Consider the following 56,732-nt stretch of genomic DNA (forward strand, 5'->3'; position numbering starts at 1 on the left):
CGGCTTCGCGCTCGCCGAGGTCGACCTGGAGCAGCGCCGCGAGGGCGACGTGCTCGGCTCCAGCCAGTCCGGGCGCCGCTCGAGCCTTCGGCTGCTCCGGGTCCTCGACGACGCCGACCTCATCGAGCGCGCCCGGGACGTGGCGGCGCTCTGCGTCGCGGACCCCGGGCTCGCCGACGACCCGGGCCTCGCCGACATCGTCACCGACGTCGAGCGGCGCGCCGCGGGCGACTGGCTGGAACGCACGTGAGCCGGGTCATCGCAGGCACCCACCGCGGCCGGCGGCTGCAGACCCCGACCGGCGACAGCACCCGGCCGACGACCGACCGCGTGCGCGAGGCGCTGTTCTCCGCGCTGGCGTCGTGGGCGGGCACGGCGTCGGCCGGCGCCGAGGAGGCGCTGGCCGGTCTGTCGTTCCTCGACCTCTACGCGGGCTCCGGCGCGGTCGGGCTCGAGGCGGCCAGCCGCGGCGCGGCCCCGGTGCTGCTCGTCGAGTCCGACGCGCGCACCGCGGCCGTCGCGCGGCGCAACGTGGCGACCCTCGGGGTCCCGGCCACGGTGCGGGCCACCGCGGTCCAGACGCTCGCGCGCACGGCGGCCGACCGCGCCTACGACGTGGTCTTCGCCGACCCGCCGTACGCCGTCGAGCCGGACCGTCTCGACGCGGTGGTCGCCGACCTGCTCGCGCAGGGCTGGGTGGCGCCCGACGGCCTCGTCGTCCTCGAGCGCTCCACCCGCTCCGTGGCGCCGGTCTGGCCGCCCGGGACGGACGAGCCGTGGTCGCGCGCGTACGGGGAGACCGTCCTGCACTTCGCCAGCGTCGCCGCCCAGCCGAGGAGCCCCGCGTGACCACCGCCGTCTGCCCCGGTTCCTTCGACCCGGTCACCCTGGGCCACCTCGACGTGATCGGCCGGACCGCCGCGCTCGTCGAGGAGGTGGTCGTCGCCGTCGGCCGCAACGCGAGCAAGCGCTCGCTGTTCACCGCCGACGAGCGCGTCGAGATGCTCGTGGAGGCGTGCCGGCCCTGGGAGAACGTGAGCGTCGAGGTGCTCGACGGGATGCTCGTCGACTTCTGCACCGCGCGGGGGATCGGCGTGGTGAGCAAGGGGCTCCGCAGCGCCGCGGACACCGACTACGAGGTGCAGATGGCGCAGCTCAACCGCCGGTTGAGCGGCGTCGACACCCTGTTCCTACCCACCTCGCCGGAGCTCTCCTTCGTGTCGTCGACCCGGGTGCGCGAGCTGGCGGCGTACGGCGCGGACCTGTCGGCGCTCGTCCCGCCCGGCGTCGCGGAACGCACCCGGGCCAAGGTCGCCGCCGACCGCTGAGGGCGGCGGAGCAGACCTGCGAGGACGGCGTCACGTGCCTATGCTGGTCGGCGCCCCCAGCACGAGAGATCGAGGTACGCATGCCCGCCACCACGGCCGAGGAGAAGCTGACGCAGCTGCGCCAGCTCATCCTGAACGCGCGGTCGATGCCCATGTCGGCGTCGTGCGTGATCAACCGCGGCGAGGTGCTGGACGCCATCGACGACGTCGTCGCGCACCTGCCCGACGAGATCGCCGACGCCCAGCAGGTCATCGACGAGAAGCAGTCCGCCATCGCCGCGGGCGAGGCGAAGGCCGGACGCATCGTCGAGGAGGCCCGCGAGCAGGCGAGCGAGCTGGCCCGGCAGAGCGAGGTCGTCAAGGTGGCCGAGGAGATCGCGGCCAAGGTCAAGGCCGACGCCGAGGCCGAGGCCGAGGCGCTGCGGCGCGAGACCGACCTCTTCATCGACTCCCGCATGGCGAGCTTCGAGTCGGTGCTGCACAAGACCACCAGCCAGGTGCACACGGCCCGGGCGCGGCTCGCCGAGCGCAGCGGTCTCGACGCGGCGCGCACGGGCAGCTGACGGGCACCTGCTCGGAAAGAGTTGGTCCGGCCCTCCGGCCCGGCTAAGATCGAAGGTCGGTCCACCTGCCGCTCACCGCGGCCCCGGGCCACCGCGGCTGCGTGAGACCTCTCCGCAGCCCGCCCGACGCGACGACCGAAGGAGCTGTGCCATGAGGGCGTCCCAGCCCACGGTCGACCCGCGCTCGCCCCTGGTCTTCGACACGCGCGCCCTCGGCCGCCGTGCCGGCGCGATGACGACGGTGCGGACGAGCGTGCCCGCCCCGGCCGGCCTCGGCACCGAGGTCATCGGCGTGCCGGAGGGTGCGCCGATCGAGCTCGACCTGCGCTTCGAGGCCGTCGTCGAGGGCGTGCTGGTCACGGGGACCGCCGCGATGGAGGCCGTGGGCGAGTGCGTCCGCTGCCTGATCCCGGTGAGCGTCCCGGTCGAGGTCGACGTGCAGGAGCTGTTCGTGCACGACGCCGCGAGCGAGGACGACGAGGAGGTCAGCGTGCTGGCCGGCGACTACGTCGACCTCGAGCCGGTGCTGCGCGACGACGTGGTGCTCGACCTGCCGTTCCAGCCGCTGTGCACCCCGGACTGCTCCGGGCTGTGCCCGACCTGCGGCGTGCGGCTCGACGACCATCCCGGCCACCACCACGACGCCGATGCCGACCCGCGCTGGGCGGCGCTCGGCGCGCTCGACCTGGACGACACCGACGACCCGGCCCGTGGCCAGGTGGAGCAAGACGTCCCGCATCCGTACAATCGATCCGGCCTGTCGCAGGGCGGGGAACTCTCCCGCTGACGCGGGCGATCCGGCAAGACGAGAAGAGAGAAGCACCATGGCTGTCCCGAAGCGGCGGATGTCGCGCAGCAACACGCGTAGCCGCCGGTCTCAGTGGAAGGCCGTCGCGCCGACCCTCGTGACCTGCGCCAACCCGGCCTGCCGGCAGAAGCACCTGCCCCACACGGCGTGCCCGAGCTGCGGGTCCTACGGCCCGCGCGCGAACCGTCGTCAGGTCCTCGAGTCCTGACGAGCGTGCCGACCGGGTCGACCGTGGGTCGGCTCCCCGCCCGGGAGCTGCTCGAAGAGCTCGGGCTCGTCCTCGACGCCGAGCTCTTCGAACGCACCCTCACCCACCGCTCGTACGCGTACGAGCAGGGCGGTCTGCCCACGAACGAGCGCCTGGAGTTCCTCGGGGACTCCGTGCTCGGGCTCGTCGTGACCGAGCACCTCTACACCACCTTCCCGGACCTCTCCGAGGGCCAGCTCGCCAAGCTGCGGGCCGCGGTGGTGAACTCGCGCGCGCTCGCGGACGTGGCCCGTGGCCTCGACCTGGGCGCGCTCGTGCACCTCGGACGCGGTGAGGAGACGACCGGCGGGCGCGACAAGTCGTCGATCCTCGCCGACACGATGGAGGCGCTCATCGGCGCCGTGTTCCTCGAGCACGGCATCGACCAGGCCCGGCGCTTCGTGCACCACCTGTTCGACCCGCTGATGGCCGAGGTCTCGACCCGCGGCGCCGGCCTCGACTGGAAGACGAGCCTGCAGGAGATCGCCTCGCTCTCCGGCCTGGGCGTCCCGGTCTACCGCGTCGTCGAGTCCGGCCCCGACCACGCCAAGTCCTTCTCGGCGACGGTCGCGGTCGACGACCTCGACTACGGGCCCGGCGCCGGGCGCAACAAGAAGGAGGCCGAGCAGAACGCGGCCGCCCTCGCGTTCGCCGACCTCAAGGCGCGCCGCACGGAGGCCGCCGCCCACGCCGGCGCCGCCGACGCCGCCTCCGCCTGACCCGCCGGCCGCACCCTCCCCGTGCCCGAGCTCCCCGAGGTCGAGACGGTCCGGCGCGGCCTCGCCGGCCTCGTCACCGGGCGCCGGATCGAGCACGTCGGCGTCCTGCACCCCCGTCCCGTCCGGCGCCACCTCGCCGGGCCGGACGACTTCGCCGTCACGCTGACCGGGCGCACGTTCGCCGAACCGGCGCGGCGCGGCAAGTACCTCTGGCTGCCCTTCGCCGACGGCGACGCGCTGCTGGCGCACCTCGGCATGAGCGGGCAGTTCCGCCTCGACGCCCCGGACGCCCCGCTCGCGCCCAACACCCGCGTCCTGCTCGACCTCGACGACGGCACCCAGCTCCGCTTCGTCGACCAGCGGATGTTCGGCGGGCTGTCGTTGTCCCCGGGCGGTGCCGCGCTGCCGGCCGAGGTCGCCCACATCGGGCGCGACCCCTTCGACCCCGCGTTCGACGTCGCCGCGGTCGGCCGCCGCATCCGGTCGCGCCGCACCGGGATCAAGCGCGCGCTGCTCGACCAGCAGGTGGTCTCGGGGATCGGCAACATCTACGCCGACGAGGCGCTGTGGCTCGCCCGCACCCACTACGCGCGCGGGACCTGGACGCTCTCGGCGGCCAAGGCGGTCGAGGTGCTGACCGCGGCGACGACGGTGATGCGCCGCGCGCTGGCCGCCGGCGGCACGTCCTTCGACGCCCTCTACGTCGACGTCAACGGCTCGAGCGGCTACTTCGACCGCGCGCTGGCCGTCTACGGCCAGGAGGGCCGCCCGTGCCCGCGCTGCGGCACCGCGATCCGGCGCGAGCCCTTCATGAACCGGTCGTCGTACCGCTGCCCCCGCTGCCAGCGCTCGCCCGTCGCCACGGCACGCGCGGCCTGAGCCCGCTCTGAGCGCGGGAGACCCGAGGAACCATCGGCCCGGCGCTATCGTCGTCACACTGTGAAACGCCTCGGGCACTACGTCTTCGTGCGCCACCGGCAGAACTGGAACCTGCTGTTCCGCTTCGGCCTGGTCGGCGGGTCCGGCGTGCTCGTGAACCTCCTGGTCCTGGTGCTCCTGCGCCGCACCGGGCCGCACTTCGACGACGTGCTCGTGGACCTGCCCCTGACCTCGTTCAACGTGCGGTGGTACCACCTCTACTCGACCGCGGCCTTCCTGGTCGCGAACCTGTGGAACTTCCAGCTCAACCGGCACTTCACGTTCCGCAGCGCGAAGCACTCGGGCTGGCTGCGGGAGTACCTGCCGTTCCTCGCGGTCGGCTTCGTCGCCCAGCTGATCGGGCTCGGCCTGCTCACGCTGCTCATGCACCCCGGGTCCTTCCTGGCCCTGCCGCGCACCCTCCTGGACGACTCGACCGGGCTGCGCAACCGGCTCTACTGGGCGCAGCTGATCGTCATCGTGGTGACCGTGCCGCTCTCGTTCGTCGTCAACAAGCTCTGGACCTTCTCCTCCGTCCGCGGGGGCGAGCACCCGACGCTGACCGAGGAGGGGGTCGCCGAGGAGCGCGACGGCACCGCGCCGACCTCCGCGCCGAGCACCGCGCCGAGCCCGGAGCCGACGCCGACCCTGGCGGCGACGGCGACCGACGCCGCACGGACGCCCCGGGTCGAGCGCGCGCGCTGAGCGGCACGCCGGTCCCGGTGCGCGTCGCGCGCCGCCCGGCGTCCTACGCTGGCGGCTCAGACCGGGGCTTCCTCCGGCGCACCGCCCCGCGGCCGCCGCCCCACCGGTCGTACGCGCGTGCGACCGACCCCGTTCACCCCACCTCCGGGTGGGTCGGAGAGGCGCCACGTGTACCTGAAGAACCTCACCCTGCGGGGGTTCAAGTCGTTCGCCTCGGCGACGTCGCTGACCTTCGAGCCCGGCATCACCTGCGTGGTCGGCCCGAACGGCTCCGGCAAGTCGAACGTCGTCGACGCCCTCGCCTGGGTCATGGGGGAGCAGGGCGCGAAGTCGCTGCGCGGCGGCAAGATGGAGGACGTCATCTTCGCCGGCACCGCCGGGCGCGCGCCGCTCGGCCGCGCCGAGGTCGCGCTGACGATCGACAACACCGACGGCGCGCTGCCGGTCGAGTACAGCGAGGTGACGATCTCGCGCACGATGTTCCGCAACGGCGGCTCCGAGTACGCCATCAACGGCCGGTCCGCCCGCCTCCTCGACGTGCAGGAGCTGCTCAGCGACTCCGGCATCGGCCGGGAGATGCACGTCATCGTCGGCCAGGGTCAGCTCGACACGATCCTGCAGGCGACGCCGGAGGTCCGCCGCGGGTTCGTGGAGGAGGCGGCCGGCGTCCTCAAGCACCGCAAGCGCAAGGAGAAGGCGCTGCGCAAGCTCGAGGCCTGCGAGGGCAACCTCGAGCGCCTCGCCGACCTGCTCACCGAGATCCGGCGCCAGCTCAAGCCGCTCGGCCGCCAGGCCGAGGTCGCGCGCAAGGCCGCCGTGGTGCAGGCCGAGGCGCGCGACGCCCGCGCCCGCCTGCTCGCCGACGACCTCGTCCAGGCGACGCTGGCGCTGGAGTCGGAGGTCGCGGGCGCCGAGGCGCTGCAGGCGCGCCGCGGCTCGCTCGAGGCGGCGCTGGAGCAGGCCCGGGCGGCGGAGGCGACGGCCGAGGAGCGTCTGCGCGCCGCGTCGCCGGCGCTGACGCAGGCCCAGGAGACCTGGTACGCGCTCGCCGGCCTGCGCGAGCGGGTCAGCAGCACCATCTCCATCGCCACCGAGCGCGTGCGCCACGCGAGCGACCAGCCCGACGAGGTGCGGACCGGCCGTGACCCCGAGGCGCTCGAGCGCGAGGCCGAGGTCGTCGCCGCGCAGGAGGCCGACCTGCTGGCCGAGGTCGCCCGACGATCCGCCGCCCTGCAGGAGTCCGCCGCCGCGCGGGCCGGCGCCGAGGAGGCGCACCGGGCCGAGGAGCAGCGCTACGCCGCGCTCGTGCGGGCCGCGGCCGACCGGCGCGAGGGTCTCGTCCGCCTGCACGGCCAGGTCGAGGCGCTGCGCAGCCGTGGCGAGGCCTCCGACGCCGAGCTGGACCGGCTCGCCGGCGCCCGCGCCGAGGCTGAGCGCCGCGCCGCGGAGGCGACCCTGGCCTTCACCGCGCTCGAGTCGCAGATCGCCGGCCTCGACGACGGCGAGCTGGGCCTGGACAGCCGGTACGAGGAGGCGGCGGCGGCGCTCGAGGCGGTCGACGTCCGGCGCCGGGAGCTGCGCGAGGCCGAGACGGCGGCCGCGCAGGACCGCGCCGCGCTCGCCGCCCGCGTCGACGCCCTCGGCGTGGGTCTGCAGCGCAAGGACGCCGCGGCCGCGCTCCTGGCCGGGGGCGGGTCGGTGCCCGGGCTGCTCGGGTCCCTCTCGACGCTGCTCCGCGTCGAGCCGGGCGCGGAGACGGCCGTCGCGGCGGCCCTGGGCGTGCTCGCCGACGCCGTCGCCGTCGACGGGCTCGACGCCGCCCTCGGTGCGGTCGCCCATCTCAAGACCGAGGACCTGGGTCGCGCGGGCCTGCTGGTCGCGGACGCTCCGACCCAGGACGAGCGCTCCCTGAGCCTGTCGAAGGGCCTCGAAGAGGTCGGCGGTCGTTGGGCCACCGACGTCGTCCGAGCGCCGGACTCGCTGCAGCCTGCCGTCACCCGCGCCCTGCACCTCGTCGCCCTCGTCGACGACCTGGACGCGGCTCGCACGCTGGTCGACCGACAGCCGCAGCTCACCGCCGTCACCCGCGAGGGCGACGTCGTCGCGGCCCACCTCGTGCGCGGTGGCTCGAGCGCGCAGCCGTCGCTGATCGAGGCGCAGGCCGCCCTGGACGAGGCCCGCGAGCGGCTCACCGAGGCCGAGCACACGCTCGAGCGGCTGCGGTTCGCGCGGTCCGGCGTCGAGGACGAGCACCGCGAGGCGGCGCAGTCCGTCGAGATCGCCCTGGGCCAGCTGCACGAGTCGGACGCCGTCATGTCGGCGCTGGCCGAGGAGCTCGGGCAGCGCAGCGCTCAGGCCCGCAGCTCCACCGCCGAGGCCGGTCGCCTGGGCCAGGCCATCGCCCAGGCGCAGGCCGCCCGGGAGGAGGACGCCGCCAAGCTGGTGGCCCTGCAGGAGCGGCTCGCCGCCGCCGAGGCGAGCACCGGCCAGGAGGAGCCCGACCCCGCCGCGCGCGACGCGCTGGGGGAGCAGGCCCGCGTGGCCCGCGCCGGCGAGATGGACGCACGCCTCACGCTGCGGACGCACGAGGAGCGCGTCCGGGCCCTGTCCGGACGCGCCGACACGCTGCGCCGGGCCGCCCGGGCCGAGCGCGACGCCCGGGCCAAGGCCCACGCCCGGCGCGAGCGGATGCGGCGCGAGGCCCGGACGGCGGCGGCCGTACGGCTCGGGGCCGAGCACCTGCTCGCACTCACCGAGCGGTCGCTGACGCGTGCCGCCGCCCGGCGCTCCGAGGTCGAGGCCGTACGGGCGGACGCGGACGCCGCCCTGCGGGAGAGCCGCGGGCGGGTGCGCGCGCTCGCCGCCGAGCTCGAGACGATCGTCAACGAGTCCCACCGCGACGAGATGGCGCGCACCGAGCAGCGGCTCCGGGTGGCCAACCTCGTCGAGAAGGCCGCGGCCGAGCTCGCGCTCGAGCCCGAGGTCCTCGTGGCCGAGTTCGGCCCCGACCAGCTCGTGCCCGTGCTCACCCGGCCGGACGGCTCGGCCCTGCCGGCGGTGGAGGACCTCGCCGACGGCGAGGAGCTCCCGGAACCGCGGCCGTACGTCCGCGAGGAGCAGGCGACGAGGCTCCGCAAGGCCGAGAGGGCCCTCGGGGTGCTGGGACGGGTCAACCCGCTGGCGCTGGAGGAGTTCGACGCGATGGAGGAGCGCCACCGCTTCCTCGCCGAGCAGCTCGACGACCTCCGGCGCACCCGCAAGGACCTCGTCGACATCATCGCCGACGTCGACGCGCGCGTTCAGCAGGTCTTCGCCGAGGCGTACGCCGACGTGGAGGTGGCGTTCGCGCGGGTCTTCGCGCGGCTGTTCCCGGGTGGCGAGGGCCGGCTGGTGCTGACCGAGCCCGGAGACTGGCTCACGACCGGCATCGACGTCGAGGCGCGGCCCGCGGGCAAGAAGGTCAAGCGGCTCTCGCTGCTGTCCGGCGGGGAGCGCTCGCTGGTGGCGGTCGCGTTCCTGGTCTCGTTGTTCATCGCCCGGCCGAGCCCGTTCTACATCCTCGACGAGGTCGAGGCCGCGCTCGACGACACCAACCTCGGTCGGCTGCTCGACATCTACACCGAGCTGCGGGCCAGCAGCCAGCTGCTCGTCATCACGCATCAGAAGCGCACGATGGAGGTCGCCGACGCCCTCTACGGGGTCACGATGCGCGGCGACGGGGTCTCGGCGGTCATCTCCCAGCGGTTGCGGGAGGTCGAGGCGGTCGCCTGAGGCCGCTACGGGCGACGAGCGCGGAGGCCGGCGACCAGCACGGCGACCCCGATGAGCAGCCAGACCACGCTGCCGGTGGCGCCGCCCGGACGACCCGTCAGCACGCTGACGACGATCCCGACCGCTCCGAGCACGGTGAAGACCGCCCCCAGCACGACGGCGAGGCGGTCGTAGCGCTGCCGCTCGTCGCTCTCCAGCCGCTTCCAGTCGAAGGCCACGCCTCAGGGTAGCGACGCCGGGCCGGCCTGCGACCCTCCGGCGAGCCCCGCGGCGCCGTTACCGGATCGGTAGCAAGCCGCGGCGTGTCACCGGGTCGGGAGGGGCGCGTGCCGACGGACGATTCCTGCGTCGGCACGACGGCGTGCCGGCACCTCCCTCGGCAGTTCCTTCCCCGGAACACCTGACTGTCGGAAAGGTCGCTGACCCATGACTGCGATCGTCGTCGCGAGCCTGTTGCTGCTCACCCTCATCATCGCCATCGTCGGTGTCGTCGTCGTCGGCCTCGAGGGCCGCGGCGTGGCCCGGCTGCCGCGCCTGGCGCCCCGCCTGCGGCGGGCCGCCCGGCACCTGAACGGCGAGGCCACGCCGCCCCCGGCGTTCCTGCGCCTGCTGCGCCGCCTGCACGTGATCACCAGCTGAACCACCGCGGCGGCCGGTGCCCGCACCGGCCGCCGAGCGCGAGGGTGCCCCTCTCCGCGCCCCTAGGATGAGCCGGTGACAGGCACAGAGCTCTGGTACGTCGCGGGTGCGATCCTCGTCGCCGCGTTCCTCGTGGTCGGACTGGTGGCCGGCACCCGTCGCCGCGCGCTGCGGCGGGGGAGCGACACCCGCTCGATCACGGGCGCCCCCGGCCACCCGGGGGCGACGGACGGCGACGCCGAGCGGACGGGTTCGCTGGGGCTCCTCGAGCGGCCCGGCACCGAGGCGCCGGAGGCCGTCGAGGTCGAGCCGATGATCCCGCCGCTCGTCCACGAGCGGCCGGAGACCGCGGAGAGCCGGCTGGCCCGGCTGCGTCGCCGCCTGGCCGGCAGCGACAGCGCGCTCAGCCGCGGGCTGCTGATGATCATCAGCCGCGACCAGATCGACGAGCAGACGTGGGAGGACTTCGAGGACACCCTCATCACCTCCGACCTCGGCGTCGGCCCGACCACCGAGCTCGTCGAGCGGCTGCGGACGCGCTTCCGCGTCGAGGGGGTGTCCGAGCCGGCGCAGGCCCGCGCCGTGCTGCGCGAGGAGCTGCTCGCCCTGGTCGACCCGACGATGGACCGTTCGCTGGCCACCGACCGCGACGGGGCACCGGCGATCGTCATGGTCGTCGGGGTGAACGGCACCGGCAAGACCACGACGGTCGGCAAGCTGGCCCGCGTGCTCGTCGCGGAGGACAAGGACGTGCTGCTGGGCGCGGCGGACACGTTCCGCGCGGCGGCGGCCGACCAGCTCGAGACCTGGGGCGACCGCGTCGGCGTCCCCACCGTCCGCGGGGCCGAAGGTGCCGACCCGGCCAGCGTGGCCTTCGAGGCCGCACGCGCCGGGGTCGAGCAGGAGGTCGACGTCGTCATCATCGACACCGCCGGCCGCCTGCACACCAAGACCGGCCTCATGGACGAGCTCGGCAAGGTCAAGCGGGTCGTCGAGCGGCAGGCGCCGGTCGGCGAGGTGCTGCTCGTCCTCGACGCCACCACCGGTCAGAACGGCCTCACCCAGGCGCGGATCTTCCGCGACGTCGTGCAGGTCACGGGGCTGGTGCTCACCAAGCTCGACGGCAGCGCGAAGGGCGGCATCGTCGTCCAGGTGCAGCGCGAGCTCGGCGTCCCGGTCAAGCTCGTCGGGCTCGGCGAGGGCGTGGACGACCTGGCCCCCTTCGACGCCGAGGTGTTCGTCGACGCGCTGCTGGAGGCCGTCTGACGCCGGTCGTCGGCGTCGTGCTGTCATGGCGGCCATGACCGTCGCCCGAGCCCTGCTGAAGACCGGGCCAGCCGTCGCCGCCTGCGCCGTGCTCGGCTCGATCGGCACCCGCGAGGTGAACAGCCTCTGGTACGGCACGCTGCGCAAGCCGGCCGTCCAGCCCCCGCCCGTCGCGTTCCCGGTCGTGTGGACCGCGCTCTACAGCGACCTCGCCGTCACCTCCGCCGTCGCGCTGGACGCGCTGCCCGAGGAGGAACGGCCGGCGTACGCCCGCGCCCTCGCGGCCAACCTGGTGCTCAACGCCGGCTGGTGCTGGGTGGCGTTCGCCGGCCACCGGCTGGGCTGGGCGGTCCCGACCGCCGCCGTCCTCGCCGCGAGCAGCGTCGACCTGGTGCGCCGCACGGCCGCGGCCGAGGGGCTCGCGGGGGCCGCCCTGGCCCCGTACGCGGCGTGGTGCACGTTCGCGACCGTGCTCGGCGCCGCGCTGTGGCGGGCGAACCGCGGGCGCCGGCCGTGACCGGGGAGCGCGAGCTCGACGTCGTCCTGCTGGGGGCCACGGGGTTCGTCGGCCGCCTGACCGCGGCGCACCTCGCCCGCTCCGCCCCCGCCGGACTGCGCGTGGCGCTGGCGGGACGTTCGGCCGAGCGGCTCTCCGCCCTGCGCGACGACCTCGGGGAGGCCGCGTCGTCCTGGGCGCTGCGCACGATCGACGTCACCGACGACGACGCGCTCGACCGGCTGGCCGCCTCGACCCGGGTGCTGGCCACCACGGTCGGGCCCTACCTGCGCTCGGGGCTCCCGGTCGTACGGGCCTGCGCCGCGCACGGCACGCACTACGCCGACCTCACCGGGGAGCCGCTCTTCGTGCGCGAGACGGTCGCGACGGCGCACGCGCCTGCGCAGGCCTCCGGCGCGCGGATCGTCCACGCCTGCGGCTTCGACTCGGTGCCGTCCGACCTCGGCGTCCGGCTCCTGGCCGACCACGTCGCCGCGGGCGGCGACGGCACGCTCGGGGCCACGACGCTGCACGTGCTGGCCATGCGGGGCGGCTTCAGCGGCGGCACGATCGACTCCGGGCGCCAGCAGCAGATCGCCACGGCCGGGCGGCCCGACCTGCGCCGGGTGGTCGCCGACCCGGAGGCGTTGACGGGCCAGGCGCCGTCGGGGCGCGCGCGTCGCGGCCACCCCGTCGTGGCCCGCGAGGCCGGCAGCGACGTCTGGTCCGGCCCTTTCGTCATGGGCGGCTTCAACCGCCAGGTCGTGCTGCGCAGCGACGCGCTGCGGGGGTGGGCGTACGGGCCGGGCTTCGACTACCGCGAGGTGGTCGACACCGGTCCCGGGCCGCTCGGCGCCGTCGGTGCGGCCGCGCTCGCCGGGGGCACGGCGGCGCTGCTGGGCGGGCTGTCGTTTGGCCCGACCCGCGCGCTGCTCGACCGGGTGCTCCCCGCGCCCGGCGAGGGTCCGAGCGACAAGACCCGGGCGCAAGGCCGGTTCGCACTGGAGATCCGCACGACCGCGACGAGCGGCGCCCGCTGGACGGCCCGCGTGGCCGCCCCGTACGACCCGGGCTACGACGGCACCGCGGTCCTGCTCGGGGAGTCGGCCCTCGCGCTCGCGGGCGACGACCTGCCCGACGCCGCCGGCGTGCTCACACCGACGACGGGGATCGGACCAGGCCTGGCCGACCGGCTGCGCGCCCACCGCTTCGAGGTGGACGTCAGCCGGACCGGCTGAACCGGGCCAGGCGGCTCAGGCGGCGACGGCCTCGACGGCCGTCACCGTGGTGGGGACGTTCCCCCGCACGGCGTTGCTGTAGGGGCAGACCTGGTGCGCGGCCTCGGCGAGCTCCTGCACCTGGGCGAGCTCGAGGCCGGCCACGGCCACCTCGAGGTCGACGGTCAGCGCGTAGCCCTGCCCGGCAGGGCCGAAGCCGACCTTGGCGCTGACGTGCGCGTCGTCGGCCTTGACGCCGGCCTGCTTGGCGACCGCGAGGAAGGCGGAGTTGAAGCACGCGGAGTAGCCGGCGGCGAAGAGCTGCTCGGGGTTGGTGCCGGTGCCGGGGCCGCCGAGCTCCTTCGGCGCGTTCAGGTCGACCTCGAGCAGCCCGTCGCTGGAGCGGGCGTGACCGCCGCGGCGCCCGCCCGTGGTGGTGGCGACGGCGGTGTAGAGGATCTTCTCGGGTGTCGTGGTCATACCGGCGACAACCTCGAACGGCCCTGCAGCCTTCCCGGCCCCGGAACTTCTCAGGAGGTGAGGCGCCGGGCCAGGCAGACGATGCCCGGCGAGCCCGCCCAGTGGCCGAACGGCGGGACGTCGGTGTAGCCGCAGGCGCGGTAGAACGCGACGGCGTCGGCCTGGACGCCGCCGGTCGAGAGCACCATGACGTCCGCCCCGTACGCGGTGGCCGTCCGCTCGAGCTCGTGGAGCAGGGCGCGGGCGACGCCGCGGTGCCGGGCCGCCGGGCGCGTGTACATGCGCCGGACCTCGGCGGGCCGGGTGCCGCCGAGCGCGTCGACCGGCTCGATCCGGCGCCACCCCGCCATGCCGACCGGCTCGTCGTCGAGACGGGCCAGCAGGAACAGGCCCGTCGGCGGGGTCAGCTCGGCCTCGGTGAGCGGGGAGTCGTCCGGGCCGCCGTAGATCTCGCGGTAGTAGGCCTGGACCTCCTCGGTCAGCGTCCGGGCGTCGGGGTCGGCGTACGTCACCCTCGCGAGGGTCAGGTCGGGCACGAGGCCTTCCTACCGCCTGGACCCGGCGAGCCGGGTCCGGTCCAGCTCCACGACCAGCGCCCGGTGGTCGGACATCGGCAGCCGGACGGCGCGCGCGTCGACCACGTCACCCACGTCCCCCCGGGCCAGCACGTGGTCGATCTGGAACCGCGGCTCGCCGACGGGAAAGGTCGGGGCCGAGGCGAGCGGACGGAAGCGGGTGACCGCCCGCGCCGGGCGCGGGGTCATGTTGAGGTCGCCCATCAGCACGGCCGGCCCGCGCGTGACGCTGAGGGCACGGCGCAACGCGTACAGCTGGAGGTGGTTCCAGCCGGGGAAGAACGAGAGGTGCGCGCTCGCGACGAGCAGCGGACCTCCGGGGGTCTCGAGCCGGGCGATCACCGCGGCCCGGAGCTCCTCGTGGGCGAGCTCGATGCGTCGGGGGTGCCGACGGACCCGGGGCACGGGCGGCGTGATGCGGGGCAGCCGCAGGTCGCGCCAGCCGACCAGGGGGTAGCGGCTGAGGAGCGCGACGCCGTACGCCGCCGCGTCCGGGTCGGGCGTCCGGAGCGCCGGCTGCCAGCGCTGGTGCGGGTCACCGGTCATGGCGGCGACGAAGCGGGTGGTCGCCGCGCCCATCGCCGCGCCCGCGACCTGCGCGAGGTCGGCCCCGTGCGACCGCGACTGCCCGCGGTCGACCTCCTGCAGGGCCAGCACGTCGGGGTCGAGCGCCCGGACGGCCGCGGCGAACCGGTCGAGGTCCACCTCGCCGTCCTCGGGGCTCGCTCCGTGGAGGACGTTGAACGTCACCAGCCGCACGCTGCGAACCTAGCGGTGCCCGTCCGGCTGGGTAGGCTGACCGCCGTGTTCGACACCCTCTCCGACCGGCTGGCCGCGACGTTCAAGACCCTGCGCGGCAAGACCCGGCTGAGCGACGCCGACATCGACGCGACGGCCAGGGAGATCCGGGTCGCCCTGCTCGAGGCTGACGTCAACCTCGCCGTGGTCCGCGACTTCGTCGCCCGGGTGCGCGAGCGGGCCAAGAGCGCGGAGCTGTCGGGCGCGCTGAACCCGTCGCAGCAGATCATCAAGATCGTCGACGAGGAGCTCGTCGGCATCCTCGGCGGCGAGACGCGCACCATCCGCTTCGCCAAGAACCCGCCGACCGTCATCATGCTCGCCGGCCTCCAGGGCGCGGGCAAGACGACGCTGGCCGGCAAGCTGGCCCGCTGGCTCAAGGGCCAGGGCCACTCGCCGCTGCTCGTCGCGGCCGACCTGCAGCGCCCGAACGCGGTCAACCAGCTGCAGGTCGTGGGGCAGCGCGCCGGCGTCCAGGTCTTCGCCCCCGAGCCCGGCAACGGCGTCGGCGACCCGGTGGACGTGGCGAAGCGCTCGATCGAGGAGGCCAACCGCCGTCTGTTCGACGTGGTCGTCGTCGACACGGCCGGCCGCCTCGGCATCGACGCCGACCTGATGCAGCAGGCCGCGGACATCCGCGACGCCGTCGACCCCGACGAGGTCCTGTTCGTCGTCGACGCGATGATCGGCCAGGACGCGGTCAACACGGCCAACGCCTTCGCCGAGGGCGTCGGCTTCGACGGCGTCGTGCTGACCAAGCTCGACGGCGACGCCCGAGGTGGCGCCGCGCTGTCGATCGCGCGGGTCACCGGCAAGCCGATCATGTTCGCCTCCAACGGCGAGGCGCTCACCGAGTTCGACGTCTTCCACCCCGACCGGATGGCCAGCCGCATCCTCGGCATGGGCGACGTCCTCACGCTGATCGAGCAGGCCGAGAAGACGTTCGACGCCGAGCAGTCGGCCAAGGCGGCCGCCAAGCTCTCCTCCAAGGAGGGTCGCGACTTCGGGCTCGCCGACTTCCTGCAGCAGATGCAGATGGTCCGCAAGATGGGCCCGCTGTCCAAGATCTTCGGGATGCTGCCCGGGATGGGCGACTTCAAGGACCAGATCGCCAACATCGACGAGCGCGAGGTCGACCGGCTCGAGGCGATCATCCACTCGATGACGCCGGCCGAGCGCGACGACCCCAAGATCATCGACGGCTCGCGTCGGGCTCGCATCGCGAAGGGTGCGGGCGTTCAGGTCTCCGACGTGAACGGCCTGGTCAACCGCTTCTTCGAGGCCCGCAAGATGATGAGCTCGCTGGCCGGCGGCAAGATGCCGGGCATGCCCGGGATCCCGGGCATGGGCGGCGGCGCCAAGAAGGCGCCGGCGAAGGCCGCGGCCAAGAAGAAGGGCCACAAGGTCTCGGGCAACCCGGCCAAGCGGAACAACCCCGGCGCGGCCGCGCCTGCTCCGGGCTCCGCGTTCGAGCCCGAGCAGCTCGACGAGAAGGCGCTGCAGGAGGCGATGGCGAGCTTCCAGCTGCCGGCCAACCTGCGCGACCGGCTCAAGTAGCGGTGCGGCGGTCCGCGGCGGCCGTCCCGCCGGGGAGGCGTCATCGCTGACCCCGCTCTCCACCTCTCCGCAGTCGTCCTGCCCGAGGGTGAGCGGCGCGAGCTGTACGTCGTCGACGGCCACGTCACGCACGAGCCCGTCCGCGACGCCGAGCGCGTCGAGGGCGCGTACGTGATGCCCGGGCTGGTCGACGCGCACTGCCACGTCGGGCTGGAGAGCACCGGCGCGGTTCCCGACGACGTCGCCGAGCAGCACGCGCTGGCCGAGCGCTCGGCGGGCGCCCTGCTGCTGCGCGACGCGGGCAGCCCGGCCGACACCCGCTGGATGGACGAGCGCGAGGACCTGCCGCGGATCATCCGGGCGGGGCGCCACATCGCCCGGCCGAAGCGCTACCTGCGGAACTACGGCGACGAGGTGGAGCCGGACGCGCTGCTCGACGCGGTGGAGCGCCAGGCCGCGCGCGGCGACGGCTGGGTCAAGCTGGTGGGGGACTGGATCGACCGGGAGGTCGGCGACCTGACGCCGCTGTGGCCGGCCGACGTCGCCCGCGCGGCCATCGACCGGGCGCACGCGCTCGGCTGCCGGGTCACGGCGCACGTCTTCGGCGAGCAGGCGGTCGCCGAGCTCGTGGAGGCCGGCATCGACGGCATCGAGCACGGCACGGGCCTGGACCCGGAGACGAACGCCGCGACGATCGACCTCATGGCGCAGCGGCAGGTCGCGCTCGTGCCGACGATGATCCAGCTCGAGAACTTCCCGGGCTTCGCCGACGCCGCGCAGGACAAGTTCCCGGCGTACGCGCGGCGGATGCGCCACCTGCACGCCCGCCGGCACGCGACGTTCGGCGCCGCGCTCGACGCCGGGGTGCCGATCTACGCCGGCACCGACGCCGGCGGCTACCTGCCGCACGGCATCGTCGGCCGGGAGATGGCCGCGATGCGGTCGTTCATGGGCGCGGAGCAGGTGCTCGGCGCCGGGTCGTGGCGGGCCCGGGCCTGGCTCGGCCGTCCCGACGTGCTGGCCGAGGGGGCGCCCGCCGACCTCGTGGTCTTCGCCTCCGACCCGCGGGCCGACCTGCGCGTGCTGGGCACGCCGGCCGCCGTCGTGCTGCGGGGGCGCCGGGTTGCCTAGGGCGCGCGCGGTGCCGGCGCTGCCGGCGCTGCTCCTGGGGCTCGTGCCCCTGACGCTCACCGCCGTGGCGGTGCCGGCGGCGGCCGCCGACCGGGTGGTCGAGACCGTGCTCTCGGTCCGCGGCACGCCCGAGCCCGACGGCGCACCGGTGACCCTCGACGCCACCCTGCTGACGACCGACCCGTCGGTGCCCAGGCCCGCGATCGTGCTCGCGCACGGCCTCGGCGGGACCAAGGCCGACAGCCTGCCGACCGCTCGGACCCTGGCGCGCGACGGCTACGCGGTGCTCGTCTACACCGCCCGCGGCTTCGGCGCCTCGGGCGGGCTGGTCCACCTCGACGACCCGGCGTACGAGGGTCGCGACGCGGTCGCCATGGTCGACGAGGCCGCGGAGCGCCCGGAGGTCGAGAAGACCGGCACCGGCGTATCGGCCGACCCGGTGCTGGGTTTCGCCGGCGCCAGCTACGGGGGCGCGGTGGCCCTGGAGGTCGCCGCCCTCGACCGGCGCGTCGACGCGGTCGTGCCCGCCTTCACGTGGGCCGACCTGACCAGCGCCCTCGTCCCGCAGAGCCGCGTGGCGGGCGGTCCCGGCTCCCTGGCCGACGTCACGCCGGCGGGCGGCACCGGGGTCCTCAAGGCCGCGTGGGCCGCGCTGCTGTTCACCGGGACCGCGGCGGGCACCGGTGAGGGGCCGGGCGAGCAGGCGACGCCCAGCGTCTGCGGACGGTTCGCGGCCGACGTCTGCCGGGCCTACGTCGAGGCGGCGCGCAGCGGTACCGCCGGCGACGACCTGCTCGCGCTCGCGCGGCGCTCCTCACCCGACCTGAGTCGCGTCACCGCGCCGACGTTGATGATCCAGGGCGAGGACGACACCCTCTTCGGCCTCGACCAGGCCGACCGCGTCATGCGTGGCCTGCCGCCGACGACCCCGGCGGCGACCGCCTGGGTCCCCGGCGGCCACGACGCCAGCATCGCGGTCGACGACCAGCTCGACCGTGTGACGGCGTGGTTCGACCGCTACCTCAAGGGCGACGCCGCCGCCCCCGTGCAGCCCGGGCTGTCGGTCACCGTGCCACAGACGACGCTGGTCGGGACCGGCGGCGGGGCCGACGACTCGGGTGCGGCACCCCGCGTCCTCACCGCGGACGCCTACCCGGGCCGGGGGGGCGCGGCGCCGGGCCTCCGCACGGTCGCGCTCGACGGCGGGGTCCAGACCGTCGTGAACCCGGCCGGCGCCCGGCCCGGCGCCCTCACCAACCTCCCGGGCAGCGGCGCGGCCGGCGCCGCGGCCGCCGTCGCCGGCTACCCGCTGGCGGTGCTGCCCGGGCAGGCCGCGACGTTCACGAGCGCGCCCGTCGGGCGCCCGTTCGACCTCGTCGGCAGCGGGCGGGTGCGGGTGGACGTCACCTCCTCGGGGACCGAGGCCGTCCTCTTCGCCGGCGTCTGGGACCTCGGGCCCGACGACCCGCAGACCCACCGGCCCACGTCGACCGTCCTGCCCGGGCGCGCCGTCGCCCCGGTCCGGCTCACCGGCCTGACGCCGGGCCGGTCGACCACGGTCGAGGTCGCCCTGCCCGCGGTGTCGCACCAGGTGCCGGTCGGGCACCGCCTCCGACTGGTCCTCGCGACCACCGACAGCGCGTACGCGGGCCCGCTCGCGCCGGCCATCTACCGCGTCGCCCTCGCCGAGCCGTCGCTGACCCTGCCCGCGCTCGGCGCCCTGACGGCGAGCGGCGGGAGCCGGCTGGACGTGCCGCTGCCCCTGGTCGTCGGGGTCGCGCTCGTCGTCCTCGCCGCGCTGGTCGGGCTCGTGCTGCTGCGCCGCGCCCGGCGCTCGTTCGGCGCGGCGCCCGAGCGCGCGGACCTCGCCGACGTCCCGCTCGTCGTCGAGGGGCTGGAGAAGACCTACGCCGACGGCCTCAAGGCGGTCGACGGGGTCACGTTCACCGCGGAGCGCGGTCAGGTCGTCGGGCTGCTGGGCCCGAACGGCGCCGGCAAGACGACGACGCTGCGCATGGTCGTCGGGTTGATGCGGCCCGACGCCGGCGCGGTGTGGGTCGAGGGGCGCGGCGTGCACGGCGGCGCGGACGTCCTCGCCTCGGTGGGCGCGCTCATCGAGGGGCCGGGCTTCCTGCCGCACCTGAGCGGCCGGGCCAACCTCGAGGCGTACTGGCAGGCGACCGGCCGCCCGCTGGAGGAGGCCCACCTGGAGGAGGTGCTGGCCATCGCCGACCTCGGGACCTCCGTCGAACGGCGCGTCCGCGGCTACAGCCAGGGCATGCGCCAGCGTCTCGGCATCGCCCAGGCCATGCTCGGGCTGCCCTCGCTGCTGCTGCTCGACGAGCCGACCAACGGCCTCGACCCGCCGCAGATCACCGCGATGCGCCGCGTGCTCGCCGACTACGCCGCCGCCGGGCGCACCGTCCTGGTCTCCTCCCACCTGCTCGCCGAGGTGGAGCAGAGCTGCGACCACGTCGTGGTCATGGCCCGGGGACGGGTGCTGCTGTCGGAGGCCACCTCGACGCTCACCGGCGACGGCCGGCGCCGGCTGGAGGAGGCGTTCCTCGACCTCGTGGGCACCGGACCGGCGGGAGGCGGCACGTGACCGCGCTCCCGCTGCGCGCCGAGGTCCGCCGCCAGCTGTCGCGCCGGCGCACGCTGGTCGTCTTCGCCGTCCTCGTGGCCCTGCCGCTGGTGCTCGTCGCCGCGTTCGCCCTCGGCCGGTCCGACGACCCGACCACGGCGCGCGGGTTCGTCGACCTGGCGCAGGACAGCGGTGCGAACCTCGTCGTGTTCGCCCTGTTCGCCTCCACCGGCTTCCTGCTCGTCGTCGTGGTGGCGCTGTTCGCCGGCGACCCGGTGCCGAGCGAGGCGAGCTGGTCCAGCCTGCGCTACCTGCTGACCGCGCCCGTGCGCCGCGAACGCCTGCTGCGCCAGAAGCTCGTCGCCGCCGCGCTGTTCAGCGGCGCGGCGTTCGTGTTCCTCCCGGCGTGGACGCTGCTCGTCGGCGGGCTCGCGTACGGCTGGGGCCCCTACGTCGGGCCCACCGGCGACCAGCTCGGCTACCCGCTCGTCCTCGCCCGGCTCGGCCTGGTCGTGCTCTACCTGGCCCTGTCGCTGGGTGTCGTCGGCGCGTTCGCCTTCTTCCTCGGAACCCTCACCGACGCCCCGCTCGCCGCGGTCGGCGGGGCCGTGGTGCTGTGGATCGTCTGCGCGATCCTCGACCAGATCACCGCGCTCGGCGGGCTGCGCCAGGGGCTGCCCGGCCACTTCGCCTTCGCCTGGGCCGACGCCCTGGCGCCCACCGTCGACTACTCGGCCATGGCCCAGGGCGCGCTGTGGTCGGTCGGGTACGCGGTGGTCCTCGTCGCGGCCGCGGTCTGGCGGTTCCTGCGCAAGGACGTCACGAGCTGACCTGCCGCCCGGAACGGTCCGCGGGCGCCGGGCGGGGCCCGCGCGGGGCCGCGCAGGTCCGACCGGCGCGGAGTCGCGTCTGCCCGCCGGTGTCTGGCATGATGGACGTCGCACTCGTGCTGTCCGGCGCCCTCTCACCGCCGTCCGGTACGGGTCCCTCGGGACCTGATGGACGCGAACCCACCGCGTCGTCGGATCCCACCCACCTCGTGACCAGCGCGGACGCGCCCGGTCGCGTACACAAACAGGAGTTCCCACACACGTGGCTGTCAAGATCCGTCTGAAGCGCCTCGGCAAGATCCGCTCGCCGCACTACCGCATCGTCGTCGCCGACTCGCGCACCAAGCGCGACGGTCGCGCGATCGAGGAGATCGGCAAGTACCACCCCAAGAACGACCCGTCGGTCATCGAGGTCGACTCCGAGCGCGCGCAGTACTGGCTCTCGGTCGGCGCCCAGCCGTCGGAGGCCGTCGTCGCCATCTTCAAGCGCACCGGCGACTGGCAGAAGTTCTCCGGCGACACCTCGCCCTCGGGCGTGGAGCCGCAGAAGGAGAAGCCGAACAAGCTCGACCTCTTCAACGCCGCCCTCGCCGAGGCCGGCTCCGAGCCCCGCAGCGCGTCGATCACGAGCGGCGAGCGCTCCTCGCGCCGCAGCACGCCGGACGCCGAGGTCGAGGGCACGCAGGGCGAGGCCCAGCAGGCCGCCGACGCCGGCGCGTCCGCCGCGGGCAGCGCCTCCTGATGCTGTCCGAGGCGCTCGAGCACCTCGTCCGGGGCATCGTCACGCACCCCGACGACGTCGTGGTGCGCGACAAGGACCAGCGCCGCGGGCGGATGCTCGAGGTGCGGGTCAACCCCGAGGACATCGGCAAGGTGATCGGCCGCCAGGGCCGCACCGCCACCGCGCTGCGCACCGTCGTCAGCGCGCTGGCCGGGCGCGACCAGGTCCGCATCGACTTCGTCGACGTCGACCGCCAGGCCCGCCGCCCGCGTCACTGACGCGACCGGCGAACCCGCAGCACCGCATGACCCCGCAGCACACCGAGGGCCCCGACGCCCACCCCGACCTGGTCGAGGTGACCGTCGGGGCCCTCGGTCGTGCGCACGGCATCCGCGGCGACGTCGCGATCGACCTGCGCACCGACGAGCCCGAACGGCGCTTCGCCGACGGGGCCCGGCTCCGGGTGGAGGGCAGCACCCGCGTCCTGACCGTCGAGTCGTCGCGCTGGCACTCCGGGCGGCTGCTCGTGCACTTCGTCGAGCTGGCCGACCGTACGGCGGCCGAGGGCGCGCGCGGCCTGGTGCTCGTGACCGACGTGCCGTCCGACGAGGTGCCGACCGAGGAGGGCGAGTACTACGACCGCCAGCTGCTCGGCCTCGCCGTCGAGACCACCGACGGGCGCGCCGTCGGGACGGTGCGCGACGTCCTGCACCCCGGCCCGCAGGACCTGCTCGAGATCACGACGGACGCGGGGATCCGGCTGGTCCCGTTCGTCGAGGCGCTCGTCCCCGAGGTCGACCTCGCCGGCGGCCGGATCGTCGTCGCCGACGTGCCCGGCCTGCTGACCGACCTGGCCGACGAGCCGGACCAGGCGGACGAGCCGGCGTGAGCCCCGCCCTGCGGGCCGACGTCGTCACCATCTTCCCCGACTACCTCGCGCCCCTGCGCCTCTCGCTGATCGGGCGCGCGGCCCAGACCGGCATCCTCGACCTCGCCGTCCACGACCTGCGCGAGTGGACCCACGACCGGCACCGCACGGTCGACGACACCCCGTACGGGGGCGGCGCCGGCATGGTGATGCGCCCCGAGCCCTGGGGCGAGGCCCTCGGCGCGCTCGTCCCTCCCGGGACCACGCCCGTCCCGCGCCTGGTCGTGCCCACGCCGGCCGGGCGGCGCTTCACCCAGGCCGTCGCCGTCGAGCTCGCGGCCGAGCCCCACCTCGTCTTCGCCTGCGGGCGCTACGAGGGGATCGACGCCCGGGTCGCCGCCGACGCCGCGACGCGGATGCGGGTCGACGAGATCAGCATCGGCGACTACGTCCTCAACGGCGGCGAGGCGGCGGTGCTGGTGGTGCTCGAGGCCGTGGTGCGCCTGCTGCCGGGCGTGGTGGGCAACCCGGAGTCGCTGACCGAGGAGTCGCACGCCGCCGAGCACGACGGGCTCCTCGAGGGTCCCGTCTACACCAAGCCCCCCGTCTGGCGCGGGCACGAGGTGCCTCCGGTGCTGCTGTCCGGCGACCACGGGGCGATCGGCCGCTGGCGGCGCGAGCAGGCGCTCGAGCGCACCGCGCGGGTGCGCCCCGACCTCGTCCCCGTCCCGGTCGCGGGGCGGGGCCTCGACGGGCTGACCGTGACCACGGCCGTCCCGGCCGACGCCGGCGAGCTGCTGACGCTGCAGCGGGCGGCGTTCGTCGACGAGGGCCGGCTCAACGGCTCGATGGACATCCCGCCCCTCACCCAGACCCTCGACGCGCTGGCCGCCTCGCTCCGCGAGCCCGGCACGGTGCTCGTCGCGCGCGACGGCGCCCGGATCGTCGGGACGGTCCGCGTGGCGCCGAGGCCCGATGGCAGCTGGTGGCTCAGCCGCCTGGTGGTGGCGCCCGACCGGCAGGGCCGCGGTCTCGGGTCGGCGCTGCTGCGCCGCGCGCTCGGCCTCGTGCCGGCCGGTGCCGCGGTGGGGCTGCTGACCGGCGCGGCCAGCCGGCGCAACCTCGCGCTCTACCGGCGCTCCGGGTTCCGGGTGGTCGCCGAGGGCGTGGACGAGGTGGGCGTCGGTGTGGTCACGCTGCGGCGCGAGCCGGCCGGCGCCGCCGCGACCGACGCCTGACCGGAGCTATGGGCGGGCCTCGTACGCAGCCAGCACGGCCTTGCTGATGACGGCCGTGCCGGCGGGGTCGGGGTGGTCGCCGTCGTCGGCGAGCAGGTCCGTCGGGTCCTTGCTGCCGTCGCCCTTGAACGGCGCGTACAGGTCGACCAGGGTCGCACCGTGCTGCCGCGCCACGGTGGCGATGGCCTGGTTGGCCTGCCGCGTGAGGGTGTCGCTCCACGCCAGGTAGCCGGACCGCTCCGCCTTGCGGGCGACGTCGCCGTCGGTGAACACGTTCCAGTAGGTCGTCACCAGCACCCGCGCGTGCCCGCCCTCGAGCGTCTGGACACGGTCGAGCACGCGGCCGAGGTCGGTCTGCATCTGCGCGACCTCCGGGTCGGAGCAGGACGCGTCGCACGAGCCCTGCCGGAAGGCGTCGAGGGCGGGCTCGAGGTCGTTCGCGCCCATCGTCAGCACGACCACGTCGGCCTTCGCCACGTCGTGCTGCTCGGCCCGGTCGTCGCCGTCGGTGCCGTCCAGCTCGTCGGCGAGGCCGTTGCTGGTGGAGCCGGCCTCGCCGTCGTTCGTGGCCTTGACCGCGATGCCGTCGCGCGCGGCGAGCAGGTGGGCGAAGCCGGTGACGTAGTCGTCGCAGTCGCAGTGGTAGCCCGACGTCACCGAGTCGCCCAGGCCGACGACCTGCAGCGTCGCGCCGGACCTCGGCGTGGGGGTCGAGCCGGACGGCGACGGGGTCGAGGAGGACGACGGTGCCGCGGTGCCGGCACGTCCGGGGTCCGGCGTGGGGGCGAGGGCCACGGCGGTGCCGCACGCGCCGGCGAGCAGGACCGCGAGGACCGGCGCGACGAGGCGGAGGGCGCGGGCGGGACGGAGCACGGGTCGGGAGCGTAGGCAGCCCACCTGTGCGGCACCTGGCAGCCAGCCGGGCGAGCCGCTCGACGACCGGTGCGCGACCGACCCGCGACGCGCCCGGGCAGGCGCCCGGGGCGGTGCAACCGGATGCGGGGGACGACGTGACGAATGACACCAGTGAACGCACTGGCCTTAACTCGCGCCTCGCGCGGGCGCCGCTCTATCGTGGCGGGGTGGCAACAACGACGCTGACCACGTCGCAGCGTGCGGCGCGGTCCACGGTCGCGCTCAAGGCCCTCATGGCTGTCAGCGGGATCGTCCTCATCGGGTACCTGCTGGCGCACATGTACGGCAACCTCAAGGTGTTCGCCGGGCAGGCGGCCTTCGACGAGTACGCGCACCACCTGCGCACCATCGGCGAGCCCGTCCTGCCGCACACCGGGCTGCTGTGGGTCATCCGCGTGGTCCTGCTGGTCGCGGTCGTCGCGCACGCGTACGCCGCGTTCAAGCTCTGGAAGCGCAACCACCACGGCCGCGGCGGCGCCAAGCGCTACCACGCCCCCCGCGCCGCCCGGGGCGTGCAGCGCTCGTACAGCTCGTTCACGCTGCGCTGGGGTGGCATCATCATCGCCCTCTTCGTGGTCTTCCACCTGCTGAACTTCACCTGGCAGGTCATCACCCCCGGCGGCGCCTCGGCGAGCCCGTACGAGCGGGTGGTCAACGGGTTCAGCGTGTGGTGGCTGGTCGTGGCCTACACCATCGCGATGCTGGCCGTCGGCTTCCACCTGCGCCACGGCACCTGGAGCGCGCTCACCACGCTCGGCGCCAACACCTCGACGGTGGCCCGTCACCGCCTCAACCTGATCGCCTACGTCGTCGCCGGCGTCGTGACGGTCGGCTTCCTGCTCCCTCCCTTCTCCATCTTGTTCGGGCTGGTCCGGTGACCCTGGTGGCCCCCGCCGCACGTCGACCTCGAAAGGTGTCCCGATGAGCGACAAGCAGCACGAGAGCCTGCGCGACCGGGTCCTCGGCAGCGTGCGTCACGCCGCCGACTCGGTGAAGGACTCGGTCGGCGACCTGGTCAACTCCGTCGACGCGGACGCGCTGTTCGACCACGGCGACGACATCGCTGACACCAAGGCGCCCAAGGTCGACATCGCGCAGCGCTGGGACGAGCGCAAGTTCAGCGCCAAGCTGGTCAACCCGGCCAACCGCCGCAAGCTGAGCGTCATCATCGTCGGGACCGGCCTGGCCGGTGCCTCGGCCGCCGCGACGCTGGGCGAGGCCGGATACAAGGTCACCAGCTTCTGCTACCAGGACAGCCCGCGGCGGGCCCACTCGATCGCGGCCCAGGGCGGCATCAACGCGGCGAAGAACTACCGCAACGACGGCGACTCGGTCTACCGGCTGTTCTATGACACGGTGAAGGGCGGCGACTTCCGCTCGCGGGAGTCGAACGTCTACCGCCTGGCCCAGGTCAGCACCAACATCATCGACCAGTGCGTCGCGCAGGGCGTCCCCTTCGCCCGCGAGTACGGCGGTCTGCTCGACAACCGTTCGTTCGGCGGCGTGCAGGTCTCACGTACGTTCTACGCCCGGGGCCAGACCGGCCAGCAGCTGCTGCTCGGCGCCTACCAGGCCCTTGAGCGCCAGATCGCGGCCGGCACGGTCACGATGCACACGCGCCACGAGATGCTCGAGCTGATCGTCGTCGACGGCAAGGCTCGCGGCGTCGTCGTGCGCGACATGGTCACCGGCGACATCGAGAGCCACACGGCCGACGTCGTCGTGCTCGCCAGCGGCGGCTACGGCAACGTCTTCTACCTCTCGACCAACGCGATGGGCTGCAACGTCACGGCGACGTGGCGCGCGCACCGCAAGGGCGCCTACTTCGGCAACCCCTGCTACACCCAGATCCACCCGACCTGCATCCCCGTCAGCGGCGACTACCAGTCCAAGCTCACGCTGATGAGCGAGTCGCTGCGCAACGACGGCCGCATCTGGGTGCCCAAGTCCGGCGAGGACAAGCGCGACCCCCGCGAGATCCCCGAGGACGAGCGCGACTACTACCTGGAGCGCATCTACCCCGCGTTCGGCAACCTGGTGCCCCGCGACATCGCCTCCCGCGCGGCCAAGAACGTCTGCGACGAGGGTCGCGGTGTCGGTCCCGGCGGGCTGGGGGTCTACCTCGACTTCGCCGACGCGATCGAGCGGCTCGGCCGCAAGAGCGTCGAGGCCAAGTACGGCAACCTCTTCGACATGTACGCCCAGATCACGGGCGAGAACCCGTACGAGACGCCGATGCGCATCTACCCGGCGGTCCACTACACGATGGGCGGGCTGTGGGTCGACTACGACCTGCAGAGCTCGATCCCGGGCCTGTTCGTGACCGGCGAGGCGAACTTCTCCGACCACGGCGCCAACCGTCTCGGCGCGAGCGCGCTCATGCAGGGCCTGGCCGACGGCTACTTCGTCCTGCCGAACACGATCAACGACTACCTGGCGGCCGGACCGTTCGCCAAGGTGGACGAGTCGCACCCGGCGGTCGCGGAGGCGGTCGGCGCGGTCAAGGGCCGCATCGACAAGCTCCTGTCGATCAAGGGCAGCCGCACCGTCGACTCCTTCCACAAGGAGCTCGGCCACATCATGTGGGACTACTGCGGCATGGAGCGCACCGAGGAGGGCCTGCGCAAGGCCATCTCGCGCATCCGCGAGCTCAAGAGCGAGTTCTGGTCGGACGTGCGCGTGCTGGGCACGGGGGAGGGCGTCAACCAGGCCCTCGAGCGGGCCGGGCGTGTGGCCGACTTCATCGAGCTGGGCGAGCTCATGTGCATCGACGCGCTGCACCGGCGCGAATCCTGTGGTGGGCACTTCCGTGCGGAGTCCCAGACCGAGGACGGCGAGGCGCTGCGTCACGACGACGAGTACGCCTACGTCGCGGCCTGGGAGTTCGGTGGGGAGGACCGCAAGCCGGTCCTGCACAAGGAGCCCCTGGTCTACGAGTACGTCGAGATGAAGCAGCGGTCGTACAAGTAACCACCGACGTGTCCTGAGCCTGTCGAGGGACATCACCACCCCGGGTCCGTCCTGGGGCCTGCGCGACGCGCCCCGAGCGCGAAGGAGAGCGACATGAAGATCACCGTCAGGGTCTGGCGCCAGGACGGCCCCGAGGCCGAGGGCCGCATGGTGCCGTACGAGGTCGACGACGTCAGCGAGCACATGAGCTTCCTCGAGATGCTGGACGTGCTCAACGAGCGCCTCACCATGCGCGGCGAGGAGCCGATCACCTTCGACCACGACTGCCGCGAGGGCATCTGCGGCAGCTGCGACCTGGTCATCGACGGCATCCCGCACGGGCCGCAGCAGACCACGACCTGCCAGCTCCACATGCGGTCCTTCTCCGACGGCGACACCATCGACGTCGAGCCCTTCCGTGCCGGGCCGTTCCCGGTCATCAAGGACCTCATGGTCGACCGGAGCGCGCTCGACCGGATCATCCAGGCCGGCGGCTTCATCTCCGCCCCCACCGGCACGGCCCCGGACGCGCACGCCACCCCGGTGCCCAAGAACGACGCCGACCACGCCTTCGACGCCGCCACCTGCATCGGCTGCGGCGCCTGCGTGGCCGTCTGCCCGAACGGCTCGTCGATGCTGTTCACGTCGGCGAAGGTCACGCACCTGGGCCTGCTCCCGCAGGGCCAGCCGGAGCGCCGCTCGCGCGTCGTCAACATGCTCAACCAGCAGGACGCCGAGGGCTTCGGCGGCTGCACCAACATCGGCGACTGCACGGCCGTGTGCCCCAAGGGCATCCCGTTCGAGACCATCAGCCGCCTCAACCGCGACCTGCTCGGCTCGCTGGCGCGCGGGCGGGATTAGGTCGTGTCGTCTGTCCTCGCTCCGCTCGGACGCTCCTGACGCTCTGATCCGCCGTCTTCCTCCCTCGCTCCGACGCCGACGACTCACCTGTTGCCAGGGTGAGACGTCGGCGTCGTCGCTCCGTCGTCCAGACGGCGGCGCGTCACTCGGCGGTGGGCGAGCCCGGTCGTCCTCGTCCGACTGGCGGTCGACACACTCGATGATTTCGGTAGGCCTGCTGCGCTGTGGCAGACTTGCTCGCTGTTGCCCACGTCCCGCCACCTGCCTCAGGGGGAGAGCGCGTGACGCCGGGCCTCCTGATCCTGAGCACGACACGAGCATGGTGACCTGTGGCACCGGCAAGGACATGACATGAGCAAGCTGATCGACGAGCTCGACCGCGCCTCGCTGCGCACCGACGTCCCGGTGTTCCGCCCCGGTGACTCCGTCAAGGTGCACGTGAAGGTCGTCGAGGGCAACCGCTCCCGCATCCAGGTCTTCGCCGGCGTGGTCATCTCGCGCTCGGGCGACGGCCTGCGCGAGTCCTTCACCGTCCGCAAGGTGAGCTTCGGCGTCGGCGTCGAGCGCACCTTCCCGGTGCACTCCCCGATCATCGACAAGATCGAGGTCGACCGCCGCGGCGACGTGCGACGCGCCAAGCTGTACTACCTCCGCGGTCTGCGCGGCAAGGCTGCCAAGATCAAGGAGAAGCGCGAGGCCTGAGCCTCGGGCGTGGGAGCAGGGGCCGCGGTTGCGGCCGGCCGGACGGGGCAGGAGCCATGGCGAGCGAGGAGCTGACGGTGGAACGCCCCGGAGGACGCCGGACCAACCCGGCCCTCTCCTTCCTCAAGGAGCTCGTCTTCGTCGTCGTCGGCGCGATCATCGTCAGCTCGCTGCTGCGGGCCTTCGTCGGGCAGATGTTCATCATCCCGTCGGCGTCGATGGAGAACACGCTCCTCATCGGCGACCGGGTCGTCGTGCAGAAGATCACCGACTTCCACCGTGGCGACGTGGTCGTGTTCAAGGACCCGGCCGACTGGCTCGGTGACGAGCCGAGCGAGGACCCGACCCCGGTCGACCGGCTGCTCGAGTTCATCGGCATCCCGACCGCGAGCTCGCCGGGCCACCTCATCAAGCGCGTGATCGGCATGCCCGGCGACACGGTCGTGTGCTGCGACGACTCCGGCCGGGTCACGGTCAACGGCAAGGCCCTCGACGAGACGTCGTACCTCTACACGAGCCCGTCGGGGGAGCAGGTGGCCCCGTCGGAGGTGCGGTTCACGGTCGTCGTGCCGCGGAACCGGATCTTCGTCATGGGCGACCACCGCGACCTGTCGGCGGACTCACGCTGCCACCTGGCCGACCTCTCGCAGCAGGGCCGCGGGCAGACGGCGTTCGTCCCCATCTCGGACGTGGTCGGTCCGGCGTTCGCGATCGCCTCGCCCTTCGACCGGGCGAAACGCCTGCGCGTGCCGGCGACGTTCGCCGACGTGCCGTCGCCCACCGAACCGGCGCCCGAACGAGGCGAGATCAAGCCTGCCGGCGTGAGCTGTGTCTGAGGCCGCCGACCTGGGGGCTGTTCCGGCGCCCGGCAGCATCCGGCTGCGGCGCGACAGCGGCCTGTACGGCTACGAGCGGGCCCTGCACCGCGCGGGCCTCGACCCCGTGGCAGGAGCCGACGAGGCCGGCCGCGGAGCGTGCGCAGGACCCCTGGTCGCCGGCGCCGTGATCCTCGGCGAGTCCAAGGCACGCCGCATCGAGGGGCTGCGCGACTCCAAGCTCCTCACCCCGCTGGCCCGTGAGCGGCTCTACGACGAGATCACCCGCAAGGCCGTGGCCTGGTCCGTCGTCGCCGTCGAGCCGGAGGAGTGCGACCGCCTCGGCATGCACGTCGCCAACCTGGCCGCCCTGCGCCGCGCGCTGCTGCGCCTCGACGTCGCGCCGACGTACGCGCTGACCGACGGCTTCAGCGTGGACGGGCTCGGCGTCCCCGGCCTCGCCGTGTGGAAGGGCGACCGGGTCGCCGCGTGCGTCGCGGCCGCCTCGATCCTCGCCAAGGTCACCCGGGACCGGATCATGACCGGGCTGCACGAGACTTACCCCGAGTACGCGTTCGACGTCCACAAGGGCTACTGCACGCCGCTGCACCAGGAACGTCTCGACGCGTACGGCCCCTCGCCCACGCACCGGCGGCGCTTCGTCAACGTGCGGCGGGCGGCTAGGGTCGACGGCGTCTCCTCCCACGACGGGGTGGACGACGAGCAGGGCGAGCAGGGAGAAGCACGAGCCTCATGAGCGCGGAAGACCTCGAGCAGTACGAGAGCGACCTGGAGCTCCAGCTCTACCGCGAGTACAAGGACGTCGTCGGGATCTTCACCTACGCCGTCGAGACCGAACGGCGCTTCTACCTCTGCAACGCCGTCGACCTCAAGGTCCGCACCGAGGGCGGCGACGTCTACTACGAGGTGTCGATGGGTGACGCCTGGGTGTGGGACATGTACCGCCCGGCCCGCTTCGTCAAGAGCGCCAAGGTCCTGACGTTCCGCGACGTCTCCATCGAGGAGATCGCCCACTCCGACCTGCAGGTTCCCAAGAGCGTCACCGGGGAGTAGGCCCTCGGCGCCCCTGGGTGCCCGCCGCCTGGCCCGACCCGCCGCCGCCGTTCCGCGGCCTCCCGCGTCTCGCGCCGACCCGCTGCCTGGCCGCCTCCTGAGCCTCAGTTTTCACGTTCACGTGAAACCCCGGTACCGACCGCAGCAGATCTGGTGCGGGAACCACGGGTTCTCTGCGTGCACCGGGCTTCGGTGCGGCCCTCGCCGTCGTCGCCCCCGAGGTCCTGAGACCTGGAGCCCTGCGGCGGAGGTGCCGTTCGTCCACAGGACGAGCTCCAGGTGGGCGTCGTCGTCCACAGGCCGCAGCACGACCGGCACGTTCCGGCGTTCCTCAGCATGCTCCCGGTGGAGGTGAGCGATGGGGACGCAGCGGCAGTCGGTCGGGCGGCACGGGGAGGACCTCGCGGTCGCGGAGCTGGAGCGCCAGGGGCTGGAGGTGGTCGCCCGCAACTGGCGCTGCGGACGCCTCGGCGAGGTGGACGTGGTCGCCGTCGACCGGACGGGCGCCGTGCCCGAGGTCGTGGTGTGCGAGGTCAAGTGCCGGACGGGTCTGGGGTTCGGCCACCCGCTGGAGGCGATCACGTGGGCCAAGCTGCGCACGCTGCGCCAGCTGGCCGCGGAGTGGGTGCGAGACCACCCGACGGGCCCCGGACGGGTGCGGATCGACGCCATCGGCGTCGTCCTGCTGCCGGGCCGGGACCCGCAGCTGACGCACGCCCGAGGGGTGGGCTGATGCTCGCGAGCACCTGGTCGGTCGCCCTCGTCGGCGTCGAGGGGCGGATGGTGCAGGTCGAGGCCGACATCGGCGGCGGTCTGCCCCGCACCGTGCTCGTCGGCCTGCCGGACACGGCGCTCTACCAGTCGCGCGACCGGTGCAAGGCGGCCGTGACCAACTCCGGCCACCCCTGGCCCGCCACCCTGCTGACGATCAACCTGAGCCCGGCCACGCTGCCGAAGGCCGGCAGCCACTACGACCTCGCGATCGCGGCCGCCGTCCTCGCCGCGTCGGGCGTCGTGCCGCTCGACGCGCTGCGGCGGACCGCCCTGCTCGGCGAGCTGGGGCTGGACGGCCGGCTGCGACCGGTGCCCGGCGTCCTCCCGGCCACGCTGGCTGCCGCCCGGGCCGGCTTCACGCGCGTCGTGGTGCCGCTCCGGCAGGCGCCGGAGGCCGGCCTCGTCGACGGCGTCGACGTGCTCGGCCTGGCGTCGCTGAGCCAGCTCGTGGCCGAGCTGCGCGGCGACCCCGTGCCGCTCGTCGACCCGGTCGAGCTGAGCGTGACGACGGCACCGGGCGTGCGGACCGGCGTCCTCGACCTCGCCGACGTGGTCGGCCAGGAGGAGGCGAAGTGGGCCCTGGAGGTCGCCGCCGCGGGCCGGCACCACATGTTCCTGCACGGGCCTCCGGGCGCGGGCAAGACGATGCTGGCCTCGCGCCTGCCGGGGCTGCTGCCCGACCTCGACGCGGTGGACGCCCTCGAGGTGTCGGCCGTGCACTCGCTCGCCGGCTTCGACCTGACCGGCGGGCTGGTCACCCGGCCCCCGTACGTCGACCCGCACCACTCGGCGAGCGTCGCCAGCATCGTCGGCGGCGGCCCGCGCATCGCCCGACCAGGGGCCATCTCCTGCGCCCATCGCGGGGTGCTGTTCCTCGACGAGGCGCCCGAGTTCGCCCCCCAGGTGCTCGACGCGCTCCGGACCCCGCTCGAGTCGGGCACGGTGAGCATCGCGCGCAGCGAGCTGAACGCACGCTTCCCGGCGGCCTTCCAGCTGGTGCTGGCGGCCAACCCGTGCCCCTGCGGCATGGCCGCCACCCCCGGCGCCGAGTGCCGGTGCGCGCCGGCCGCGGTCCGTCGCTACGCGGAGAAGATCTCGGGCCCGGTGCGCGACCGCGTCGACATCGTGCAGACCTTCCTGCCGCTGCGACGCTCGCAGCTCAAGGCGGCCGCCGAGGGCGAGTCCTCCGCGCGGGTCGCCGAGCGTGTCGTCGAGGCCCGCGCGCGGCAGCGGGAACGGCTGCGGCAGACGCCGTGGCGGACGAACGGCGAGGTCCCGGGACCCCACCTGCGCCGCCACCTGCCGCCGCCGCACGGCGCGCAGCTGGCCTGGGACGCCCTCGACCGGGGCCGGCTCAGCGCGCGCGGCGTGGACAAGGTGTTCCGGCTCGCCTGGACGGTCGCCGACCTCGCGGGCCGCGACCGGCCGAGCCGCGACGACACCGCGCTCGCCCTGGCCATGCGTCGCGGCGAGCAGCCCGGCACGCTCGTCCGGGAGGTCGGGTGACCACCGGGGACGCCGCGCTGGAGGACCGCGAGGCCCGTCTCGCCCTCGGTTGCGTGGCCGACGCGGGCGAGCCGGCGGTCGGCGAGCTGGTGGAACGGCTCGGAGCGCCGGACGCGTGGGCCGCGGTGCTCGAGGACGCCCTCGGAGACCTGGTCGGCGGCCGAGCCCGCACGTTGGACCTCGACGAGCGGCAGGCGGACTGGCAGCGTTCCGGTGCACGCTTCGTGGTCCCCGGCGACGAGGAGTGGTCCGCCCGGCTGGACGACCTGACCGGGCTCGAGGCGGTGCAGCGCCGAGGGGGCGCGCCGCTCGGCCTCTGGCTGCGCGGCCCCGGGCACCTGCGCACGCTCGTCGAGCGCTCGGTGGCCGTGGTCGGATCGCGCGCCGCGACCGCGTACGGGAACGGCGTGGCCGCGGACCTCGCGGCCGACCTCGCCGACGCGGGGTTCACCGTGGTCTCGGGGGGCGCGTTCGGCATCGACGCGGCCGCCCACCGGGGCGCCCTCGCGGTGGGCGGACCGAGCGTGGGGGTGGTGGCGAACGGGGTCGACGTGGCGTATCCGCCGGGCAACGCGCGGATCTTCGACGGACTGGCGGCGCAGCACCTCGTCGTCTCGGAGCTGCCGCCCGGGTCGCACCCCACCCGGGTGCGCTTCCTCGCGCGCAACCGGCTGATCGCCGCGCTGACGTGCGGAACCGTCGTCGTCGAGGCCGCGCTGCGCTCCGGCGCACGGAACACGGCCGGCTGGGCCAGCGCGCTCGGCCGTCCGCTGATGGCCGTTCCGGGCCCGGTGCACTCCGCGGCCTCCGTCGGACCCCACCTGATGGTCCGGCAGGGGCAGGCGGTGCTCGTCACCCGCGCCGCCGAGGTGCTGGAGCTGGTGGCGTCCTCGGGTGAGCACCTGCTGCCCGCCGAGCACGGCCCGACCCGCCGGACCGACGCGCTGGAGCCGACGGCGCTGGCGGTGTTCGAGGCCCTGTCCGCCCACCGCTGGCGCACGCCAGGGGAGGTCGCCGGCCTCGCCGGGGTTCGGGTACCGGTCTGCCTGGCCGCCTTGAGCGAGCTCGAGGCGCTCGGCCTGGCGACCGGGGACGCCCGGGGCTGGCGCGCGACGCCGAGCGGAGTGCGGCGGTGACCAGCCGGGCGCCGGTCGGGGTCCTGGGCGGGTCCGGCTCAGCGGGCGCCGCGCAGGAACGACTCGAGCAGCGGTCCGGCGCTGCCGGAGCCGGAGGCGCCGTCCTGGACGAAGACAGCCACCGCGAGGTCGCCCTGCCCCGCGATCATCCAGGCGTGGGTCTTGGGCGGCTTTCGGCTGCCGTACTCGGCCGTCCCGGTCTTGGCGATGACCGGCGGGCCCTCGAGCCCGGCGAGCCGGGCCCCGCTGCCGGTGGTGACGACGCCGCGCATGAGCTGCTTGAGCGCGGCCGCCTCGTCCTGCGTGAGGGGCTTGGCCGTCGAGCGGGCCGTGCGGCCGTCCAGCAGCGTCGGGAGGACCGTGCGACCGGCCTCGACGCTCGCGGTGACGAGCGCCATGGCGAGCGGCGAGACCTGGTCCTTGCCCTGCCCGAAGATGGCCTCCGCCCGCACGTTGGGGTCCTTGCCGACCGGGACGGAGCCGAAGTAGGCCGGGAACCCGACGTCGTAGTCGGTGCCGACGCCCAGCGAGGCGGCGGCCTCCCGCAGGTCGTCCTCGCCGAGCTCGTCGTACTGACCGATGAAGGCGGTGTTGCAGGACTGGGCGAAGGCCGTGCGCAGGTCGATGCGGCCGAGCTCGGACGCCGGGTAGTCGTCGTAGTTCTCGTACGTCCTCCCGTCCACGGTGATGGTGCGCGGGCAGTCGACGGGGGAGGACGGCTTCAGCCCCGCCCGGAGCAGGGCGAGCGCCGACACGACCTTGAAGGTGGAGCCGGGCTGGACCCGGCCGGCGTTCGCCACGGGCTGGCGGTCGGTGGCGGTGTTGCTGGCGAGCGCGAGGACGGCACCCGTGGAGGGCCGGACGGCGACCAGCGAGGCCGGTCCCCGGCTCTTGGCCAGGGACCGCTCGGCGAGCTTCTGGAGCCCCACGACGAGCGTCGTCTCGAGGGGCTTGCCCCCGACCGGCTTGGCCTCGAAGACGGGGGCCGAGGCGGTCGGGGAGGAGGTGGGCGTCGGCGAGCCGCTCGGCGAGGGCGACGGGCTGGAACCGCCGCTGCCGGTGGGCACGAGGTCGACCCGGACGCCCGGCGTGCCCCGCATCTGCTGGTCGTAGCGCTTCTGCAACCCGCTCAGGCCCACCTGGTCGCCGTCGACGACGGCGCCGCCGGAGGCGTCCACCACCTCGGCCGTGGCGGGACCGACCTGCCCGACGAGCGCTGCCGCGAAGTCGCGGGTGGGCGGCAGCATCGTGTCGTCGTTGACGGGCAGCGCGCCGCGGATCGCGAAGACCTTGTCGTTGTCGGGACGCCTCGGGTCCTGGGCGCGGAAGGTGATCGCCGGGACGAAGGCCTGCGGACCCGCCTCGGCGACGAGCTTGACGTAGCTGCCCTCGTCGATGTCGACGAGACGGGCGAGACGTCGCGCCGACCTCTCCTCCTGCGCGTCGGGGAGGTTGGCCTTGTCCAGCCCGATCCGCACCACGGGGCGCTTCTCGACGATCGGGTCGCCGTCCTCGCCGAGGAGCTCGCCGCGCGCGGGCTGGAGCCGTCGCTGGGAGAGCCGGTGGGACCCGTCCAGGTCGGGCTCGAGCAGGGAGGGCGACCAGGTCGGGCGCCAGGCGCCGTCGGCGCGGCGCAGAGTCACGGTGCTCGCGTACGTCCACGGTGCGGGCACCCCGGGGAAGGTCCACCTCCACGCGAGCGTCGCCCGTGCCTGGTCGCCGTCCGTCGTCACGTCGGACACGTCGACCTGGGGCCTGAGAGGACCCATGCCGCGCACGAGGGGCTGGAACAGCGCGTCGGTCTGAGGGCCGCCGGCGTCGGCGAACGTGACGGGCGTCAGGTCCTTCTTCTCCAGCGCGGTCGCCAGCTGGTCGGCCGCCGCGCGGGCGGCGGCCGCGTCCGGAGGGGGCGACGGCGAGGGCGAGGGTCCGCTGGTGCAGCCGGACACCAGCAGGGCGAGCACGACCAGCCCGACGCCTCTTCGCACCGCCCTTATCCTGCCACCCGTAGGAGGTGGCATGAGGATCTACGCGCAGCGGCGTGGCCGGCTCGCGACGCAGGTCGCGAGCGACGTCGCGGTGGCGGCGTGGGCGGTGGTCTGGGCGGTGGCGGGCGTGCTGGTGGACGCCAGCGTCTCCGCGCTGGCCGGTCCGGCCCGCGACACGGCCCGCACGGCCCGGACGCTCTCCGGCCAGCTGGGCGAGGCCGCGACCTCGGCCGGGCAGGTGCCGGGCCTGGGCGACCAGCTCCGTCGTCCGTTCGACGCCGCGTCCGGGAGCCTCGGCGACCTGGTGGCGACGGCCGACGCCCAGGCGGCGAGCATCGAGCGGCTCGCCGCGGTGCTGGGCTGGCTGGTGTTCCTGATCCCGGTGACCACGGTCCTGCTGGTGTGGCTGCCCCGACGGGTCCGCTTCGTGCGCCGGGCCCACGCGGCCCAGCGCTTCATCGACGCGCAGGCCGATCTCGACCTGTTCGCCCTGCGGGCCATGGCCAACCAGCCGATGCACGTCCTCGCGGGCATCAGCGACGATCCCGTCGGTGCCTGGCGCGCGGGGGACCGGCGGGTGATCGACGCCCTCGCCGAGGTCGAGCTCCGCGACGCGGGACTGCTGCTGCCCACCCGGGCGTCCTGACCCGCCGGGTCCCGCCGGAGCACGTGCGGGCCGGGGCGACGGACCGGCTCAGCCCACCAGGTCGGCGTACTCCGGGTGCTCCTCGAGGAAGTCCACGGCGAAGGGGCAGGAGGGCCGCACCTTCTCGCCGCGGCGGCGGGCGTCGTCCAGGGCGGCCGCGGTCACCACGCTCGCCAGCCCCCGGCCGCGGAACTCGGGCTCGGTCCCGGTGTGCGTGAGCAGCAGGACCTCGCCCTGACGCACGAACGCGAGGACGCTGACGACCTGCCCGTCGATCCGGCCCTCGTAGCGCGAGCGCTCGTCGTCGCGCGTGACGTCCACCTCGTCGCTCATCGGTGTCCTCCCACGGCGGTCGTCCTCGGCGTCGTCACGGCGGTCATCCTCCCCGGGCGGCCAAGCGTCCGAGCAGCCGGTCGCGGGCCTCGGGCCACTCGTGGGCGAGCATCGCGAGCTGCACGGTGTCGCGCCAGCTCCCGTCGGTGCGGATGCGGTGGTGGCGCAGCACCCCCTCGCGCTGCGCGCCCAGCCGGGCGATGGCCTCCTGCGAGCGCACGTTGCGGATGTCGGTGTGCCACACGACCCGTTCGGCCCCGAGACCCTCGAAGGCGCGGGTCAGCATCGCCAGCTTCGACTCCGTGTTGACGAACGTCCGCCACCAGGGCCGGGCGACCCAGGTGTGACCGATCGCCAGCGCCCGGACGGCCGGGGCGATCTCGTAGAACGACGTCGTCCCCACGAACGTCCCGTCCACCAGCCGCTGGGCGTACGCCACCCGGTCCGGGTCGGTGAGCGCCGCGGCCACCACGGCGCGAGCCGCCGCCACGTCGTTCAGGGGCGGCAGGCGCAGGTGCGCCGTCACCTCCGCGCGCTGCTCGGGGGTCCCCAGGGCGGCGAGCAGGTCCGGCGCGTCGGCCAGGCGCAGGGCGTCCAGGCTCAGCCGGGCGGTGCGCAGCCGCGGCGCGGCGTGCCACTCGGCGTCGCTCACCGGCCGCCTCCGCGGGGACGCGTACCCGCTCCGCGACGCGCGACGACGAACAGCCGCCGGAAGGGCAGCACCGTGCCCCACGGCCGCGCCGGGTACGCCTCCGCCAGCCGGTCGCGCAGCGCCGCGGTGAAGGCGGGTCGCAACGGGTCGGGCAGCGCGTCGACGTAGGGGCGCGCGCCGGTGCCCTCGAGCCAGTGCAGGACGGGGTCGGGCCCGGCGAGCACGTGGAGGTAGGTCGTCTCCCACGCGTCGACCTCGCAGCCCAGGCCCGCCAGGTCCCCGAGGTAGTCGGCCGGCTCCGCCACGGCGGTGCGGGTCACCCCGGCGGTGTGCTCGGCGAAGGGTTCTTGGGCCGCGACCGCCCGGAGCGCCCGGTGGCTCGGCGCGTCGTGGTTGCCGGGCACCTGGAACGCCAGCCAGCCGCCGTCGGCCAGCAGGTCGACCAGGGCGGGCAGGAGGGCGCGGTGGTCCGGCACCCACTGCAGCGCCGCGTTGCTGAGCACGACGTCGAGCGGTTCTGCCGGCGCCCAGGCCGCGAGGTCGGCGAGGTCGGCGAGCACGAAGGACACCCGCGGACCCGCGTGCGGGCGGGCGGCGTCGATCATGGCGGTCGAGGAGTCGACGCCGAGCACCTCGGCACCGGGCCAGCGCACGGCGAGGCCGGCGGTCAGCGGGCCCGGGCCGCAGCCGAGGTCGACCACGCGGCGCGCGTCGTCGGCGCGCACCCGGGCGAGCAGGTCGGTGAAGGGCCGCGAGCGTTCGTCGGCGAAGGCCGAGTAGACCTCGGCGTCCCAGCTGGGCACGCGTCCCCCTGTCTCGTGCGGCGGGCCGCGGGCCACGCTAACGGGTGCTGCGTGCGAGCGCCGTCCCGCCGGCTGCGCAAACCTCCAACGCGTCCGGCGCCCCCGTCGTAGGATCTCGCCAAGACACACAGTCAGGGGGGCGATGTGTCAACAACTGATCTCGGCATGCGCAGAACACCGGTCCGGCCGGCGTCGGGGGTGGGCCGTGTCCCACGGACGGACGGCACCGTGCCGTCCCGGCCCGCGCCTGGTCCCGCGGCCTCGGCTCCGTCGACGGCGCCGGCAGCATCATCGGCACCGACGCCACCGTCCGGTGGTGGTCGCGGCCTGTCCGTCCTGATCCGCATCAGGAGCGCGCTGCCCAGCCTGCGCCCGGCGGAGCAGCGGGTGGCGGAGGCCGTGCTGGCCGACCCGGCGGGGGTCAGCGAACGCTCGATCACCTCGGTGGCGAGGCTGTGCCGCACCTCGGAGACCACGGTGCTGCGCTTTTGCCGCGCGGTGGGCCTGGCGGGCTACCCGGAGCTGCGGATCGCGCTGGCCCGGGCTGCGCAGGGCGAGGAGAACGACCGCGCCCGCAGCGCGACCGCGGACAGCGTCATCGCGGCCTCGGACTCGCTCGCGGACGTGGTCTCGAAGATCACCTACGCCGACCAGCGGGCGGTCGCGGACACCGGTGCCGCGATCGACGTCAAGGCGCTGCAGGCCGCCGTCGACGCGGTGGTGAAGGCGCGGCGCGTCGACGTGTACGGCGTGGGGGCGAGCGGGCTGGTGGGGCAGGAGCTGCACGGCCGGCTGCAGCCCCTCGGCGTGGCGAGCTACGCCTGGGTCGACCCGCACGCGGCCCTGATGTCGGCCGCCCTGCTGGGTCCGGGCGACGTCGCCGTCGGCGTCTCCCACACCGGGACCACGACGGACGTGCTCGACGCGCTGCGGCTCGCGCGGACGCGCGGCGCGACCACGGTGGCCATCACCAACTTCGACCGGGCCCCGATCGCGGGGCTCAGCGACATCGTGCTGACCACCGCGGCCCGGGAGACGACCTTCCGGACCGGCGCCATGGCCAGCCGCGTCGCGCAGCTGGTCGTCGTCGACTGCCTCTTCACGGGGGTGGCCATGCAGTCCTACGACCGCTCGGCCACCGCGCTGGACGCCTCGCGGTCGGTGCTGCGCAGCCGGCACACCGAGCGCCACGACCGTGGGGTCGGCGTCGGCGCCTGAGCCCGGCTCGTCCAGGCTCGGTCAGTCCAGTCCTGACCGTGCCCCCGGCAGCGGGAGCACGGTCACGACCGCTGCCGGTCACGTGCGCCGGTGGTAGGCCTCGCGCCAGGTGGGCACGTGCGGCACCCGGCGCAGCGGCATCCTCGCCTCGGCCGGGGTCTTGTCGGCCTTGACGTTGTTGCAGCGCGTGCAGGCGGCCACGGTGTTCTGCCAGGTGTTGGCGCCGCCCCGGGACTGGGGCATCAGGTGGTCGACGGTGTCAGCGACCTGGCCGCAGTAGGCGCAGCGGTGCTGGTCGCGGCGCAGGACGCCCCGCTTCGACCACGCCGGTGCCGCGGCGTAGAGGAAGGTCGTCTTGACGTAGCGGATCAGCCGCAGCACGACCGGCCAGGGGTAGGGCCCGATGGAGGCGCCCACGCGGGACTCCTCGACCACGGCGACCTCGCGCACCAGCATCTTGATCGCGTGCTTGACCGAGACGGTGTGCAGCGCGGTGTTGTCGGTGTTGAGCACGACGACCGCAGACATGGCCGCACCTCCCTCCGCCCCGTGCGCCTCGAGGGGTCGAGGCCTGGCTGGTCACGAGCCCGGATCAGGGTGCACGAAGGACGACTTGGCTGTCAGCAGGATTATGGGGCCACCGGCCGCACAGGCGAAGGAGGCCGGGCACTCCGGTACGCAGCTGTCACCTGGGCTGTCACCTGGGCGTCGTCGAGCCGCCGCCGCCCGGTCGGGTGGCCGGTGTCTCCCGGACGGGAACCGGTGTCGTCCGGTGGCGAGACGGGCTTGACGATGTCGAACACGTGTTCGAATATAGGCAGGTGTCCGTCGCCGTCGCCGTCCCCGCTCCCGACCAGCCTCGCACGCTGGGCGCGACCGGCTCGGCGGCCGGCACCCTGGCCGAGCTGCGCCAGCGCGTGCACCGGATGCAGGGCGGCGCGACGAGCCGTCGGCTGCCCGGGCTGACGCCCGACCTGGACCTGGCGACCGGGGCCGCGTACGCCACCGACAGCGCCAGCCTGGCGCTCGCCCTGCTGGCCGGCCCCTCGTCCGCGGGGGAGTGGGTCGGCGTGGTGGGGGCGCCCGACCTCGGCTACGAGGCGGCGGCCGGGCTGGGCGTCGACCTCGAGCGCACGATCGTCGTGCCGCACCCCGGGGAGCACTGGCTGAGCGTCACCGCCGCGCTGGTCGACGTCGCCTCGGTGGTCCTGGTGCACCCCGCCGGGCCGGTCGCGGAGCACCCGGCCGAGCGGCTGCGGGCCAGGCTGCGCACCAAGGACGCGGCGCTGGTCTGCTGGGGCGAGTGGCCGCGCTGCTCGGCCCGGTTCGCCGTGCGCGAGTCGGCCTGGACGGGGCTGGGTCGGGGGCACGGGCACCTGTCGGGACGCCGGCTCGTGGTCGAGGTGGGGCGCCCCGGCGCGCCGCGCCAGTCGTTCGGGCTGCACCTGCCCGGACGCGGAGGGGTGGAGCCGGTCGCGGTGGCGTCGGAGGCCCGGCAGCGCCCGCAGGTCGCCGGGGCGGCGTGGTGAGCGCCGTGCTGACCCTGGACACGCCGGGTGCGGACCCAGGCGAGGCCGACCCCCTCGTCGGCGCCGGGGCGGGCGCGCCGCGGGTGATGGTGGTCTGGTGCCCCGACTGGCCCGTGGTCGCGGCGGCCGCCGAGCTCGGTCTCGCCGTGACCGACCCCGTCGCGGTGATCGAGGCCGGTGAGGTCCACGCCTGCTCGGAGGAGGCCCGCCGCGACGGGGTCCGGCGCGGGATGCGACGGCGCGACGCCAGCGCGCACTGCCCCGACCTCGTCTGCGTCGACCACAGCCCCGAGCGCGACGTGCGCGCCTTCGAGGCGGTGCTGGCCGCGGTGGAGCGGGTCAGCGCCACGGTCACCCCGATCCGTCCGGGTCTGTGCGCGCTGAGCGTCCACCGGCGCTTCTACGGCGGTGAGGAGGAGGCGGCGGCGGTGGTGGCCGAGCACCTCGTCGCCGCCGGCGTGTGGGACTGCCGCACGGGGATCGCCGACGGCATGTTCACCGCGGAGCAGGCGGCCAAGCACGCCGCCCCGCAGGAGAGCGTCGTCGTGCCGCCCGGCGGGTCGCGGCGCTTCCTGTCGCGGCTGCCGGTCGCGGTCCTCGACGACCTCGAGCAGGTGAGCCTGTTCCGCCGGCTCGGCCTGCGCACCCTCGGCGACCTGGCCGCGCTGCCGGTGCGCGACGTCGCCACCCGCTTCGGCACCTCCGGCGCCTGGCTGCACCGCCTGGCGCGCGGCGCGGACGGGAGGCCCGCGGTGCCCCGCCGGCCTCCCCGCGAGCTCGACGCCCACGTGGACTTCGCCCCCGGGCTGGAGACCATCGAGCCGATCGCCTTCAGCACGCGGCGCACGGCGGAGACGTTCGTCGCCCAGCTGTCGGAGCACGGGCTGGTGTGCAGCGAGGTGCGCATCGAGGTCAGCGGCGAGCGCGGCTGGCTCGGCTCGCGGGTGTGGGCGCACCCGCGCTGGTTCAGCGCGGCCGACCTGGTCGACCGGCTCTACTGGCAGCTGCAGGGCGACCCGGCCCCCGAGCCGGTGGAGACGGTGCGCCTCGTCCCGGAGTCGGTGGAGTCGCTGGCCGACCACGGCGAGGGGCTGTGGGGCAGCGCCCCCGACGAGCGGATCGTGCGCGGGGTCGCGCGGCTGCAGGGGATGCTCGGACCCGAGCAGGTGCTCGTCCCCTCGATCCAGGGCGGTCGCAGCCCGCGCGACCGGCAGGCGCTCACCCCGTGGGGCGAGCGGTCGGGCCAGCACCGACCGGCGGGCCTGCCCTGGCCGGGGAGCCTGCCTCCGCCCGCCCCTACCCGCGTCCTCGCCGAGCCGCTGCCCGCGGTGGTCCTGTCGGCCGAGGGGATGCCCGTCCGGCTCACGGGCCGGGGCGCGGTCTCCGGCGAGCCCGTCCGGGTCCGGGTCGGGCGGCGTGACGACCGGCGCTCCGGCGACCTGGAGGTCGACCTGGTGGTCGACGCCTGGGCCGGTCCCTGGCCGATCGACGAGCTCTGGTGGGACCCGCAGGCGGCGCGGCAGGTCGCCCGCTTCCAGGTCGTCGCGGTCGACGGCTCGGCCTGGCTGCTCGTCGTCGAGGACGGCCAGTGGTGGGTGGAGGCCCGCTATGAGTGAGCCGGCGCACGGCGCGGGGCAGGAGTAGCCGTGGGCTGGAGCAACCCGCCGCAGAGCTGGTCCGACCTCGAGCGGGCGCTGTCGGGCCGACGCCCGTCGGGGCCGCCCGCGCAGGAGCCGCTCGTCGAGCCGGCCCCGCCGCCGCCCGAGCGGCGGGCGAGCCTGGACCACCCCGGCGACGACAGCGCGCCCGGCTACTCGCACAAGCGCCCGGCCTACCGCGTGCCGGAGGCGCGGCCGGACTCCCCGGACGAGCCGTACGTGCCCTACGCCGAGCTGCACGTGCACAGCGACTTCAGCTTCCTCGACGGGGCCAGCGACCCGGAGTCGCTCATCGAGGAGGCGGCCCGGCTGCGGCTGGCCGGGCTGGCGCTGACCGACCACGACGGCTTCTACGCCGCGGCGCGCTTCGCCGAGGCGGCCAAGGCGTACGACCTGTCCACGGTCTACGGCGCCGAGCTGTCGCTGGGCCTGACCGTGCCGCAGAACGGGGTCGCCGACCCGGAGGGGGAGCACCTGCTGGTGCTGGCGCGCGGGGTGGAGGGCTACCACCGGCTCTCGTCGGCCATCACCGCCGCCCAGCTGCGCGGCGACGAGAAGGGCCGCCCCCTCTACGACCTCGACGAGCTGGCGCAGCGGGCGGAGGGGCACTGGCTGGTGCTCACCGGCTGCCGCAAGGGGCCGTTGCGCTCCGCGCTCACCCGGCACGCCGAGGCCGGCCGGCCCACGCGGGTCGGGACGACCGCGGCGGCGCGGGCGCTGGACGACCTGGTCGGGATGTTCGGCCGCGACAACGTGGCCGTGGAGATCAGCGACGCCGGTCTGCCCACCGACTCGGTGACCAACGACGTGCTGGCCGGGCTCGCCGCGGAGCAGCGGCTGCCGCTGGTGGCGACGCAGAACGTGCACTTCGCCACCCCCGACGAACGCCGGCTGGCCGCCGCGATGGCCGCGGTCCGGGCGCGCCGCAGCCTGAGCGAGATGGACGGCTGGCTGCCGCCGCCGGGGGCACACCTGCGCTCGGGCCACGAGATGGCGCAGCGGTTCGCCCGCCACCCCGAGGCGGTGCCGACCTCGGTGCGGCTGGCGGCCGAGTGCGCCTTCGACCTCCAGCAGGCCAAGCCGCGCCTGCCCAAGCAGCAGGTGCCGCCGGGCCACACCCCGGCGTCGTGGCTGCGCGAGCTGTGCCGCCGCGGCCTGGAGGAGCGCTACCCGCCCGAGCGGCGGGAGGTCGCCCGCGAACGGCTCGCCCGCGAGCTCGCGGTCATCGAGGACAAGGACTTCCCCGGCTACTTCCTCATCGTCCGCGACATGGTCGCCTTCGCGCGCGAGCAGGGGATCCTCTGCCAGGGCCGCGGCTCGGCGGCCAACTCGGTCGTCTGCTACGTCCTCATGATCACCGCGGTCGACCCGATCCTGTACGACCTGCCCTTCGAGCGCTTCCTCTCGGTCAACCGCGACGAGGAGCCCGACATCGACGTCGACTTCGACTCCGACCGGCGCGAGGAGGTCATCCAGGAGGTCTACCGGCGCTACGGGCGGCTCAACGCCGCGCAGGTGGCCAACGTCATCAGCTACCGGCCCAAGTCGGCGGTGCGCGACATGGCCAAGGCCCTCGGCCACTCCACCGGGCAGCAGGACGCCTGGTCCAAGCAGATCGACTCCTGGGGCTCGGTGACGATCAACGGCCACCACGAGCAGCACGACCACGACATCCCGACCGCGGTGGTCGACCTCGCCGAGCAGCTGCTGCGCGCCCCGCGGCACCTCGGCATCCACTCCGGCGGCATGGTGCTCACCGAGCGGCCGGTCGGGGAGGTGGTGCCGATCGAGCGCGGCCGGATGGACGAGCGCACCGTGCTGCAGTGGGACAAGGACTCGTGCGCCTGGATGGGCCTGGTCAAGTTCGACTTCCTCGGCCTCGGCATCCTCGCCGCGATCCAGTACACCCTCGACCTCGCCGCCGACCGCGTCGGCGAGCGCTGGGACCTCGACTCGATCCCCAAGGAGGAGCAGGGCGTCTACGACATGCTCTGCCGGGCCGACTCGATCGGGGTGTTCCAGGTCGAGAGCCGCGCCCAGATCGGGACCCTGCCGCGCCTGCAGCCGCGGCGCTTCTACGACCTCGTGGTCGAGATCGGCCTGATCCGGCCCGGACCCATCCAGGGTGGGGCGGTGCACCCGTACATCCGCCGGGCCACCGGCAAGGAGGAGATCACCTACCTGCACCCGGCGCTGAAGCCGGTGCTCGAGCGCACCAAGGGCATCCCGCTCTTCCAGGAGCAGCTGATGCAGATCGCGATGACGGTGGGCGGCTGCACCGGCGACGACGCCGACCTGCTGCGGCGGGCGATGGGGTCCAAGCGCGGGGTGGAGAAGATCGAGCGGCTGCGGGCCACGCTGTACGAGGGGATGGCCTCGCACGGCATCGTCGGCGAGCTCGCCGACGACATCTACGCGCGGATCCAGGCGTTCGCGAACTTCGGCTTCGCCGAGAGCCACTCGATCAGCTTCGCGCTGCTGGTCTACGCCTCGTCCTGGCTCAAGCTGCACTACCCGGGGGCGTTCCTCGCCGGGCTGCTGCGCGCGCAGCCGATGGGCTTCTACTCCTCCCAGTCGCTGGTCGCCGACGGACGCCGGCACGGGGTCAAGGTCCTGCGCCCCGACATCGTGCGCTCCGACGTCGACGCCGACCTCGAGCTGCTCGACGAGGGCGACGCCGGTGCGGAGGTGCTCGCCACCGGGCGCGACGCGTGCACCGAGCGCGACCAGCCTCCCGTCGGCCCGTGGGTGCCCGGCACCCCGGACAAGACCCACGAGCACCGCCGGGACGGCCGGTTCGCGGTCCGGCTGGGCCTGACCGAGGTGCAGGGGATCGGGCGTGCGCAGGCCCAGCGCGTCGTCGACGCCCGCGCCGACGGCCCGTTCACCAGCATCAACGACGTCGTCCGCCGCACCGGTCTGACCGTCGCGCAGACCGAGGCGCTGGCCACGGCGGGGGCGTTCGACTCCTTCGGGCTCTCCCGGCGCCAGGCGCTGTGGAACGCCGGGTACGCCGACAGCGCCGACACCCTGCCCGGGTCGGCCGTCGACGCCGCGCCGCCCGAGCTGCCCGGCATGAGCGCCGCCGAGCTGACGCTGGCCGACCTGTGGGCGACGCAGATCAGCCCGGACGACCACCCGGTGGGGCACCTGCGCCCGGTGCTGGACACCCATGAGGTCGTCCCGATCTCGGCCCTGGGCATCGAGCACGACCGCACCCGGGTGCGGGTGGCCGGGCTGGTCACCCACCGCCAGCGGCCCTCGACGGCGGGGGGCGTCACGTTCCTCAACCTGGAGGACGAGACGGGGATGCTCAACATCGTCTGCTCGCGGCCGATGTGGCAGCGCTTCGTGCGGGTGGGCCGGCGGACCAACGCGATGCTGGTCCGCGGCACCATCGAGCACGCGGACGGTGTGACCAACCTGGTCGCCGACCGCCTCGAGCCGCTCAGCAGCCTCTTCCCGAAGGAGGTGACCGCCGCGATCCCGCAGAGCTACCGCTCCCGGGACTTCCGCTGACCAGCCTGGTGGGGCGGCCGCGCCCGAGGGGCTTGCTGGACGGGGCGACCCGCCCCGGCGGCTACGCCTGCGGGGCGCCCGGGCTGGAAGGCCGCGATCCGTCCGTCGCAGGGGCCTGCTGCGCGCCGGGGTTCGTGGCCCCCGGCGGGTGCGGGAGGTAGGACTGCGGCGCTCCGGGGCCCCACGGCGCGGCGGACGGGGGAGTCTGCGGCGCTCCGGCTGGGCCCCACGGCGCTGCGGGTGGGTAGGCCTGCGGCGCACCGGCCGGGCCCCACGGCCCTCCCGGCGGGTTGGCCTGCAGGGGCGGGTACGCCTGCGGAACACCGGCGCCGGGTGCCCAAGGACCGTCCGGTGGGTACGACTGCGGCACGCCCGGGCCGGAACCGGGCCAGGCCGGCTCCGCGCTCGCGGGTCCGGGAACGTACGTGCGCTGGAGCCCGGTGCGGGAGGCCCACGCCCAGAGGGCGCCGGCGCTGAGCAGCAGGATGACGCCCGGCAGCAGGACGGACGGACCCGCGCTGCCCGCGCCCCGGTCGAAGACGGTCGAGGTGTCCTGCTGCATCAGCACCAGGCTGCCGAAGGCCACCAGGTTGTTGAACGTGTGCAGCAGCACCGCCACCTCGAGGCCGCCGGTGCGCCAGGTGAGCAGCGAGAGCACGACGGCGAAGGCGAAGTAGAAGGCGATCAGCCACGGGTCGCCGGCACCGTGGGCGAGGGTGAACACCGCGCCCGACAGCAGCGTGCCGACGAGCAGCGCCAGCCGCGGTGACGCGCACCACGACCCCGCGCCGCGTGTGATCAGCCCGCGCGCGCCGAACTCCTCGCCGGCGGCCTGCAGCGGTGTGGTCAGCACGACGATGACCAGCAGCGCGAGGTAGGTCCCGCTGGGCGCCCGCACCGACTCCGGTGCGGCGACGAGGGTGATGGCGAGGTACGCCAGCCAGAAGGGCAGGGCGACGAGGGACGCCCGCCCGAGCACCCGCCAGCGGAACCGTCCGGTGACCGAGCTCAGCCAGCGTCCGCGCTGGCCGAAGAACGCCCGCTGCAGCAGCATGCTGAGCGGGATCGCCGCGGCGTTGGAGAGGTTGACCGCGAGCAGCAGCGTGGGGGTCAGGTCGAGCCGCATGGCCAGCACGTCGTTCAGCGAGACGCTGCCCCGCGCGACGTCCCAGCCGATCGCCGCGCCCTGCAGCACGGTGCTGACCAGCAGGTAGGCCGCCACGAAGGACACGATCATGAGCAGGCCACGCACCCACGACGACCGGGGCGTCCGCAGCATCTGCGGGTAGGCCACCGGGGCCACCGGCATCGGGTCGCGCAGCGCGCGCACGGGCGGCGGGTACGTCACGGGGTAGGTCACAGGTCTCCTCGAGGACCGCGCCCGGGATCACCGGGCCGGACCTCCAGTGTGCGTGGCGTCCGGGGCACGCCGCCCTGACGCACGCCCGGCCTGTGGACGCCGGCGCGCTCTCCCGGCGGCCGAACCTCCGCAGGCCCCGGTGCTCTTTGCGATCTCTCAGTAACAGCCCGGCGGCGGACGACGAGGAACACCACGACAGGTCCACCCCCCGGGACCGCACCGCTTCCTGCTGCCCCCGCAGCGCCACCCCCAGGAGCGCCGATGACGTCCGCTTCCACCCCTGCCAGCTCTGCCAGCTCTGCCAGCGCTGCCACCTCTGCGACCTCCAGGGCCCGACGGGCCGTCGCCGCCCTCGCCGGGGCGGTCGCCCTCGCCGCGCTGACCGTGCCCGCCGGACCGACGACCTCGCTGCTGGCCGCCGACGCCGTCGCGGCCCCGGTCGTCGCGAGCGCGAAGCCCGCGTCCGCTCCGCTGCGCGTCGCGACCTACAACATCCGCAACGCGAACTCGTTCGACGGCAAGAAGAACGAGAAGCGCTGGGAGGACCGGCGCGGAGCCGTCGTCGCGGCGATCAAGGGCCAGGACCTCGACGTGCTCGCCGTCCAGGAGGCGACCCAGGGCATGCTCCACGACGCCGAGTCCGAGCGTGCCCGCGTCAACCAGTACGAGGACCTCGTGAACCGTCTCGGCGGCGCCTGGCAGGTGACCAACGAGGCCCACTACAACTGCGCGAACAGCGGCTCCCCGAACCGGTGCGCCTACCGCTACACGGGGGCCTCGGAGGGCAACCGGATCCTGTACGACGCCGACCGGGTCGACCTCGTGGACCAGGGCTCGCGGCTGCTGCCCGTGCCGGCGGGCAAGGGCGACAACTACATGACCTGGGCCGAGCTGCGCCAGCGCAGCACCGGCAAGCGGTTCATGGTCTCCAACCTGCACACGGTCGGCACCGACGCGCAGTACAAGACCAAGAACAAGCAGGCCCGGCTCGCGCTGGCCGAGCTGAAGGAGAACAACTCCGACGACCTGCCGATGATCGCCCTCGGCGACTGGAACTCCAGCCGCTTCGAGAAGCCGAGCAACGGCCCGTACGACACCTACGTCAAGGCCGGCTTCGTCGACCCGCTGGGCGGGGCGTACAAGACGCACAAGCCCAAGGGCGCCACGGTGGAGCACCGGATCCGAACCTGGCTCAACAGCTCCAACCCGAAGTGGTCGCGCAAGGCCCCCGGGCACAAGGCGTGGGGCAACGGCAGCTACATCGACTACATCCTGACGACGCCGATGCGCGTCAGCGAGTGGGAGACGGTCGCGAAGCTCGACAAGAAGGGCCGCTACAAGGGCGTCATCCCGTCGGACCACAACATGGTCCGGGCGACCGTCTGGCTGCCCTGACGCCGGGCACCCCGGCCTCCGCAGGCGGCCGGGAGCCCCGACGGGCTCAGGTAGTCGTGCGACCCCGGCGGCGGTGGCCGAGCAGCGCGACCACCGACGCGGCGGCGATGCCCATCGCCGCGCCGGCGTAGGACCAGGCCGGCCCGCCGGCGTCGATCACGACGCCGGCGACCGCCGTGCCCAGGGCGGCGCCGGTCGTGTTGGAGGCCGACAGGAACGCCTGCGCCTCGTTGAGCCGGCCGGGCGGCACGAGCTGGTCGAGCAGGGCCTGCTGCATGATCAGCGTCGGCGCGATCGTCAGACCGGTCAGGAACAGCACCGGCAGCAGCACGGGCAGCGCGGTGGTGCCCGACGCGAGCAGCACGGCCAGGGTCGTCAGCAGCAGCGCGAAGAGCCCGAGCAGCGCCGGGACGGCGTGCCGCTCGCTGACCTTCCACGCCCGCGCCCCGTAGGCCAGGCCCCCGATGGTGCTGCCGCCCGCGATCGCGGCGAACAGCACCCCGACGCGGTCGGTGCTGCCGAGCGCGAGGTCGGCCGTCGCCGCCATGGAGGTGTCGAGCTGGCCGAAGCCGATGCTGAGGACCAGCATGACGAGCAGGACGGCGGGCACGCCCACGGCGGTCAGCGCGGTCCGAGGGCCCGGGTCGGCGGACGCCGGGTCGTGCCCCGCGGCCTCGCGCTGGGTGGCGGCGTCGGCGCGACGCGCGACCCGGGTGAGGCAGTAGCCGACACCGCCGGCGGTGAGGAGCCCGGCGGTGAACAGCAGCGGCAGCGGACCGATCCCGGGGAGCAGCAGCGCCGACAGCAGCACCGGCCCGATGACGAAGGTCAGTTCGACCGACGTGCCATCGAGCGCGAACGCGACCCGCCGCGACGCCGGGTCGGGCAGGGCGATGCGAAAGCTGGAGCGCAGGGCCGGGCCGATGGCGGGGTAGCCCAGCCCCACGCCGACGGCCAGCGCCATGAGCAGGTGGTTCGGGGCGTCGCTCGTGGTCGCCAGGGTCAGGGCGACCAGCAGGCCCGCGCTGGCGAGCGTCGTCGGCAGCAGCACCCGCATCTGGCCGAAGCGGTCCATCAGCCGCCCCCACAGCGGGGTGCCCAGCGCGGCGCCGACGGCGTACGCGCCGCTGACGAGGCCGGCGACGGCGTACGTGTGCCGCTCGGCCTCGACGAGGATGAGGATGCCGAGCGGGATCATCGACAGCGTCAGCCGGGCGAGCGTCGCGAACAGGAAGGGCCCGGCCGCCGGACCGTGGCGCAGCAGCCGCCCGTACGCCCGCAGGCCCGTGCCGAGCTGGACCTCAGGGGCTTCGGTGGCCTGCGGGGCCAGGGGCGTGCGCACGGTTCTCCAGGAGCGGTCGTCGACGGGGGCGAGCGCTGCCGGCCGGCGGGCTCCGGGGCGCGTCGTCGCGGGCCGGGCCGTCCGCCGACCCGGGGCTGCTCGGCGCCGACCGGGTCGGAAGGCATCCTATCGGCCGCGTCGTCGGGCGTCCCCGGCGAACGTTCCGTGCCGGAGTTTCGCCCACTTTCGTCGTCGTCGACGGGCGTGCCAGGATGACGTCGTCACGCCGGTCAGGGAGGTGCACGTGGCGGCTGCCGGTCCCCACGACCCGGGCGACGCCCGGGTGACGGTCGCCGACATCGCCCGCGACGCCGGCGTCTCCATCGCCACCGTCTCCAAGGTGCTGAACCGCCGCCCCGACGTCGCCCCGGAGACGCGCGCCCGGGTGAACGGCCTCCTCGCCGAGCGCGGCTACGTCCTGTCGGCCCGGACGCGGAACAAGACCCGGGCGAGCCGTCCTGCCCGCGGTGGTCTGGTCGACCTCGTCTTCAACGACCCCGGCTCGCCCTGGGCCGCCGAGGTGATCCGCGGTGCCGCGGCGGCGGCGAGGACGGTCCGCGCCTCGATCGTCGTGACCGCGCTCGACCCCGAGCAGCGGGGGCGGCGGCGCTGGCTGGACGACCTGGCCGACCGGGGCTCCCTCGGCCTGGTGCTGGCCGTGTCGAGCATGTCGGCCGAGGAGCAGGGGGCGGTCCGCCAGCTCGGGCTGCCCGTCGTGCTCATGGACCTGGTGGGCGACTTCGAGTCGACGCTGCCCGCGCTGGGCACGGGGAACTTCGGCGGCGGGGTCGCGGCGACGCAGCACCTCCTCGACCTCGGCCACCGTCGCGTCGCCACCATCACCGGGCCGCAGCGCTACCTCTCGAGCCAGGCCCGGCTGGCCGGCTACCGCGCCGCGCTGGAACGGGCCGGCCTGCCTGTGGCGCCGGAGCTCGTGCGCGAGGGCGACTTCCACCACGGCTCGGCGCGCGAGGCGACCGCGGTGCTGCTCGGGCTCGCGGACCCGCCGACCGCGGTCTTCGCCGCCAACGACGAGCAGGCGCTCGGCGTCTACGCCACCGCGCAGGCCCACGGGCTGCGGGTGCCGGAGGACCTCAGCGTCGTGGGTTTCGACGACGTCCCGATGTCGCAGTGGGTCCTGCCCCCGCTGACCACCGTCCAGCAGCCCATCCGCGAGCTGGCCGCCCTGGCCACGCGCTCCCTGCTCGGTCTCGGCGAGGGCGACGGGCTGCCGGCGCGCGGCCGGGTGGAGCTGCCGACGACCCTGGTCGTCCGGGCGAGCACCGCGCCGCCGCCGGAGCGACCCCCGGGTGTGCCGGCCTCCTAGCGCAGCACAACGAGCGCCGGACTAGCGCAGCTCGCCGCTCCCGGCGAGGGCGTCGGTGCCCTGACGCGTGCTCGCGAAGTGGCAGACGGCGGCGTGCACACGCTCCGGCGCGCCCGGCCCGGGGTCGTCGGTGGTGCAGATCGCGCGGCCGGGGTCGACGGCCGGTCCGACGGGGCAGCGCAACCGGTAGTCGCAGCCGGGACCCGGAGCGGGACTGGCCGCGGTCGACGCCTCGATGGCGGCGTCGGAGAGGAGGCGGCGCTGGCCGACCTCGGGCACCGCGGCCAGCAGGGCCCGGGTGTACGGGTGCTGCGCGCGCGCCAGGATGTCGTCGACGCCGCCCTGCTCCACGACGCGCCCGTTGAACATCACCGCGACGTCGTCGCACATGTAGCGCACCACGGCCAGGTTGTGGCTGATGAAGAGCATCGACAGGCCCAGCTCGGCGCGCAGCCGGCGCAGCAGGTTGAGCACGACGGCCTGGACGGACACGTCGAGCGAGGCGGTGACCTCGTCGGCGACCAGCACCTCCGGACGCGCCGCGAGCGCCCGGGCGATGGCCACGCGCTGCCGCTGGCCGCCGGAGAGCTGCCCAGGTCGGTTGCGGACGAGCGCGGGGTCGAGGCTCACGAGCTCGAGCAGCTCGCGCACCCGCCGGCCCTGGTCGCGGCGCTCGCCGGCCGGCAGGCCCTCGGCGACGCACTGACCGACGGTGAAGCGGGGGTCGAGCGAGCTCCGCGAGTCCTGGAACACCATCTGCACCCGCCGGCGCGCCTCGCGGGCGTCCCGGCTGCGGGGCGACGACGCGTCGCGCTCGCCGACGCGGACGGTGCCCGTGAAGGGCGCGAGCCCGACGACCGCGCGGGCGGTCGTGCTCTTGCCCGAGCCGGACTCGCCGACGAGGCCGAGCACCGAGCCGGCCCGCAGGTCGAACGAGACCGACCGGACGGCGGTCACGGAGCCGTAGCGGACGGTGAGGTCGGAGACGGACAGGGCGGGGGTCACGAGGCGGCCCTCTCCTCGACGAGGGCGGGCGCCTCGACCGGGTCGTCGGCGGTCAGGGGGTGCCAGCAGGCGGCGCGGTGCCCGGGGGCGCCGATCTGCAGCAGCGGGGGCCGCTGGTCGCGGCAGTCCTGCTCGGCGCGGGGGCACCGGTCGGCGAAGTAGCAGCCGGGCAGGTCGACGCCCGGTCCGGGCATGCGGCCGTCGAGCATGGGCAGCGGCCGGGACCGGTCGGCGGCCATGTCCGGGCTCGCGGCCAGCAGCAGGCCGGTGTACGGGTGCGCCGGCCTCGCCAGCAGCTCCTCGGTCGACGCCTCCTCGACGACGAAACCCGCGTACATGACGAGGATCCGGTCGCTGATCTCGGAGACCACCGCGATGTCGTGGGAGATGAAGAGCACGCTCGCCCCGGTCTCGTCGCGCACCTCGGCGACGAGGCGCAGGATCTGGCGCTGCACGGTGACGTCCAGCGCCGTCGTCGGCTCGTCGGCGACGAGCAGCCGGGGCTCGCCCATCAGCCCGATCGCGATGCAGACGCGCTGCTTGGTGCCGCCGGACAGCTCGTGCTGGTGCTGGCCGAAGCGGCGCTCGGGGTCGTTGACGGCGACGGCGCGCAGGGCGTCGAGCGCCCGGCGCCGGGCGAGGGGCTTGTCCTCGTGCAGGTGCACGACCGCGGGCTCGACGAGGTGGGTCCCCACCTTGATCGCCGGGTTCAGGGCCTCGCCCGGGTCCTGGAAGATCATCGCCATCGAGCGACCGAGGACCCGCTCGTCGTCCTTGGTGCGCCGCGTCAGGTCGACGTCGTCGAAGCGCAGCGTCTCCGCGTGCACGGAGCCCGGTGCCTCCACGAGCTGCGCCACGGCCGAGGTCGCCATGCTCTTGCCCGAGCCGGACTCGCCGACGATCCCCACGGTCTCGCCGGGCGCGACGCTGAACGACACGTCGCGCACCGGAGTGACCGTGCCGCCGTCGGGGCCGGGGTAGACGACCCGCAGGCCACGGACCTCGAGCAGCGGACGGGCCGCGGGAGCCGTGGACGACCCGAAGGCCTGGTCCGCGAGCCCCTCGGCGTGCGCGCCGCGGGAGGACGTCTCGGTGCCCGTCGCACCGGGGCCGTCCGCCGGCGCCGGCGCGGCGTCGACCTGGCGGGGCGCGGAACGACGGCCGCCGACCAGGTCGGACAGGTGCTCCCCGGCCATGTTGAACGTGAGCCCGGCGAGCACGATCGCGACGGCCGGGCCCAGGGCCGCGGTCGGGGTGATGTAGACGCGGGTGAGGCCGTCGCTGAGCAGCCGCCCCCAGTCGTACGACGGCGGCTGCACGCCCAGCCCGAGGAAGCTCAGGCCGGACAGCGCGAGGATCGCCGTGCCGATGTGGATGGTCGTGTAGAGGATGACCGGCTCGGCGATGTTCGGCAGGACGTGCCGCAGGACCACCGTGACCGGGCCCTTGCCGAGCACGCGGGAGGCCTCGACGTAGTCGCGGCTGATCGCCGACGCCGTCAGGGTCTGGGTGATGCGGGCGAAGCCGGGCGCGAAGGACGCGCCGACCGCCAGCACGCTGCCGACGGAGCCGATGCCGAAGAGCACCGCGAAGAAGATGGACAGCAGCAGCGCGGGGAAGGCCATCAGCAGGTTGATCACCGCGCCGAGGACCTTGCCCAGCCGGTTCGACGCGCCGGAGAGCAGCCCGAGCGCGACGCCCACGACACCGCCGACGACGGTGGCGAGCACGGCGAGGACCAGCGAGCTGCGCGTGGCGACGAGCGTGCGCGCGAACAGGTCGCGCCCGAGGTCGTCGGTGCCCAGCCAGTGCTTCGCGCTGGCCGCCTGGTTGGCGTCCACGACGTTCGTCGCCCCGGCCGCGTCACCCCAGATCCACGGGCCGGCGACGCTGAGGAAGACGAACGCGAGCAGGAGGACGAGGGCGACCCCGCCGGGCAGCCGGACCCGGCGGCGCCGGGCGGCGGCCCGCGTCGGGACGGTCGTGCTCATCGCAGCGCCCCGAGCCGGGAGCGGGGGTCGAGCACGCCGAGCAGCACGTCGACCACCATGTTGAGCAGCAGCACGGCCGCGCCGAGGACGAGCAGGACGCCCTGCACGAGCGGAAAGTCCTTCTGGATGACGGCCTGCGAGATCACGGTGCCGACGCCCGGCCAGCCGAAGACGTTCTCCACGAGCACCGTCCCGGCCACGAGCCCGGACAGGATCATGGCGCCGAAGGTCAGCGACGCCGTCATCATGTTCGGCAGCACGTGGCGCAGGTAGAGCAGCCGGCGCGGCAGCCGCCGCGACTTGGCCGCCCGGACGTACTCGGTGTCGAGGACCTTGAGGGCCTCGACGCGCACGATCCGCGACAGCGAGGCCGCGGGCCCCACGACCAGCGCGGCCACGGGCAGCACGTACGAGCGGGGGCCCGTGAGCCCGGCCGCCGGGAAGAGCTTCAGCCCGACGACGAAGACCACGCTGAGCACGGTGGCCATGACGTAGTCGGGCACCGAGTTGAACAGCCCCGTCACGTTGACGAACACGCCGCGGGTCACCCGGCCCCGCCCGCCGCGGGTGCGGACCGCGGTCAGCAGCCCGACCGGCAGCGCGATGAGGATGACGAGGACGAAGGCGGGCACCGCGAGCCGCAGCGTGTTCGGGAAGCGGGTGCCGAGCAGGTCGCCCACCGGTGCCTCGGTGACGATCGAACGACCGAGGTCACCGGTGACGACCCCGCGCAGGTAGTGCACGTACTGCGCCGGGAGGGGCTGGTCCAGGCCCAGCTCGTGGCGCCGCAGCTCCACCAGCTGCGGCGTCGCCTGCTCACCGAGCGCCGCCTGGACCGGGTCGCCGGGGACCAGGTGCACCATGACGAACGTCGCGGTGACCAGGACCAGCAGGGAGACCACGAGCCGCAGCAGCCGGCTGGCCACGAACCGGATCCAGGGGCGCGCCCTCGACGCGGTCGGCTCGGCGGGCAGGGCGGGCGAGGGCAGCGGGCCCGCCGGCTCCAGCGTCGTCGCGGTGGTCATGCGCGTCCCCTGCCCTCGTCCTTCGCTCCCGTCCTGCTCGTGCTACTGGGTGAGCCGGATGCTGGTCGGGACCGCGAACAGCCCGACGGTCTGCAGCGTGGCCTTCGCGGTGTAGAACGGCCGGTCGCCGTTCGACACCGGGATGACGTCGGCCCGCTTGAACAGCTCCTGGTGGGCCTTGGTCCACAGCGGGCAGGCCTCCTCGGCCGGCGCCTGGGCGGCCTGGGCGGACAGCTTCTCGAAGGCCGGGTTGCGGATGTCGCCGGAGTTGCGGCCCCCGTCGGCCGGCGTCGCGCCGCCGAAGAACGTGGTCGCCATGTACGGGAACTCGACGTTGATGGCGCTGTAGAAGATGTCGAAGTCCGCGGTCGTGTAGAGCGACTCGAGGAAGGCGGCGTTGGTCAGGCCGACCAGGTCGGTGCCGATGCCGGCGGCCTTGAGCTGCTGGCCCAGGAGCTCCACGGCGGACGCGGTCTGCGGCGCACCGGTCTGGTAGATGATCTTGACCTTGAGCGGCTTGCCGGCCTTCGAGCGGGTGCCGTCCGCGGCCTTGGTCCAGCCCGCGGCGTCGAGGACCGAGCTGGCCTTCGCGACGTCGAAGGTCGGCAGGGCGCCGGTCGTCTCGTCGCCGGGGCAGGCCACCGGCGCCTCGGCGATCAGGTTGGTGGCCAGGGTGCCCTGGTTCGCGGTGCTCACCGGGGCCAGGTCGTCACGGTTCACGGCCGACGCCGCGGCCTGGCGCAGCTGCTC

55 protein-coding genes (2 of these 55 running past the window's edge) are annotated in these 56,732 nt (G+C 74.6%); 39 read left to right on the top strand and 16 right to left on the bottom strand.

Annotation, left to right across the window (positions count from 1 at the left end; all coding sequences use genetic code 11):
- The 10 genes from BMY04_RS07250 to smc form a co-directional block, all read left to right on the top strand.
- Positions 1-250: the 3' end of an ATP-dependent DNA helicase RecG gene (locus BMY04_RS07250; protein ID WP_408630448.1), read on the top strand. 2,039 nt of this gene lie to the left of the window's left edge; 250 of the gene's 2,289 nt are visible here — the last part of the coding sequence; the start codon falls outside the window, past its left edge; the stop codon is at positions 248-250.
- On the top strand, positions 247-849 hold the full coding sequence (gene rsmD, locus BMY04_RS07255; protein WP_091178421.1) for a 16S rRNA (guanine(966)-N(2))-methyltransferase RsmD: 603 nt from the start codon (positions 247-249) through the stop codon (positions 847-849). The genes BMY04_RS07250 and rsmD overlap by 4 nt, the downstream gene beginning before the upstream one ends.
- Positions 846-1,328, top strand: coding sequence for a pantetheine-phosphate adenylyltransferase (gene coaD, locus BMY04_RS07260; RefSeq protein ID WP_091178422.1), 483 nt, complete (start codon positions 846-848; stop codon positions 1,326-1,328). Before rsmD ends, coaD begins: the two co-directional genes overlap by 4 nt.
- A gap of 80 nt (positions 1,329-1,408) precedes the next feature.
- Positions 1,409-1,891, top strand: a complete 483-nt coding sequence (locus BMY04_RS07265; RefSeq protein ID WP_091178423.1) for a hypothetical protein — start codon at positions 1,409-1,411, stop codon at positions 1,889-1,891.
- 151 nt (positions 1,892-2,042) lie between these two features.
- Entirely contained in the window at positions 2,043-2,678 is a 636-nt protein-coding gene (locus tag BMY04_RS07270; RefSeq protein ID WP_091178424.1) for a YceD family protein, read from the top strand.
- A 37-nt stretch (positions 2,679-2,715) separates the two neighbouring features.
- Complete coding sequence (rpmF, locus tag BMY04_RS07275; protein WP_091178425.1) at positions 2,716-2,907, top strand: 50S ribosomal protein L32; 192 nt, start codon at positions 2,716-2,718, stop codon at positions 2,905-2,907.
- A 23-nt stretch (positions 2,908-2,930) separates the two neighbouring features.
- Positions 2,931-3,665 carry a ribonuclease III gene (gene rnc, locus BMY04_RS07280; protein WP_232506159.1) on the top strand — a complete coding sequence of 245 codons (735 nt, stop codon included), beginning with the start codon at positions 2,931-2,933 and terminating at the stop codon, positions 3,663-3,665.
- Positions 3,666-3,686: 21 nt separating this feature from the next.
- Positions 3,687-4,544, top strand: a complete 858-nt coding sequence (mutM, locus tag BMY04_RS07285; RefSeq protein WP_139209783.1) for a bifunctional DNA-formamidopyrimidine glycosylase/DNA-(apurinic or apyrimidinic site) lyase — start codon at positions 3,687-3,689, stop codon at positions 4,542-4,544.
- A gap of 60 nt (positions 4,545-4,604) precedes the next feature.
- Complete coding sequence (locus BMY04_RS07290; RefSeq protein ID WP_091178426.1) at positions 4,605-5,288, top strand: GtrA family protein; 684 nt, start codon at positions 4,605-4,607, stop codon at positions 5,286-5,288.
- Between the two features lie 168 nt (positions 5,289-5,456).
- The gene (smc, locus tag BMY04_RS07295; RefSeq protein ID WP_091178427.1) at positions 5,457-9,059 is read left to right on the top strand and encodes a chromosome segregation protein SMC; all 3,603 of its coding nucleotides are present in this window, start codon (positions 5,457-5,459) and stop codon (positions 9,057-9,059) included.
- Positions 9,060-9,064: 5 nt separating this feature from the next.
- Here the strand turns inward: smc and BMY04_RS07300 are convergent, their stop codons facing one another.
- Positions 9,065-9,277: a hypothetical protein gene (locus BMY04_RS07300; protein WP_091178428.1), complete on the bottom strand. Its 213-nt coding sequence runs from the start codon at positions 9,275-9,277 to the stop codon at positions 9,065-9,067.
- 208 nt (positions 9,278-9,485) lie between these two features.
- Here BMY04_RS07300 and BMY04_RS22690 point away from each other — a divergent pair, with 208 nt between their 5' ends.
- The 4 genes from BMY04_RS22690 to BMY04_RS07320 all read left to right on the top strand — a co-directional run bounded on the left by BMY04_RS22690 (position 9,486) and on the right by BMY04_RS07320 (position 12,698).
- On the top strand, positions 9,486-9,698 hold the full coding sequence (locus BMY04_RS22690) for a hypothetical protein (protein WP_091178429.1): 213 nt from the start codon (positions 9,486-9,488) through the stop codon (positions 9,696-9,698).
- 75 nt (positions 9,699-9,773) lie between these two features.
- Entirely contained in the window at positions 9,774-10,964 is a 1,191-nt protein-coding gene (ftsY, locus tag BMY04_RS07310) for a signal recognition particle-docking protein FtsY (RefSeq protein ID WP_091178430.1), read from the top strand.
- A gap of 34 nt (positions 10,965-10,998) precedes the next feature.
- Positions 10,999-11,481, top strand: a complete 483-nt coding sequence (locus BMY04_RS07315; protein WP_198409978.1) for a TspO/MBR family protein — start codon at positions 10,999-11,001, stop codon at positions 11,479-11,481.
- Positions 11,478-12,698, top strand: coding sequence for a saccharopine dehydrogenase family protein (locus BMY04_RS07320; RefSeq protein WP_091178590.1), 1,221 nt, complete (start codon positions 11,478-11,480; stop codon positions 12,696-12,698). Before BMY04_RS07315 ends, BMY04_RS07320 begins: the two co-directional genes overlap by 4 nt.
- Before the next feature lie 15 nt (positions 12,699-12,713).
- Here BMY04_RS07320 and BMY04_RS07325 read toward each other — a convergent pair whose 3' ends face one another.
- Genes BMY04_RS07325 through BMY04_RS07335 form a run of 3 tightly spaced genes read right to left on the bottom strand, consistent with a single transcriptional unit; the run spans position 12,714 to position 14,491 of the window.
- The gene (locus tag BMY04_RS07325; protein WP_091178432.1) at positions 12,714-13,157 is read right to left on the bottom strand and encodes an organic hydroperoxide resistance protein; all 444 of its coding nucleotides are present in this window, start codon (positions 13,155-13,157) and stop codon (positions 12,714-12,716) included.
- A 50-nt stretch (positions 13,158-13,207) separates the two neighbouring features.
- The gene (locus BMY04_RS07330; RefSeq protein ID WP_091178433.1) at positions 13,208-13,693 is read right to left on the bottom strand and encodes a GNAT family N-acetyltransferase; all 486 of its coding nucleotides are present in this window, start codon (positions 13,691-13,693) and stop codon (positions 13,208-13,210) included.
- A 9-nt stretch (positions 13,694-13,702) separates the two neighbouring features.
- Positions 13,703-14,491, bottom strand: a complete 789-nt coding sequence (locus BMY04_RS07335) for an endonuclease/exonuclease/phosphatase family protein (protein ID WP_091178434.1) — start codon at positions 14,489-14,491, stop codon at positions 13,703-13,705.
- Between the two features lie 45 nt (positions 14,492-14,536).
- Here BMY04_RS07335 and ffh point away from each other — a divergent pair, with 45 nt between their 5' ends.
- From ffh to trmD, 8 genes are all read left to right on the top strand, one after another.
- Positions 14,537-16,087 (top strand): signal recognition particle protein, encoded by a 1,551-nt coding sequence (gene ffh, locus BMY04_RS07340; RefSeq protein WP_091178591.1) that lies wholly within the window; start codon positions 14,537-14,539, stop codon positions 16,085-16,087.
- 174 nt (positions 16,088-16,261) lie between these two features.
- Positions 16,262-17,218, top strand: coding sequence for an amidohydrolase family protein (locus BMY04_RS07345; protein WP_408630450.1), 957 nt, complete (start codon positions 16,262-16,264; stop codon positions 17,216-17,218).
- 10 nt (positions 17,219-17,228) lie between these two features.
- Complete coding sequence (locus BMY04_RS07350) at positions 17,229-19,823, top strand: alpha/beta fold hydrolase (RefSeq protein ID WP_170854034.1); 2,595 nt, start codon at positions 17,229-17,231, stop codon at positions 19,821-19,823.
- Positions 19,820-20,632 carry an ABC transporter permease gene (locus tag BMY04_RS07355; protein WP_091178437.1) on the top strand — a complete coding sequence of 271 codons (813 nt, stop codon included), beginning with the start codon at positions 19,820-19,822 and terminating at the stop codon, positions 20,630-20,632. The genes BMY04_RS07350 and BMY04_RS07355 overlap by 4 nt, the downstream gene beginning before the upstream one ends.
- Before the next feature lie 262 nt (positions 20,633-20,894).
- On the top strand, positions 20,895-21,374 hold the full coding sequence (rpsP, locus tag BMY04_RS07360; RefSeq protein ID WP_091178438.1) for a 30S ribosomal protein S16: 480 nt from the start codon (positions 20,895-20,897) through the stop codon (positions 21,372-21,374).
- Positions 21,374-21,631: an RNA-binding protein gene (locus BMY04_RS07365; RefSeq protein WP_091178439.1), complete on the top strand. Its 258-nt coding sequence runs from the start codon at positions 21,374-21,376 to the stop codon at positions 21,629-21,631. The genes rpsP and BMY04_RS07365 overlap by 1 nt, the downstream gene beginning before the upstream one ends.
- 26 nt (positions 21,632-21,657) lie before the next feature.
- Positions 21,658-22,242 (top strand): ribosome maturation factor RimM, encoded by a 585-nt coding sequence (rimM, locus tag BMY04_RS07370; protein WP_091178440.1) that lies wholly within the window; start codon positions 21,658-21,660, stop codon positions 22,240-22,242.
- On the top strand, positions 22,239-23,459 hold the full coding sequence (gene trmD / locus BMY04_RS07375) for a tRNA (guanosine(37)-N1)-methyltransferase TrmD (RefSeq protein ID WP_232506160.1): 1,221 nt from the start codon (positions 22,239-22,241) through the stop codon (positions 23,457-23,459). Before rimM ends, trmD begins: the two co-directional genes overlap by 4 nt.
- 6 nt (positions 23,460-23,465) lie before the next feature.
- Here trmD and BMY04_RS22295 read toward each other — a convergent pair whose 3' ends face one another.
- Positions 23,466-24,332 carry an SGNH/GDSL hydrolase family protein gene (locus BMY04_RS22295; RefSeq protein ID WP_139209784.1) on the bottom strand — a complete coding sequence of 289 codons (867 nt, stop codon included), beginning with the start codon at positions 24,330-24,332 and terminating at the stop codon, positions 23,466-23,468.
- 209 nt (positions 24,333-24,541) lie between these two features.
- Here BMY04_RS22295 and BMY04_RS07385 point away from each other — a divergent pair, with 209 nt between their 5' ends.
- The 10 genes from BMY04_RS07385 to dprA all read left to right on the top strand — a co-directional run bounded on the left by BMY04_RS07385 (position 24,542) and on the right by dprA (position 34,191).
- On the top strand, positions 24,542-25,252 hold the full coding sequence (locus BMY04_RS07385; protein WP_091178441.1) for a succinate dehydrogenase cytochrome b subunit: 711 nt from the start codon (positions 24,542-24,544) through the stop codon (positions 25,250-25,252).
- 43 nt (positions 25,253-25,295) lie between these two features.
- Entirely contained in the window at positions 25,296-27,344 is a 2,049-nt protein-coding gene (locus tag BMY04_RS07390; protein WP_091178442.1) for a fumarate reductase/succinate dehydrogenase flavoprotein subunit, read from the top strand.
- 93 nt (positions 27,345-27,437) lie between these two features.
- A complete protein-coding gene (locus BMY04_RS07395) occupies positions 27,438-28,184 on the top strand; it encodes a succinate dehydrogenase/fumarate reductase iron-sulfur subunit (RefSeq protein ID WP_091178443.1) in 747 nt (248 codons plus the stop codon).
- 351 nt (positions 28,185-28,535) lie between these two features.
- Positions 28,536-28,886 carry a 50S ribosomal protein L19 gene (gene rplS, locus BMY04_RS07400; RefSeq protein WP_091178444.1) on the top strand — a complete coding sequence of 117 codons (351 nt, stop codon included), beginning with the start codon at positions 28,536-28,538 and terminating at the stop codon, positions 28,884-28,886.
- Between the two features lie 77 nt (positions 28,887-28,963).
- Positions 28,964-29,722, top strand: a complete 759-nt coding sequence (gene lepB, locus BMY04_RS07405; RefSeq protein WP_232506161.1) for a signal peptidase I — start codon at positions 28,964-28,966, stop codon at positions 29,720-29,722.
- Between the two features lie 10 nt (positions 29,723-29,732).
- A complete protein-coding gene (locus BMY04_RS07410) occupies positions 29,733-30,458 on the top strand; it encodes a ribonuclease HII (RefSeq protein ID WP_091178593.1) in 726 nt (241 codons plus the stop codon).
- Positions 30,455-30,775 (top strand): DUF2469 domain-containing protein, encoded by a 321-nt coding sequence (locus tag BMY04_RS07415; protein ID WP_091178446.1) that lies wholly within the window; start codon positions 30,455-30,457, stop codon positions 30,773-30,775. The genes BMY04_RS07410 and BMY04_RS07415 overlap by 4 nt, the downstream gene beginning before the upstream one ends.
- A 358-nt stretch (positions 30,776-31,133) precedes the next feature.
- The gene (locus tag BMY04_RS07420; RefSeq protein WP_091178447.1) at positions 31,134-31,508 is read left to right on the top strand and encodes a YraN family protein; all 375 of its coding nucleotides are present in this window, start codon (positions 31,134-31,136) and stop codon (positions 31,506-31,508) included.
- A complete protein-coding gene (locus BMY04_RS07425; protein ID WP_170854035.1) occupies positions 31,508-33,055 on the top strand; it encodes a YifB family Mg chelatase-like AAA ATPase in 1,548 nt (515 codons plus the stop codon). Before BMY04_RS07420 ends, BMY04_RS07425 begins: the two co-directional genes overlap by 1 nt.
- Entirely contained in the window at positions 33,052-34,191 is a 1,140-nt protein-coding gene (gene dprA / locus BMY04_RS07430) for a DNA-processing protein DprA (protein ID WP_091178448.1), read from the top strand. The genes BMY04_RS07425 and dprA overlap by 4 nt, the downstream gene beginning before the upstream one ends.
- A 38-nt stretch (positions 34,192-34,229) precedes the next feature.
- Here dprA and BMY04_RS07435 read toward each other — a convergent pair whose 3' ends face one another.
- Entirely contained in the window at positions 34,230-36,179 is a 1,950-nt protein-coding gene (locus BMY04_RS07435) for a penicillin-binding transpeptidase domain-containing protein (RefSeq protein WP_170854036.1), read from the bottom strand.
- A gap of 31 nt (positions 36,180-36,210) precedes the next feature.
- On the opposite strand from BMY04_RS07435, the gene BMY04_RS07440 reads away from it, so the two are divergent.
- Complete coding sequence (locus tag BMY04_RS07440) at positions 36,211-36,825, top strand: hypothetical protein (RefSeq protein ID WP_091178450.1); 615 nt, start codon at positions 36,211-36,213, stop codon at positions 36,823-36,825.
- A gap of 48 nt (positions 36,826-36,873) precedes the next feature.
- Here the strand turns inward: BMY04_RS07440 and BMY04_RS07445 are convergent, their stop codons facing one another.
- From BMY04_RS07445 to BMY04_RS07455, 3 genes are read right to left on the bottom strand one after another with little or no spacing between them, the layout of a single operon-like run.
- Positions 36,874-37,158 (bottom strand): GNAT family N-acetyltransferase, encoded by a 285-nt coding sequence (locus tag BMY04_RS07445; protein WP_091178451.1) that lies wholly within the window; start codon positions 37,156-37,158, stop codon positions 36,874-36,876.
- 43 nt (positions 37,159-37,201) lie between these two features.
- Positions 37,202-37,810 (bottom strand): GNAT family N-acetyltransferase, encoded by a 609-nt coding sequence (locus BMY04_RS07450; RefSeq protein WP_198409979.1) that lies wholly within the window; start codon positions 37,808-37,810, stop codon positions 37,202-37,204.
- Complete coding sequence (locus tag BMY04_RS07455; protein ID WP_091178452.1) at positions 37,807-38,613, bottom strand: methyltransferase domain-containing protein; 807 nt, start codon at positions 38,611-38,613, stop codon at positions 37,807-37,809. The genes BMY04_RS07450 and BMY04_RS07455 overlap by 4 nt, the downstream gene beginning before the upstream one ends.
- Before the next feature lie 345 nt (positions 38,614-38,958).
- Between BMY04_RS07455 and BMY04_RS07460 the strand changes: the two genes are divergently transcribed.
- The gene (locus BMY04_RS07460; protein ID WP_269766206.1) at positions 38,959-39,831 is read left to right on the top strand and encodes a MurR/RpiR family transcriptional regulator; all 873 of its coding nucleotides are present in this window, start codon (positions 38,959-38,961) and stop codon (positions 39,829-39,831) included.
- Between the two features lie 78 nt (positions 39,832-39,909).
- Here the strand turns inward: BMY04_RS07460 and BMY04_RS07465 are convergent, their stop codons facing one another.
- Complete coding sequence (locus BMY04_RS07465; protein ID WP_091178454.1) at positions 39,910-40,359, bottom strand: HNH endonuclease; 450 nt, start codon at positions 40,357-40,359, stop codon at positions 39,910-39,912.
- 293 nt (positions 40,360-40,652) lie between these two features.
- Between BMY04_RS07465 and BMY04_RS07470 the strand changes: the two genes are divergently transcribed.
- The 3 genes from BMY04_RS07470 to BMY04_RS07480 are packed head-to-tail and all read left to right on the top strand — an operon-like array spanning position 40,653 to position 46,537.
- Positions 40,653-41,360, top strand: coding sequence for a hypothetical protein (locus BMY04_RS07470; protein WP_091178455.1), 708 nt, complete (start codon positions 40,653-40,655; stop codon positions 41,358-41,360).
- Positions 41,357-42,976, top strand: coding sequence for a DNA polymerase Y family protein (locus tag BMY04_RS07475; protein ID WP_232506163.1), 1,620 nt, complete (start codon positions 41,357-41,359; stop codon positions 42,974-42,976). Before BMY04_RS07470 ends, BMY04_RS07475 begins: the two co-directional genes overlap by 4 nt.
- 30 nt (positions 42,977-43,006) lie before the next feature.
- Entirely contained in the window at positions 43,007-46,537 is a 3,531-nt protein-coding gene (locus BMY04_RS07480) for an error-prone DNA polymerase (protein ID WP_091178456.1), read from the top strand.
- Between the two features lie 61 nt (positions 46,538-46,598).
- Here the strand turns inward: BMY04_RS07480 and BMY04_RS07485 are convergent, their stop codons facing one another.
- Positions 46,599-47,897, bottom strand: coding sequence for a CPBP family intramembrane glutamic endopeptidase (locus BMY04_RS07485; protein ID WP_091178457.1), 1,299 nt, complete (start codon positions 47,895-47,897; stop codon positions 46,599-46,601).
- A gap of 261 nt (positions 47,898-48,158) precedes the next feature.
- Between BMY04_RS07485 and BMY04_RS07490 the strand changes: the two genes are divergently transcribed.
- The gene (locus tag BMY04_RS07490; protein WP_091178458.1) at positions 48,159-49,292 is read left to right on the top strand and encodes an endonuclease/exonuclease/phosphatase family protein; all 1,134 of its coding nucleotides are present in this window, start codon (positions 48,159-48,161) and stop codon (positions 49,290-49,292) included.
- Positions 49,293-49,338: 46 nt separating this feature from the next.
- Here the strand turns inward: BMY04_RS07490 and BMY04_RS07495 are convergent, their stop codons facing one another.
- Positions 49,339-50,634: an MFS transporter gene (locus BMY04_RS07495; protein WP_232506164.1), complete on the bottom strand. Its 1,296-nt coding sequence runs from the start codon at positions 50,632-50,634 to the stop codon at positions 49,339-49,341.
- 244 nt (positions 50,635-50,878) lie between these two features.
- Between BMY04_RS07495 and BMY04_RS07500 the strand changes: the two genes are divergently transcribed.
- Complete coding sequence (locus tag BMY04_RS07500) at positions 50,879-51,961, top strand: LacI family DNA-binding transcriptional regulator (protein WP_232506165.1); 1,083 nt, start codon at positions 50,879-50,881, stop codon at positions 51,959-51,961.
- A 21-nt stretch (positions 51,962-51,982) separates the two neighbouring features.
- Here the strand turns inward: BMY04_RS07500 and BMY04_RS07505 are convergent, their stop codons facing one another.
- The 4 genes in view from BMY04_RS07505 to BMY04_RS07520 are tightly spaced (at most 42 nt apart) and all read right to left on the bottom strand, a layout consistent with a single transcriptional unit that may run on beyond the window.
- Positions 51,983-52,966, bottom strand: coding sequence for an ABC transporter ATP-binding protein (locus BMY04_RS07505; RefSeq protein ID WP_232506166.1), 984 nt, complete (start codon positions 52,964-52,966; stop codon positions 51,983-51,985).
- Positions 52,963-54,957, bottom strand: coding sequence for a dipeptide/oligopeptide/nickel ABC transporter permease/ATP-binding protein (locus BMY04_RS07510; RefSeq protein WP_091178461.1), 1,995 nt, complete (start codon positions 54,955-54,957; stop codon positions 52,963-52,965). Before BMY04_RS07510 ends, BMY04_RS07505 begins: the two co-directional genes overlap by 4 nt.
- Positions 54,954-55,982: an ABC transporter permease gene (locus BMY04_RS07515; RefSeq protein WP_091178462.1), complete on the bottom strand. Its 1,029-nt coding sequence runs from the start codon at positions 55,980-55,982 to the stop codon at positions 54,954-54,956. Before BMY04_RS07515 ends, BMY04_RS07510 begins: the two co-directional genes overlap by 4 nt.
- A gap of 42 nt (positions 55,983-56,024) precedes the next feature.
- Positions 56,025-56,732 carry the 3' portion of an ABC transporter substrate-binding protein gene (locus BMY04_RS07520; protein WP_091178463.1) on the bottom strand. The gene runs 891 nt beyond the window's last position, so 708 of the gene's 1,599 nt are visible here — the last part of the coding sequence; its start codon lies beyond the right edge, outside the window; it ends in the stop codon at positions 56,025-56,027.

The sequence above is a fragment of the Microlunatus flavus genome (assembly GCF_900110855.1).
In the GTDB taxonomy this organism is placed as follows: Bacteria; Actinomycetota; Actinomycetes; order Propionibacteriales; family Propionibacteriaceae; genus Microlunatus; species Microlunatus flavus.

What these genes read in the sequence shown, in the direction of transcription:
- BMY04_RS07265 (WP_091178423.1), top strand. Translation starts at nt 1,409, where the DNA reads ATGCCCGCCACCACGGCCGAGGAGAAGCTGACGCAGCTGCGCCAGCTC.
- BMY04_RS07270 (WP_091178424.1), top strand. Translation starts at nt 2,043, where the DNA reads ATGAGGGCGTCCCAGCCCACGGTCGACCCGCGCTCGCCCCTGGTCTTC.
- rpmF (WP_091178425.1), top strand. Translation starts at nt 2,716, where the DNA reads ATGGCTGTCCCGAAGCGGCGGATGTCGCGCAGCAACACGCGTAGCCGC.
- BMY04_RS22690 (WP_091178429.1), top strand. Translation starts at nt 9,486, where the DNA reads ATGACTGCGATCGTCGTCGCGAGCCTGTTGCTGCTCACCCTCATCATC.
- BMY04_RS07315 (WP_198409978.1), top strand. Translation starts at nt 10,999, where the DNA reads ATGACCGTCGCCCGAGCCCTGCTGAAGACCGGGCCAGCCGTCGCCGCC.
- BMY04_RS07325 (WP_091178432.1), bottom strand. Translation starts at nt 13,157, where the DNA reads ATGACCACGACACCCGAGAAGATCCTCTACACCGCCGTCGCCACCACC.
- BMY04_RS07345 (WP_408630450.1), top strand. Translation starts at nt 16,262, where the DNA reads ATGCCCGGGCTGGTCGACGCGCACTGCCACGTCGGGCTGGAGAGCACC.
- BMY04_RS07365 (WP_091178439.1), top strand. Translation starts at nt 21,374, where the DNA reads ATGCTGTCCGAGGCGCTCGAGCACCTCGTCCGGGGCATCGTCACGCAC.
- rimM (WP_091178440.1), top strand. Translation starts at nt 21,658, where the DNA reads ATGACCCCGCAGCACACCGAGGGCCCCGACGCCCACCCCGACCTGGTC.
- BMY04_RS07390 (WP_091178442.1), top strand. Translation starts at nt 25,296, where the DNA reads ATGAGCGACAAGCAGCACGAGAGCCTGCGCGACCGGGTCCTCGGCAGC.
- BMY04_RS07395 (WP_091178443.1), top strand. Translation starts at nt 27,438, where the DNA reads ATGAAGATCACCGTCAGGGTCTGGCGCCAGGACGGCCCCGAGGCCGAG.
- rplS (WP_091178444.1), top strand. Translation starts at nt 28,536, where the DNA reads ATGAGCAAGCTGATCGACGAGCTCGACCGCGCCTCGCTGCGCACCGAC.
- BMY04_RS07415 (WP_091178446.1), top strand. Translation starts at nt 30,455, where the DNA reads ATGAGCGCGGAAGACCTCGAGCAGTACGAGAGCGACCTGGAGCTCCAG.
- BMY04_RS07420 (WP_091178447.1), top strand. Translation starts at nt 31,134, where the DNA reads ATGGGGACGCAGCGGCAGTCGGTCGGGCGGCACGGGGAGGACCTCGCG.
- BMY04_RS07425 (WP_170854035.1), top strand. Translation starts at nt 31,508, where the DNA reads ATGCTCGCGAGCACCTGGTCGGTCGCCCTCGTCGGCGTCGAGGGGCGG.
- BMY04_RS07440 (WP_091178450.1), top strand. Translation starts at nt 36,211, where the DNA reads ATGAGGATCTACGCGCAGCGGCGTGGCCGGCTCGCGACGCAGGTCGCG.
- BMY04_RS07445 (WP_091178451.1), bottom strand. Translation starts at nt 37,158, where the DNA reads ATGAGCGACGAGGTGGACGTCACGCGCGACGACGAGCGCTCGCGCTAC.
- BMY04_RS07465 (WP_091178454.1), bottom strand. Translation starts at nt 40,359, where the DNA reads ATGTCTGCGGTCGTCGTGCTCAACACCGACAACACCGCGCTGCACACC.
- BMY04_RS07490 (WP_091178458.1), top strand. Translation starts at nt 48,159, where the DNA reads ATGACGTCCGCTTCCACCCCTGCCAGCTCTGCCAGCTCTGCCAGCGCT.
- BMY04_RS07510 (WP_091178461.1), bottom strand. Translation starts at nt 54,957, where the DNA reads ATGAGCACGACCGTCCCGACGCGGGCCGCCGCCCGGCGCCGCCGGGTC.
- BMY04_RS07515 (WP_091178462.1), bottom strand. Translation starts at nt 55,982, where the DNA reads ATGACCACCGCGACGACGCTGGAGCCGGCGGGCCCGCTGCCCTCGCCC.